At 42.8% G+C, this 57,671-nt stretch carries 54 protein-coding genes, 4 tRNA genes and 1 pseudogene (1 of these 59 running past the window's edge); 17 read left to right on the forward strand and 42 right to left on the reverse strand.

All coding sequences use genetic code 11. The features are described 5' to 3' along the window. Nucleotides 1-236 precede the first annotated feature (236 nt). The 10 genes from JQM81_RS07625 to murB form a co-directional block, all read right to left on the reverse strand. Nucleotides 237-698 carry a DUF1700 domain-containing protein gene (locus JQM81_RS07625; protein WP_235232924.1) on the reverse strand — a complete coding sequence of 154 codons (462 nt, stop codon included), beginning with the start codon at nt 696-698 and terminating at the stop codon, nt 237-239. A gap of 143 nt (nt 699-841) precedes the next feature. Next, nucleotides 842-2,953 carry a glutamine synthetase III gene (locus JQM81_RS07630; protein ID WP_235232925.1) on the reverse strand — a complete coding sequence of 704 codons (2,112 nt, stop codon included), beginning with the start codon at nt 2,951-2,953 and terminating at the stop codon, nt 842-844. 188 nt (nt 2,954-3,141) lie between these two features. Beyond that, nucleotides 3,142-4,008, reverse strand: coding sequence for a class II fructose-1,6-bisphosphate aldolase (fba, locus tag JQM81_RS07635; protein WP_235232926.1), 867 nt, complete (start codon nt 4,006-4,008; stop codon nt 3,142-3,144). Nucleotides 4,009-4,137: 129 nt separating this feature from the next. Continuing rightward, nucleotides 4,138-5,079 carry an aldo/keto reductase gene (locus JQM81_RS07640; protein WP_235232927.1) on the reverse strand — a complete coding sequence of 314 codons (942 nt, stop codon included), beginning with the start codon at nt 5,077-5,079 and terminating at the stop codon, nt 4,138-4,140. Between the two features lie 105 nt (nt 5,080-5,184). Continuing rightward, nucleotides 5,185-5,256, reverse strand: a tRNA-Glu gene (locus tag JQM81_RS07645). A gap of 82 nt (nt 5,257-5,338) precedes the next feature. Continuing rightward, entirely contained in the window at nt 5,339-6,268 is a 930-nt protein-coding gene (locus tag JQM81_RS07650) for a diacylglycerol/lipid kinase family protein (protein ID WP_235232928.1), read from the reverse strand. Nucleotides 6,269-6,350: 82 nt separating this feature from the next. Then, nucleotides 6,351-6,608 (reverse strand): HPr family phosphocarrier protein, encoded by a 258-nt coding sequence (locus tag JQM81_RS07655; protein WP_235232929.1) that lies wholly within the window; start codon nt 6,606-6,608, stop codon nt 6,351-6,353. 14 nt (nt 6,609-6,622) lie between these two features. After that, nucleotides 6,623-7,504, reverse strand: a complete 882-nt coding sequence (gene whiA / locus JQM81_RS07660) for a DNA-binding protein WhiA (RefSeq protein ID WP_235232930.1) — start codon at nt 7,502-7,504, stop codon at nt 6,623-6,625. A gap of 9 nt (nt 7,505-7,513) precedes the next feature. Then, the gene (gene rapZ / locus JQM81_RS07665; RefSeq protein ID WP_235232931.1) at nt 7,514-8,395 is read right to left on the reverse strand and encodes an RNase adapter RapZ; all 882 of its coding nucleotides are present in this window, start codon (nt 8,393-8,395) and stop codon (nt 7,514-7,516) included. Nucleotide 8,396: 1 nt separating this feature from the next. Next, nucleotides 8,397-9,308 carry a UDP-N-acetylmuramate dehydrogenase gene (murB, locus tag JQM81_RS07670; protein ID WP_235232932.1) on the reverse strand — a complete coding sequence of 304 codons (912 nt, stop codon included), beginning with the start codon at nt 9,306-9,308 and terminating at the stop codon, nt 8,397-8,399. A gap of 143 nt (nt 9,309-9,451) precedes the next feature. Between murB and JQM81_RS07675 the strand changes: the two genes are divergently transcribed. Further along, complete coding sequence (locus tag JQM81_RS07675) at nt 9,452-10,738, forward strand: HlyC/CorC family transporter (RefSeq protein ID WP_235232933.1); 1,287 nt, start codon at nt 9,452-9,454, stop codon at nt 10,736-10,738. Between the two features lie 84 nt (nt 10,739-10,822). Here the strand turns inward: JQM81_RS07675 and JQM81_RS07680 are convergent, their stop codons facing one another. Continuing rightward, complete coding sequence (locus tag JQM81_RS07680; RefSeq protein ID WP_235232934.1) at nt 10,823-12,022, reverse strand: substrate-binding domain-containing protein; 1,200 nt, start codon at nt 12,020-12,022, stop codon at nt 10,823-10,825. A 297-nt stretch (nt 12,023-12,319) separates the two neighbouring features. Between JQM81_RS07680 and JQM81_RS07685 the strand changes: the two genes are divergently transcribed. Both JQM81_RS07685 and JQM81_RS07690 read left to right on the forward strand, forming a co-directional pair. Beyond that, nucleotides 12,320-12,490, forward strand: a complete 171-nt coding sequence (locus JQM81_RS07685; RefSeq protein ID WP_235232935.1) for a DUF362 domain-containing protein — start codon at nt 12,320-12,322, stop codon at nt 12,488-12,490. Between the two features lie 161 nt (nt 12,491-12,651). Further along, on the forward strand, nt 12,652-13,011 hold the full coding sequence (locus tag JQM81_RS07690) for a hypothetical protein (RefSeq protein ID WP_235232936.1): 360 nt from the start codon (nt 12,652-12,654) through the stop codon (nt 13,009-13,011). On the opposite strand, the gene dnaB is transcribed toward JQM81_RS07690, so the two are convergent. The 9 genes from dnaB to JQM81_RS07735 all read right to left on the reverse strand — a co-directional run bounded on the left by dnaB (nt 12,994) and on the right by JQM81_RS07735 (nt 23,352). After that, a complete protein-coding gene (dnaB, locus tag JQM81_RS07695; protein WP_235232937.1) occupies nt 12,994-14,334 on the reverse strand; it encodes a replicative DNA helicase in 1,341 nt (446 codons plus the stop codon). The two genes, JQM81_RS07690 and dnaB, sit on opposite strands and share 18 nt — an antisense overlap. A 12-nt stretch (nt 14,335-14,346) precedes the next feature. Continuing rightward, entirely contained in the window at nt 14,347-14,796 is a 450-nt protein-coding gene (rplI, locus tag JQM81_RS07700) for a 50S ribosomal protein L9 (protein WP_235232938.1), read from the reverse strand. 1 nt (nt 14,797) lies between these two features. Then, nucleotides 14,798-16,861, reverse strand: coding sequence for a DHH family phosphoesterase (locus tag JQM81_RS07705; protein WP_235232939.1), 2,064 nt, complete (start codon nt 16,859-16,861; stop codon nt 14,798-14,800). Nucleotides 16,862-17,007: 146 nt separating this feature from the next. Further along, on the reverse strand, nt 17,008-18,027 hold the full coding sequence (gene galE, locus JQM81_RS07710) for a UDP-glucose 4-epimerase GalE (RefSeq protein ID WP_235232940.1): 1,020 nt from the start codon (nt 18,025-18,027) through the stop codon (nt 17,008-17,010). A gap of 12 nt (nt 18,028-18,039) precedes the next feature. Then, a complete protein-coding gene (locus JQM81_RS07715; protein WP_235232941.1) occupies nt 18,040-19,158 on the reverse strand; it encodes a phosphotransferase enzyme family protein in 1,119 nt (372 codons plus the stop codon). After that, on the reverse strand, nt 19,158-20,084 hold the full coding sequence (locus tag JQM81_RS07720) for a nucleotidyltransferase family protein (protein ID WP_235232942.1): 927 nt from the start codon (nt 20,082-20,084) through the stop codon (nt 19,158-19,160). The genes JQM81_RS07715 and JQM81_RS07720 overlap by 1 nt, the downstream gene beginning before the upstream one ends. A gap of 50 nt (nt 20,085-20,134) precedes the next feature. Continuing rightward, the gene (locus JQM81_RS07725; protein ID WP_235232943.1) at nt 20,135-21,019 is read right to left on the reverse strand and encodes a carbohydrate ABC transporter permease; all 885 of its coding nucleotides are present in this window, start codon (nt 21,017-21,019) and stop codon (nt 20,135-20,137) included. Nucleotides 21,020-21,034: 15 nt separating this feature from the next. Then, a complete protein-coding gene (locus JQM81_RS07730) occupies nt 21,035-21,940 on the reverse strand; it encodes a carbohydrate ABC transporter permease (protein ID WP_235232944.1) in 906 nt (301 codons plus the stop codon). A 104-nt stretch (nt 21,941-22,044) separates the two neighbouring features. Then, entirely contained in the window at nt 22,045-23,352 is a 1,308-nt protein-coding gene (locus JQM81_RS07735) for an ABC transporter substrate-binding protein (protein ID WP_235232945.1), read from the reverse strand. A 208-nt stretch (nt 23,353-23,560) separates the two neighbouring features. Between JQM81_RS07735 and JQM81_RS07740 the strand changes: the two genes are divergently transcribed. Beyond that, complete coding sequence (locus JQM81_RS07740; protein ID WP_235232946.1) at nt 23,561-24,481, forward strand: AraC family transcriptional regulator; 921 nt, start codon at nt 23,561-23,563, stop codon at nt 24,479-24,481. A gap of 81 nt (nt 24,482-24,562) precedes the next feature. On the opposite strand, the gene nagB is transcribed toward JQM81_RS07740, so the two are convergent. Continuing rightward, nucleotides 24,563-25,294 (reverse strand): glucosamine-6-phosphate deaminase, encoded by a 732-nt coding sequence (gene nagB / locus JQM81_RS07745; RefSeq protein ID WP_235232947.1) that lies wholly within the window; start codon nt 25,292-25,294, stop codon nt 24,563-24,565. Nucleotides 25,295-25,343: 49 nt separating this feature from the next. Further along, entirely contained in the window at nt 25,344-25,967 is a 624-nt protein-coding gene (locus JQM81_RS07750) for a carbohydrate-binding family 9-like protein (RefSeq protein ID WP_235232948.1), read from the reverse strand. A 271-nt stretch (nt 25,968-26,238) separates the two neighbouring features. On the opposite strand from JQM81_RS07750, the gene gnpA reads away from it, so the two are divergent. The 4 genes from gnpA (at nt 26,239) to JQM81_RS07770 (ending at nt 32,003) form a co-directional block, all read left to right on the forward strand. Continuing rightward, nucleotides 26,239-28,395: a 1,3-beta-galactosyl-N-acetylhexosamine phosphorylase gene (gnpA, locus tag JQM81_RS07755; RefSeq protein WP_235232949.1), complete on the forward strand. Its 2,157-nt coding sequence runs from the start codon at nt 26,239-26,241 to the stop codon at nt 28,393-28,395. 33 nt (nt 28,396-28,428) lie between these two features. Next, entirely contained in the window at nt 28,429-29,271 is an 843-nt protein-coding gene (locus JQM81_RS07760; protein WP_235232950.1) for an AraC family transcriptional regulator, read from the forward strand. Between the two features lie 143 nt (nt 29,272-29,414). Continuing rightward, the gene (locus JQM81_RS07765; protein ID WP_235232951.1) at nt 29,415-30,779 is read left to right on the forward strand and encodes a glycoside-pentoside-hexuronide (GPH):cation symporter; all 1,365 of its coding nucleotides are present in this window, start codon (nt 29,415-29,417) and stop codon (nt 30,777-30,779) included. A 36-nt stretch (nt 30,780-30,815) separates the two neighbouring features. Next, nucleotides 30,816-32,003, forward strand: a complete 1,188-nt coding sequence (locus JQM81_RS07770) for a Gfo/Idh/MocA family protein (protein ID WP_235232952.1) — start codon at nt 30,816-30,818, stop codon at nt 32,001-32,003. 84 nt (nt 32,004-32,087) lie between these two features. Here the strand turns inward: JQM81_RS07770 and rpsR are convergent, their stop codons facing one another. The 6 genes from rpsR to JQM81_RS07800 all read right to left on the reverse strand — a co-directional run bounded on the left by rpsR (nt 32,088) and on the right by JQM81_RS07800 (nt 35,625). Further along, a complete protein-coding gene (gene rpsR, locus JQM81_RS07775; protein WP_101695879.1) occupies nt 32,088-32,354 on the reverse strand; it encodes a 30S ribosomal protein S18 in 267 nt (88 codons plus the stop codon). Nucleotides 32,355-32,474: 120 nt separating this feature from the next. Continuing rightward, nucleotides 32,475-32,921, reverse strand: a complete 447-nt coding sequence (locus tag JQM81_RS07780; RefSeq protein ID WP_235232953.1) for a single-stranded DNA-binding protein — start codon at nt 32,919-32,921, stop codon at nt 32,475-32,477. Between the two features lie 21 nt (nt 32,922-32,942). Next, on the reverse strand, nt 32,943-33,230 hold the full coding sequence (gene rpsF, locus JQM81_RS07785; protein ID WP_235232985.1) for a 30S ribosomal protein S6: 288 nt from the start codon (nt 33,228-33,230) through the stop codon (nt 32,943-32,945). 129 nt (nt 33,231-33,359) lie between these two features. Beyond that, on the reverse strand, nt 33,360-33,554 hold the full coding sequence (locus JQM81_RS07790) for a DUF951 domain-containing protein (protein ID WP_235232986.1): 195 nt from the start codon (nt 33,552-33,554) through the stop codon (nt 33,360-33,362). Then, nucleotides 33,554-34,348 carry a class B sortase gene (srtB, locus tag JQM81_RS07795; protein ID WP_235232954.1) on the reverse strand — a complete coding sequence of 265 codons (795 nt, stop codon included), beginning with the start codon at nt 34,346-34,348 and terminating at the stop codon, nt 33,554-33,556. Before srtB ends, JQM81_RS07790 begins: the two co-directional genes overlap by 1 nt. Next, nucleotides 34,348-35,625, reverse strand: coding sequence for a serine dehydratase subunit alpha family protein (locus JQM81_RS07800; RefSeq protein WP_235232955.1), 1,278 nt, complete (start codon nt 35,623-35,625; stop codon nt 34,348-34,350). The genes srtB and JQM81_RS07800 overlap by 1 nt, the downstream gene beginning before the upstream one ends. Nucleotides 35,626-35,787: 162 nt before the next feature. Between JQM81_RS07800 and JQM81_RS07805 the strand changes: the two genes are divergently transcribed. Genes JQM81_RS07805 through bilS form a run of 4 tightly spaced genes read left to right on the forward strand, consistent with a single transcriptional unit; the run spans nt 35,788 to nt 38,366 of the window. After that, nucleotides 35,788-36,183: a zinc-ribbon domain-containing protein gene (locus JQM81_RS07805; RefSeq protein WP_235232956.1), complete on the forward strand. Its 396-nt coding sequence runs from the start codon at nt 35,788-35,790 to the stop codon at nt 36,181-36,183. Nucleotides 36,184-36,195: 12 nt separating this feature from the next. Then, a complete protein-coding gene (locus JQM81_RS07810) occupies nt 36,196-37,071 on the forward strand; it encodes a DUF5685 family protein (RefSeq protein WP_235232957.1) in 876 nt (291 codons plus the stop codon). Nucleotides 37,072-37,076: 5 nt separating this feature from the next. Beyond that, nucleotides 37,077-37,823, forward strand: coding sequence for a J domain-containing protein (locus JQM81_RS07815; RefSeq protein ID WP_235232958.1), 747 nt, complete (start codon nt 37,077-37,079; stop codon nt 37,821-37,823). 15 nt (nt 37,824-37,838) lie between these two features. Continuing rightward, nucleotides 37,839-38,366 (forward strand): flavodoxin family protein BilS, encoded by a 528-nt coding sequence (gene bilS, locus JQM81_RS07820; RefSeq protein WP_235232959.1) that lies wholly within the window; start codon nt 37,839-37,841, stop codon nt 38,364-38,366. Between the two features lie 37 nt (nt 38,367-38,403). Here bilS and JQM81_RS07825 read toward each other — a convergent pair. Continuing rightward, nucleotides 38,404-38,811: pseudogene (locus JQM81_RS07825) on the reverse strand (sugar transporter); the annotation flags it as partial. Nucleotides 38,812-39,076: 265 nt separating this feature from the next. Between JQM81_RS07825 and JQM81_RS07830 the strand changes: the two are divergent. Continuing rightward, entirely contained in the window at nt 39,077-40,456 is a 1,380-nt protein-coding gene (locus JQM81_RS07830; protein ID WP_235232960.1) for an NAD(P)/FAD-dependent oxidoreductase, read from the forward strand. 49 nt (nt 40,457-40,505) lie between these two features. Here JQM81_RS07830 and JQM81_RS07835 read toward each other — a convergent pair. The 10 genes from JQM81_RS07835 to JQM81_RS07880 form a co-directional block, all read right to left on the reverse strand. Further along, nucleotides 40,506-40,576, reverse strand: a tRNA-Cys gene (locus tag JQM81_RS07835). A gap of 68 nt (nt 40,577-40,644) precedes the next feature. Further along, entirely contained in the window at nt 40,645-41,283 is a 639-nt protein-coding gene (locus JQM81_RS07840; RefSeq protein WP_235232961.1) for a lactate utilization protein, read from the reverse strand. Between the two features lie 139 nt (nt 41,284-41,422). Further along, a complete protein-coding gene (locus JQM81_RS07845) occupies nt 41,423-43,219 on the reverse strand; it encodes an ABC transporter ATP-binding protein (protein ID WP_235232962.1) in 1,797 nt (598 codons plus the stop codon). An 11-nt stretch (nt 43,220-43,230) separates the two neighbouring features. Then, nucleotides 43,231-44,064 (reverse strand): ABC transporter permease, encoded by an 834-nt coding sequence (locus JQM81_RS07850; RefSeq protein ID WP_235232963.1) that lies wholly within the window; start codon nt 44,062-44,064, stop codon nt 43,231-43,233. Continuing rightward, on the reverse strand, nt 44,061-44,990 hold the full coding sequence (locus JQM81_RS07855; RefSeq protein WP_235232964.1) for an ABC transporter permease: 930 nt from the start codon (nt 44,988-44,990) through the stop codon (nt 44,061-44,063). Before JQM81_RS07855 ends, JQM81_RS07850 begins: the two co-directional genes overlap by 4 nt. Then, nucleotides 44,983-45,873, reverse strand: coding sequence for a hydroxymethylbilane synthase (hemC, locus tag JQM81_RS07860; RefSeq protein WP_235232965.1), 891 nt, complete (start codon nt 45,871-45,873; stop codon nt 44,983-44,985). Before hemC ends, JQM81_RS07855 begins: the two co-directional genes overlap by 8 nt. Next, on the reverse strand, nt 45,870-46,643 hold the full coding sequence (locus tag JQM81_RS07865) for a sirohydrochlorin cobaltochelatase (RefSeq protein WP_235232966.1): 774 nt from the start codon (nt 46,641-46,643) through the stop codon (nt 45,870-45,872). The genes hemC and JQM81_RS07865 overlap by 4 nt, the downstream gene beginning before the upstream one ends. Nucleotides 46,644-46,666: 23 nt before the next feature. Beyond that, the gene (locus JQM81_RS07870; protein ID WP_235232967.1) at nt 46,667-48,283 is read right to left on the reverse strand and encodes a peptide ABC transporter substrate-binding protein; all 1,617 of its coding nucleotides are present in this window, start codon (nt 48,281-48,283) and stop codon (nt 46,667-46,669) included. 3 nt (nt 48,284-48,286) lie between these two features. Further along, nucleotides 48,287-49,831, reverse strand: a complete 1,545-nt coding sequence (gene cobA, locus JQM81_RS07875) for a uroporphyrinogen-III C-methyltransferase (protein ID WP_235232968.1) — start codon at nt 49,829-49,831, stop codon at nt 48,287-48,289. Between the two features lie 27 nt (nt 49,832-49,858). Next, nucleotides 49,859-50,998: a PucR family transcriptional regulator gene (locus JQM81_RS07880; protein ID WP_235232969.1), complete on the reverse strand. Its 1,140-nt coding sequence runs from the start codon at nt 50,996-50,998 to the stop codon at nt 49,859-49,861. Nucleotides 50,999-51,326: 328 nt separating this feature from the next. Between JQM81_RS07880 and JQM81_RS07885 the strand changes: the two genes are divergently transcribed. Beyond that, nucleotides 51,327-51,800, forward strand: a complete 474-nt coding sequence (locus JQM81_RS07885) for a precorrin-2 dehydrogenase/sirohydrochlorin ferrochelatase family protein (RefSeq protein WP_235232970.1) — start codon at nt 51,327-51,329, stop codon at nt 51,798-51,800. 110 nt (nt 51,801-51,910) lie between these two features. On the opposite strand, the gene JQM81_RS07890 is transcribed toward JQM81_RS07885, so the two are convergent. Continuing rightward, a tRNA-Cys gene (locus JQM81_RS07890) sits at nt 51,911-51,981 on the reverse strand. Nucleotides 51,982-52,014: 33 nt separating this feature from the next. Continuing rightward, a tRNA-Glu gene (locus JQM81_RS07895) sits at nt 52,015-52,086 on the reverse strand. Between the two features lie 233 nt (nt 52,087-52,319). Between JQM81_RS07895 and JQM81_RS07900 the strand changes: the two genes are divergently transcribed. Continuing rightward, complete coding sequence (locus JQM81_RS07900; RefSeq protein WP_235232971.1) at nt 52,320-54,536, forward strand: DNA topoisomerase III; 2,217 nt, start codon at nt 52,320-52,322, stop codon at nt 54,534-54,536. 14 nt (nt 54,537-54,550) lie between these two features. Here the strand turns inward: JQM81_RS07900 and JQM81_RS07905 are convergent, their stop codons facing one another. After that, on the reverse strand, nt 54,551-55,669 hold the full coding sequence (locus JQM81_RS07905) for a DUF3810 domain-containing protein (RefSeq protein ID WP_235232972.1): 1,119 nt from the start codon (nt 55,667-55,669) through the stop codon (nt 54,551-54,553). 334 nt (nt 55,670-56,003) lie between these two features. On the opposite strand from JQM81_RS07905, the gene JQM81_RS07910 reads away from it, so the two are divergent. Beyond that, nucleotides 56,004-57,425, forward strand: a complete 1,422-nt coding sequence (locus tag JQM81_RS07910; protein WP_235232973.1) for an MATE family efflux transporter — start codon at nt 56,004-56,006, stop codon at nt 57,423-57,425. Further along, nucleotides 57,422-57,671, forward strand: partial view of an AAA family ATPase gene (locus JQM81_RS07915; protein WP_235232974.1) — the start only. 335 nt of this gene lie beyond the right edge of the window; 250 of the gene's 585 nt are visible here — the first part of the coding sequence; it begins with the start codon at nt 57,422-57,424; its stop codon lies beyond the right edge, outside the window. Before JQM81_RS07910 ends, JQM81_RS07915 begins: the two co-directional genes overlap by 4 nt.

The raw sequence follows: 57,671 nt of genomic DNA on the forward strand, positions 1-57,671 counted from the left end.
AATCTTTTTGGTTACGAGGTTATTATGTCCACGCTCTCAGATTTTATGTATCTTTTTCACAAAAATGCTCTTGCAAATATATTAAGTTTTTTTTAATTTTTAACTTGCTTTTTGAACCACCCTATATTATACTTAACAATGTAGAAAGAATACTTTCTACAACCCCTTATTAATTATTTATACTCCCCTCAAAAGACCGATGGCTCCCCCATCGGTCTTTTATTTATCCTATATATCTATTGTCGCCTATTCCCCAGCACTCTTATCACGAACATAATGATCAACAACGGAATCAAAATCGGAGCAAGAAGGCTTATAAGACCGCCGATCACGGCAACGACTACCATAATGATTCCTACAATTCCCAATATCAGAAGCAATTTTTTCCACCAGGTATCAAAGCCAAATACATGTACATGGCCGCCAGCCTTCTGTTGTTCCTGTTCATATCTTTGATTATATGGTTCATATCCATATTCATCCTGTGTATTACCCTGTATCTCAACAGATTCAATAATTGTCTTGGCAATCGCCCACGGGTCTCCCAACTCCGCGATCACGTCTTCTTCCCTTCGTCCTTTTCTTACTTCATCACTGATATAACTATCGTAATATCTGACATTATCCTGCACAATCGGACCGCTCAGATCATTTGCCAACGCATGTCTTAATTTTTCCAAAAATTCACTTTTTGTCATGAAAGCCTCCTGCATCTATTCTTACATATATCTGTGCCTTACGGTATATTTTCAATAATAAAACCTTGCACTTAGAATATCACATACCTGTTTCTATTCCAAGTCCAAGGTTCTAAAATTTTTCTTATGACTTTATTAAAATCCTATACTTCAAACATAAGATCGCCGTAAGATGGCATTGGCCATGCTTCTTTATCTACGATCATCTCCAGTTTATCAACTGGTGCACGAAGCGCTTCCATAGCAGGAACAACATCGAAATGATAGTATCTTGCCTGCTCTTCGCCTTCTTCCATTGCAGCTGCTTTATCAGTGATTACAATAAGCTCTTCTAATGCTTTCTTTGTCTCTGTAAGTAATGCAGAGATTTCTCCCAGCAATTCAGCCTGAACAGATGCATCTGCGCCAGCTTCCTTCACTACAACAACTGTATCTGCCAGAGATTTTGTATACTTAATAACTGCAGGAACAATCTGCTTACTTGCCATATCGATCATCGTACGCGCTTCAATATTGATTGCCTTTGAGTAGTTCTCAAACTTGATTTCTGCACGAGATTCCAATTCAGCTTTCGTAAATACCTTGAACTTCTCGAACATGGATACAGATTTTTCTGCTGTCAGAGCAGGAATAGCTTCTACCATAGACTTAATATTCGGAAGTCCGCGTCTCTCGGCTTCTGCAACCCACTCATCAGAGTAACCATTGCCATTGAAGACAATACGCTGATGCTCAGTTGCATATTGTTTGATCAGATCATGAACTGCTGTCTGGAAGTCATCTGCATTCTCCAGCACATCACATGCCTCTGCAAATGCTTCTGCAACAATTGTATTCAGTACAACGTTTGGTCCTGCGATAGAATCACGGGAACCTACCATACGGAATTCGAATTTATTTCCAGTAAACGCAAATGGTGACGTTCTGTTACGGTCTGTAGCGTCTTTGGCAAGATCTGGCAGTGTGCTTACTCCTGTCTCCAGTTTGCCGCCTTTCAGACTGTGTGTAGCTGCGCCTGTACTGATCAGCTGTTCCAATACATCCTCTAACTGCTCTCCAAGGAAGATTGAAATAATTGCCGGAGGTGCCTCATTTGCTCCAAGTCTGTGATCATTTCCCGGATCGGCTGCTGACTCACGGAGCAGATCTGCATGTTCATCAACTGCTTTCAGGATACAGGTAAGTACAAGTAAGAACTGGATATTTTCGTGAGGAGTTTTTCCTGGATCCAACAGGTTCTTACCGTCATCCGTTGTAAGAGACCAGTTATTATGCTTACCAGAACCATTGACACCTGCGAATGGTTTCTCATGAAGCAGACACTTCATACCGTGCTGGCATGCAACTCTCTTAAGAGTCTGCATTACCAAATGGTTATGGTCAACCGCTACATTAGCTTCTGCATAGATTGGAGCTAACTCATGCTGTGCAGGAGCAACTTCATTATGCTGTGTTTTAGCAGATACACCGACTTTCCACAGTTCTTCATTGACATCTTTCATGAAACCTGCAATTCTCTGACGAATGGTTCCAAAATAGTGATCATCCAATTCCTGACCTTTTGGTGGCATTGCACCGAATAATGTACGTCCTGTGTAGATCAAATCCTTTCTTTGAAGGAATTTCTCAGCATCTACAAGGAAATATTCCTGCTCAGGTCCAACGGAAGGTGTCACCTTCTTGGAGGTTGTATTTCCAAAGAGACGAAGCAGTCTGATAGACTGTTCACTGATTGCCTGCATAGAACGAAGCAGTGGTGTCTTCTGATCCAGCGCTTCTCCTTTATATGAACAGAATGCAGTAGGAATGCAAAGCGTAGCTCCGGCTGCGTCATGTCTTACAAATGCTGGTGATGTACAATCCCATGCTGTATATCCTCTTGCTTCGAATGTTGCACGAAGACCTCCTGATGGGAATGAAGATGCATCTGGTTCTCCTTTGATCAATTCTTTTCCAGAGAAACTCATCAATACCTTTCCACTCGGAAGAGGTGCAGAGATAAATGAATCATGCTTCTCAGCAGTTACTCCTGTAAGAGGCTGGAACCAGTGGGTATAATGAGTAGCACCCTTTTCAATTGCCCATTCCTTCATCTCATGCGCAATGACATCTGCTGTTGCAAGGTCTAACTCTTTACCTTCCTCAATTGTTTTCTTCAGATCTTTGTAAACTTTTTTTGGCAAACGTTCCTGCATGACAGTGTCATTGAATACGTCTTCGCCAAAAATATCAGCTACATTAATTGCTTCACTCATATCTTTGCGTTTCCTTTCTTAATCTTTAATTTTAAGCTAATGCTGCGGGGTTTTATGTACCAGAGAAACTCTCTTGCATAAAAGTCAGAAAAAAAGGCACTCCAGATAACTCTGGAACGCCTTTGTTCTTTCTATGCCTGTTAGTATAACTCAATCGGTCGAAAAAGGCAAGTGAAAATTTTATCAAATTATTCAGCCTTACCAACGGAGCCAAATAATTCCATCTTCTCTTTTACGGTCTGCATGATTGCGTCTACACCTGGTTTTAATAACTTACGAGGGTCATATCCCTTTCCTTCCAGATCTTTTCCTGCTTCGATATATTTACGTGTAGCATCTGCGAAAGATAACTGGCATTCTGTATTAACATTGATCTTAGCAACTCCAAGGTCGATAGCTTTCTTAATCATATCTTCTGGAATTCCTGTACCACCGTGAAGTACTAATGGCATATCTCCTGTAAGCTTCTGGATTGCATCCAGAGTTTCAAAGCTTAATCCAGCCCAGTTCTCTGGATATTTTCCATGGATGTTACCGATTCCTGCTGCGAGCATGTCTACACCAAGATCAGCGATCATCTTACATTCATTAGGATCAGCACATTCGCCCTGACCGATCACTCCATCTTCTTCTCCACCAATCGCACCTACTTCAGCTTCCAGAGACAGACCCTTTTCTTTACATACTGCGATTAACTCTTTTGTCTTTGCAACGTTCTCTTCGATTGGGTATTTAGAACCATCAAACATGATAGAAGAGAATCCTGCTTCGATACATTTATAACATCCGTCATAAGTACCATGGTCAAGGTGTAATGCAACTGGAACTGTGATTCCAAGTTCTTCGATCATTGCAGATACCATAGCTGATACAGTCTTGAAGCCTGTCATATATTTTCCTGCACCTTCAGATACACCTAAGATAACTGGTGACTTGCATTCTTCTGCTGTAAGAAGGATTGCTTTTGTCCACTCAAGATTGTTAATGTTGAATTGTCCCACTGCATAGTGGCCTGCTACTGCTTTGTCAAGCATCTCTTTTGCTGATACTAACATATATTATTCCTCCAATTCCTTGGCCATGTAACATTACATCTGCATGGCAATTATATTCGCTTGTTTCATTATATCTCATAAAAGGAAAAAAAACAAGGAGAAAGGTAATGCACTCTCAGATTATGGCAATTACAGAATTCTCTTTCCTGCTTTTGCATACAGCGTATACCATTCTTCTCTTGTAAGTATAATATCTGCTCCCTGACATGCATCTGCTATCCTTTTCTCGTTCGTTGTTCCCAGAATCACCTGCATATGTGCCGGATGTCTCAGAATCCACGCCACAGCAATCGCTGTATTCTTCACATTATATTTTTCAGCAAGCTGATCTATATAAGCATTTAATTCTCCATAAGTCTCCCGGTCTGTGAGGAATGGTCCTTCAAACAGACCTTTCTGGAACGGCGACCACGCCTGAATCGTCATTGCTTTCAGCCGGGAATATTCCAGGATGCCGCCTTCATAATCGACAGCCTGTGGAATCCGGTTATTCACACTTAGTCCGGTATCTATCATCGGGCAGTGAGCAATACTCAGCTGGAGCTGATTAAACACCAGTGGAGCATCCACCGCACGTTCAAGGAGTTCCACCTGTCCCGGATTCATATTCGAGACTCCAAAGTATCGAACCTTGCCTGCCTTATGTAGAGTTTCAAAAGCATCCGCAACTTCTTCTGGTTCCATCAAAGTATCCGGGCGATGGAGAAGCAGAACATCCAGATATCCCGTCTGTAATCTTGCCAATATTCCATCCACAGCCTCCAGAATGTGTTCCTTTGAAAAGTCGTAATAATCCTGTTCGCTCTTACAGATGCCACATTTACTCTGAATATATACTTTATCACGTAGTCCCGGATTCTCCTTAAGCACTTGTCCAAACAATTGCTCACATTCACCGCGCATTCCAGCAGTGCCATACACATCGGCATGATCAAAACTGTTGATTCCGTTCTCCAGACAAAGATTCACTATTCGCTCAACTTCCATACTGCTCATTCCTTTAAAGCGCATGCAGCCTTGTATGACTGCTGATTGTCGCATATTCGTGTGAGGAATCTCATAATATTTCATCGTCATCTCTCCTTCCAATTACCATTCTGGTTATGTTTTCTATATGATGATACAAAAAAATCCGCTGAGTGCCTGTATTTCAAGGCATTCAGCGAATTGGTTAAGTGACTCCGAGGGGAATCGAACCCCTGATTCCAGCGTGAGAGGCTAGCGTCTTGACCGCTTGACCACGGAGCCATATTTCGAACATCTTTCTGTTTCGTACTTGCCTATTATAGCAAACAATTGCCAAATAGGCAAGCACTTTTTTCAAAATATGTTATTTTTCTTCCGGATCTTCCATCAATTCTTCGACATGGGTCTCCGGCACCATTATCATAAGCTGTTTATTCAGATTGTCTATCACAACTTCATCATGCTCACCGCCGAATTCTCCGTCTAGTGTCCATGGGATTTCCTCAATAGACTCAAACGTAATATGACCCGTTTTAAATGTATACATATGTTTGGTATCTATCTGTTCAATCAGAAGCGCAGCTATAATCTCCTGCAATTCAATCGGATTCTTCGGGCGTTTGATCAGGGTCACTTCAAACAGGCCGTCATCAAACGCTACCTGTCTGCCAATCATATTACGGAACCCTCCTACCGAACGGGAATTTGTCACCATACCCAGGATAAACTCATCTTCAATAACCTCATCATCATGTATCACTTTGATCCGATAGGAAGGCACATTGAACAACTGTTTCGTTCCTTCCAGAACATAAGCCAGATGCCCCAGGATATTTTTCATCTCCTGCTTGGTCTCGTAGGAAACACTGGTAAAAATTCCAAATGCCGCAACATATACAAACGTATCATCATTAAACCGACCCACATCACAAGGAAATACAACACCGTTTACCGCATTGTCTGCCGCCTTCAAAAGTCCCTTCGGGATATGCAGACTATTTGCGAAGTCATTGGTTGTCCCTGTCGGAATATATCCAATTGGAGTTCTCTCTTTCCTTTTCATCATTCCGGTCACAACTTCGTCAATCGTTCCGTCACCGCCGCTACACACAACCAGATCATAATCTTTCGCATTGTACTTCAGTACTTTTTTATAAGCATCCCGGTATGACTGGGTTGGATATGCAGTTACTTCATAACCCGCTTTTACAAATATGTCAATGATATCCGACAACTGTGGTTTTAAAAGTTCCTTTCCTGCATGAGGATTATAAATAAATAATAACCGTTTCATACATATCTCCTCCTTTTATCATAAGATAAACAAAAGGACATGTTGATTCCATGCCCTCTGCCTTTTGCTGATTATGTATTATTTAGTTGTTCGCAACCAAAAAGTTTTCTACACCTGCCGCGGCTTCTGCTTCGTCTTTTCCCTCTGCTACCACCGTAATATTCTCACCCTTCTGCAGTCTTAAGCTCATCATTCCCATGATACTCTTGGCATTGATCTTTTTATTATCAATTTCAATGTATACCTGACTTGCATATTGACTTGCTTCCTGAACCAAGTGTGCAATCGGACGATCTTCCATATCCATATTGTTTTGAATAGTAACAGGTTTCTTGATCATAAAAAAGCTCCTCCCTATTGTTCCCTTAACTTTTCTGCTATTTCACTTAATTTCCTGAGCCGGTGATTTACCCCGGATTTCCCTAACGGTGTTTCCAGGAGTTCCCCCAGTTCCTTCAAAGTTGCATCCCGATATGCAAGACGTGTAAGGGCAACGTCTTTCAACCCTTCGGGCAACTTTTCAAAACCAACGGTATCTTGTATATATTTGATATCCTCTATCTGCCTGACAGCGGCAGATACGGTTTTGTTAATATTAGCTGTCTCGCAGTTCACTTTACGATTTACAGAGTTACGCATCTCCTTCATGATCCTGACATTCTCAAGTTCCATCAACGCAACATGCGCTTCCATAACATTCAGAATATCAACAATCTGCGAGCCTTCTTTTAAATACACAACGTAGGTCTTCTTTCTGCTGACGATCTTCGCCTCCATATCGAAATTATTTATCATATTCTTCAGATGTTCTGCCTGATCCTGTGTATTGCAGACAATTTCGAAATGATAGGATTTACTCGGATCGCTCATCGAACCTGAAGCGATAAACGCACCACGGATATATGCCCTCTTGCAGCATACCGCCTGCACGATCGTATTCTTCACAGCCAACAATTCTTCACCTTTGGCGTAAATATAATAATTGCAGCTTCCTTTGCTCATATTCCTACGAATTGCGATATCAGTTCTTATATTAAATGTTTTTTCCAATAATGTAAAGCATTTTCTTGCAACTCCAAGATTTTCCGTATGAAGTTTCATGACACATACGCCTTTCTTGTCTTGTGAAAATGCTCCTGTCATATGCACAATTGCCGATAATTCCGCGAGATTACAGTGTCTGGCCTTCGCATAATGCTGCATCAGCTCTTCTCTTATCTTTCCTGAAAATGACATCTCTTACTCCTATCTTGCCTTGGTAATTGCATCCTTTCCTATGTCCCGATGTTCAATACGAACTCCATAATTCTCATTCTTACTCAACACCCGAAACAGTTCATTGGCAAGTGTAACCGAGCGATGCTTTCCTCCGGTACATCCAATTCCGATTACCAACTGCGTTTTCCCTTCCAAAATATAATTCGGGATCAGGAATTCCACCATATCTGACAACTTCTCCAGAAATACATTTGCCTTCTCATTCTGCATTACATAATCTCTTACTTCTTTGTCATTTCCGCTCTTAGGACGTAATTCTTCTATATAATATGGGTTCGGCAAGAAACGCACATCAAACACCAGATCTGCATCTGCCGGAATTCCATATTTGAAGCCAAAAGAAAGCACCGAGATATAAAGATTCTTATATTCTTTATTTTGCACAAATATCTTATTTAATTCTGCCTTTAACTCTCTCGTCAGCATATGGCTTGTATCTATCAGATAATCCGCTCTCTTACGTAAGAATTGAATGCGCTGTCTCTCCATACGGATCCCCTGATCAACGCGCCCTTCATTTCCCGCCAACGGATGGAACCGCCTGGTCTCTTTGTATCGTTTGATCAGGACATCGTCACTGGATTCCAAGAACAGAATCTCATACTGCATTCCAGTACTATCCAATTCTTCCAGTACTTTTTCCAGTTCTTCAAAGCTCTGTCCACTTCGGATATCCACACCCAGAGCCGCCTTATTGATCTCTGTTCCAGGCACCCGTAACAGATCTGCCATCTTCGGGATCAAAGGTACCGGCAGATTATCTACGCAAAAATATCCTACATCTTCCAACATTTTAAGAGCTGTACTTTTTCCCGCTCCTGACATTCCTGTTACAATTACACATCTCATCTTAGAATTCTCCTAGTCTCTTCACTTCCGGCTCTAATTTTACTCCAAATTCTTCTTCCACTCTGGCAGATACCTGTCGCATTAATTCTGCTACATCAGCTGCTGTTGCATTCTCTCTGTTAATCACAAATCCACAATGCTTCTCCGACACTTGTGCACCGCCCACAGAGAAACCTCTAAGGCCTGCATCCTGTATCAGCTTTCCTGCAAAATATCCTTCCGGACGCTTAAATGTACTTCCGGCACTTGGATATTCTAACGGCTGCTTGCTGACTCTCTTGTCCTTCAGCTCTTCCATCAAGGACTTAATTGCTTCTTTTTCGCCTTCCCGAAGCTGTATTCTTGCCTCCAGCACAATATAGCCCTTTCTGGCAATAATACTGGTACGATACCCCAATTCCAGATTCTCCTTTGGAATAATAAGCACTTCTCCTTCTTCCGTCAAAACAGTGACTTCCTCCAGGACATCCTTCATCTCGCCACCATATGCTCCCGCATTCATTACACAGGCGCCTCCCAAAGTTCCGGGAATTCCTGCTGCAAATTCGAATCCTGTAAGTCCATTTTCCAAGGCCTTATTCGCAATTGCAGACAACAAAGCTCCCGCCTGAGCCACAACAACATTTTCCTCAATCTCAATGTAGCTCATCTCCTTATAAATCTGAAGAACAACACCTCGATATCCCTGGTCAGATACCAGGAGATTACTGCCATTCCCAATAATATAATAAGGAAATGATTCTCTCCGACACAAATCGATTACTTTTTTCACTTCTTCGGCTGTCCTTGGCATCACAAAAAATTCAGCCGGTCCTCCTACACGGAATGTCGTATGATTCTTCATAGGTTCTTCTGTTTTAACCTGTTCTTCACTCATTATTTTCAACAATTCATTATATAAAATCTGATTCATATTCTTCTCCATACACACTACTTGATTTCTCCGTACATCATACACTAAATAACCCATAAATTCAACGTACACTTGCAAAATCCTTATAAATGCGTTATATTATTGCCATATTAATTTTAATCAAAAAGGAGTGAACTTTTCAATTGGACTCGAGTGACGTCACACAACTCATTATTCTAATTATTTTATTGATATTATCTGCTTTCTTTTCATCGGCAGAAACAGCCTTGACAACGGTGAATAAGATCCGGATCCGCAGTCTGGCTGATGAAGGAAATAAACGTGCAAAATCGGTCTTAAAAGTTACCGATGATTCCGGCAAGATGCTCAGTGCCATATTAATCGGCAACAACATCGTCAATCTGTCGGCTGCATCCTTGACCACCAGTCTTGCTTACAGCTTTGGCGGTTCCATGGTAGCAATTGCCAGCGGAATATTAACCGTATTGATTCTTTTATTCGGCGAGATAACCCCGAAGACCATGGCAACCATTCATTCTGAGAAAATGTCATTGCTCTATGCACCGGTCATCCATTTCTTTATGAAGATCATGACGCCTTTGATTTTCGTGATCAACGGATTGTCTACCGGCGTTTTATTACTGCTCCGTGTAGATCCGAAGGCAAAGAACACTGCCATGACAGAAAATGAACTGCGGACCATCGTAGATGTAAGCCATGAAGACGGAGTAATTGAATCCGATGAAAGGGAGATGATCAATAACGTATTCGACCTGGGTGATGCCAGGGCAAAAGACGTTATGGTTCCCCGTGTCCATGTGACATTTGCTGATATCAACAGTACTTATACGGAACTGATTGAAATCTTCCGTGAAGATAAATTTACACGTCTTCCTATTTTTGAAGACACCACAGATAATGTTGTTGGTACTATTAATATGAAGGACTTGTTGTTATATGACAACACAAAGGAATTCAACATCCGTGATATACTTAGAGAAGCATATTTTACTTACGAATATAAAAGCATCTCAGAACTTCTTGTAGAGATGCGCCAGGCTTCATTCAACATTGCAATTGTATTGGATGAATATGGCGAAACAGCCGGACTTATTACCCTGGAAGACATATTAGAAGAGATTGTCGGTGAGATTCATGATGAATACGATGAAAACGAAGAGGATTTTATTCAGGAAATCAGCGACCGCGAATATATCGTAGAAGGTTCTATCAATCTGGATGACCTGAATGATCGTCTGGATCTTAACTTAAGTTCTGAAGAATATGATTCTCTTGGAGGATTCATCATTGAATATCTGGACCGCCTTCCCGAGAAGGGAGACAGCATTACAACAGAAGAAGGAATTCGTATGGTTGTAGAGACACTGGATAAAAATCGAATCGAGAGCGTCCACTTGTATCTGCCGGAACCGGCATCCAATGACGATAGCCACAAAGGAAACGATTAAATAATAATTCACAGAATCGAAAGATCTGCAAAAAGAAGACAGGCAATGGTTTTCCACTGCCTGTCATTTTATTTCTTATATATCTTAATATAACATCTTCTGGATATTTTCATCTTCTAAGTTATCTGCGGTTACCCATGTATATCCAGTATTAACAAAGGCTTCATTTCCCATATCCAGTGCTGCTCTTGCCGCAGCTACTACAGTAGCATATCCCATTCCAAATGGATTCTGGACAATCAATCCTTCAATCCTTCCATCAGACAAGGCTTTCTTCTCTTCTTCGTCTGCATCAAACCCAACGACCATGACATCATCTGCTTCTGCTCGTTCAAGTCCGGCAATTGCCTTTTTCACTGTCGGCGCATTCGATGCAAAACAGCCCTTGATGTCTGGATGCTTTGCCAGAACATAATCTATCACATCTTCTTCTGTGATATCCGCAGGCGCAATCTGTACATCTGACTCCGCTTCCGCACTCTCTTCGTCTATCTGATATGTTCCCGCATTGATTTCATCTGCAACTATTTTCTGCATGTCTTCTAACTGATCCAGATGATACGATTCTACAATTGTAATATTAGGATGATTATTCTGAATCTCTTCTCTAAATGCATTTTCACGATCCAACGAAGTCTTGGATTTGGAATCATTTACAAACAGGATAATTTCTCCTGAATCACCAATCAATTTCGCAAGTTTCGTTGCTGCTTCACGAGCTGCCGCCGCATTATCCGTAGATACGGTTGCCATCAGTCCCTGATAAGCACTTCCAGAATCATATGCCACAACCGGAATATCATTCTCAGCAGCCAGATCAAACTGCACCTCACATGCATTTGCATCTGTAATGGAGATTCCCACCGCGATCGGATATCTTGCAAGCTCTTCATCAAGGATATTCACCTGTTCATCCACATTATCTTCCGTCTCCGGAGCGCTGTAAGTAACCTTCACTTTATCCTTGCCTTCATAACCCAGATAGTCATTGATATCAGCCGCTGCCTGGTCAACACCTCTTTTTACTTCGTTCCAGTACTGCCCTTCCTCAGCTTTCCCGATAATTGAAATATAGGAACCTGCTTCCAGATGAAGTCCCTCCACATTATCATATGCAGATGGCTCTATCTGATCCAGCTTCCCCTGGTATTCCTTCTCTTCCACCTGCTGCTTATTATCAGAAGATTCTGGTTCCTTATTCTCACTACTCTCGGGAGCAGCACATGCACATGCCAGCATCGCCACACATAGCATAACCGCTAAGACACTACTACTTTTTTTCATGACCTATTCCCTCCTGTTAATCATTATTCAAAACTCACTCAAAAAGCATCTGTTCAGTCTAACAAAAACCACTATACACCAAAAACGTGAAAAATTGTTGAAAATTTTCTTAATTTTTTACAAAAAATTGACAAGGGACAGGGTAATTTGAATTGGGGACAGGGAAAATCGAATCTGGGACGGAGGAAAACGAAAAAACCCCCGTCCCCTCTTGTATATTTTCCCCTTTTGTATTATGATATGGGTAGACTAAATTTGGATTTATGTCTATTTATATCAAAAAAGGAGGTACATATTATGGCACACGTAATTAGTGATGAATGTGTAAGCTGTGGATCTTGCGAAGCTCAGTGTCCAGTTGGAGCTATCGCTCAGGGAGCAGATCATTATGAAATCGATGCTGACGCTTGTGTTGATTGTGGCGCATGTGCAGCTCAATGTCCAGTTGGAGCTATTTCTGAAGGCTAATCACCGGATTCATATGAGAACAAGAATTCAAAAAGGCATTGCATGTTTTGATATATGCAATGTCTTTTTTTCATAGATGACAGCTTTTTACTTGTTTCGCAGATAATCCATGCTATGATATAGTCGCCCAGAAGGAGAATATGATAAGGGGGTATAAGCTTATGGGTAGTAACGCGTTAGAACAATTAAAAAGGGAGACGAAAGATGATGCCAAACTCTACGGCTGTATAAAAGAACTATATGAGCAGGGTGTTCCATTTTCTGAACTGAAAGCACTGATTCCAGACATCCGCCGCACAAGAGAGCAATTACAGATCAAGAGGATGCTTGAGAATAACAATGAAGTTCTTCTGTCTATGATCAGTAAGGAAATGTCTTTTCTTCTGGATGCCAAGGAACGCCAGGAAGAAGAAGAATTCAAAAAACTGGACCAGCTGATCCGCCAGCAACAATCCTTTCGGAAATCTGCGGCGGAAGCTGGTCCCGTAAAAAAACTCAGGAAATTATTCCTTCCTGCTTAAGTTCGCGAACTTCGTGTATTCGCCGAGCCAAGCCAGATTAACGGTCCCTATCGGGCCGTTTCTTTGTTTTGCGATAATAATCTCAGCCTGTTTCTTAAATTCGGAGTCTTTATTATAGTACTCATCACGATAAATGAACATTACCACGTCGGCATCCTGTTCGATCGCACCAGACTCACGTAAATCCGAAAGCATCGGTCGCTTATCCGGACGGCTCTCTACTGCACGGCTAAGCTGCGACAATGCAATTACCGGAACATTCAGCTCTCTCGCCAGTCCTTTTAATGAACGTGAGATCTCCGAGATCTCCTGTTGTCTGGATTCAGAACTCTTTCCTACACTTCCGGTCATCAACTGCAAATAGTCGATAATGACTACATCCAGCCCTTGTTCTAATTTGTATTTTCTACACTTAGAACGCAATTCAGATATAGAGATTCCAGGGGTATCATCAATGATCAGATGGGACTGTCCGATAATCCCGGCTCCTTCAATTAATTTCTCCCAATCAGAATCTTTCATATTACCGCTTCGGATTGCCTGCGCATCCACTTGCGATTCCAGCGAGAACAGTCGGTTCACCAACTGTTCTTTTGACATCTCCAAACTGAAGATTGCCACACTCTTATCTTTCTTAAATGCAATATACTGTGCAATATTCAAGACAAATGCAGTCTTACCCATAGATGGACGAGCCGCAACCAGAATCAGATCGGAAGGCTGCAATCCTGACAGCTTATAATCCAGGTCGATAAACCCTGTCGGAATTCCAGTTACTGTTCCTTTTGTCTTCGAAGCTTTCTCAATTCGTTCCAGCGCATTCAGTACAACTTGCTTAATTGGCACAAAATCACTGGTATTTCGCTTTTGTAATAATTCAAACACGGATTTCTCCGTTTTTTCCAGCACTTCCTCCAGAGATTCCTTCCCCGCATAACAGATATTCGCAATCTCTTCATTTAGCTTGATCAGCTTTCTCATCACAGACTTATCAGCCACAATCTGTGCATAGTATTTTACATTCGCAGAAGTAGGGACCGCTGTCACCAGATCTCTTACGAACTCCAGACTTGCAATCTCGGCCGGGACATCCTTTTCCTTCAACCTTTCCTGGAGCGTAATCAGATCTACGGGCTTTCCTTCATTAAACAATTCCACCATCGCATCAAAGATCACTCCGTATGCACTTTGGTAGAAATCATTTCCACTGATAATCTCTGACGCAGTCGTAATGGCATCCCGATCCATCAGCATCGCACCTACGACCGATTGTTCCGCTTCAACACTGTGGGGCATCACTCTTTTAATGAGAGCCTCTTCCATGCCTGCTTCCTCCTAAGCCTCTTCCGTTACGATTACCTTCAGATCCACAGTAACCTTCGGATGCAGTTTCACCGGCACTGTATGGGTACCCAGAGTCTTAATTGCATCTTTTAACTGCACTTTCTTCTTATCAACATCCAGTCCCATCTGAGCCTTCACCTCTGTTGCAATCTCTTTCGACGCAATAGAACCAAATGCCTTGCCGCCTTCGCCAGTCTTGATAGACACTTCAATCTGACCAGATTCAATCTTCTTACCCAATTCTACAGCAGCTTCATACTGTTCCTGAGCAATCTTATCTTCATTTGCTTTCTTTAACTTCAGATCATTCAGATTCTTGCTGTTCGCCTCTACACCTTTCTTTTTCTTCAAGATAAAGTTTCTTGCGTATCCATCGCTCACCTCAACGATCTCACCTTTTTTTCCAAGAGATTTTACGTCTTCTGTCAATATTACTTTCATTCTAGATATCTCCTCCTTCTATCATCTCATCAATCACCTGTTTCAGACAAGCAACCGCTTCATCCATATCTGTGTGATTGAACTGTGCGCCTGACGCATTCATATGACCGCCTCCGCCGAGACGTTCCATGATTATCTGCACATTGACCTCATCAATGGAACGTGCACTGATATAAATTCTTCCATTGTATTCTGTCAGCACAAACGAAGCCTTAATCTCATTAATATCCAACAGTTCATTGGCCGCCTGTGCCCCAATGATCGTCGGACTCTCAATATGAAGATTCTCCCCTCTTGCGATTGCGAATTTTTCACGGTAAACCTTCGCACTGCTGATAATCTCAGCTTTCGCACGATAAGATTCCATATCATCCCGGAACATCTTACGAACCAATGTGATATCCGCACCACATCTTCTCAAGAATGCTGCCGCTTCAAACGTCCGGACACCTGTACGATTCACAAAATTATTGGTATCAATCATAATTCCAGCATAAAGGCTGCTAGCCTCAAGTTTTGGAATCTTAATATCATCCACAATATACTGCAATACTTCTGATACCATCTCACAGGCAGAAGAAGCATAAGGCTCAATATATGACAACAATGCATTATCAATATTATCGCTGCTCTGTCTGTGATGGTCAAGTACCACAATGGTCTTTGTCTTTTTCAGCAGTTCCTCACACTCTGTCATCTGAGGACGGTTCGTATCCACAACTACGACCATGGAATTCTCATCTGCCATATCAATCGCCTGTGAAGACTTCAAGAATAAATCATCCGGATAATTCGGATCTTTCTCATAGCTTTCATACAATGGACGTAATGATGCAGACACTTCGTTAATGACGATATACGCCTTCTTCTCCAAGGCTGCTGCCGCACGACAGATTCCCATAGCTGCCCCAAATGCATCCACATCCGTCAGCTTATGTCCCATTACAAAGATCTTATCCTTAACCGTCATAAATTCACGAAGCGCCTCTGCCTTCACTCTGGCTTTCACCCGTGTATTCTTGGATGTCTGCTCCCGCTTTCCTCCATAATAAGTAATACCATGGCAATCCTTGATGACCGCCTGATCACCGCCACGTGCAAGTGCCAGATCAATCGCTACACGCGCATAGTTGTAACTCTGTGAATAGGAATCCTTGCTAAGCCCCAGACCAATACTCAGCGTAGCCGGTATTCCATTTCCGATATTGACAGATTTGACATCTTCCAACAGCGAAAACTTATCTGCCTCAAGCTGCTTAAAATATTGCTTCTGAATCACGATAAAATACTTATCATTCTCCATCTTGCGAACGATTCCATTAACCTTCGCAATATACTGATTAATCTTCCTGTCTACCAATGCAATCAACAGAGACTGTCTGACTTCCTCCACGCTGTTAATGACCTCATCATAATTATCAATGTAGATCAGCCCGGCAATCAAACGCTGCTCTTCATTCGCCTTGATTGATGCATTAAGTTCCGTAACATCCTGCAGATATACTGCAATAAAATATTCTTTCTCCTCTGGCATCTGCAGCAATTGTTCGGTATCGCTGAATCCCTCCACAGACACCTTACGAAGTTCTGCTTTATACTCACGATCTCCGTAATAGACATCCATCTCCACTTTGTCGTTGACCTTTTTCGGGAAAATACTCTTATTCAGCTCCGGCATATAGCGGCTGATATACGCTTCACCTTTCAGCTTCTCTCCCAGCACTTTCTCAAACTGATCATTCATCCAGATTGCCTTTCCATCATCCAAAAGAATGGCATACGGCACAGCAAGCTCCTTCAAAAGTGTGTTCTGCACGATTCCATATTGAGCAGCAAATTCAACCAGATCCTTCATGATAATCGATTTGCTGTAAATATACAGGATTCCTACCATGATAATATAGATCAGGACAAAGGCGCACATCAATAACCCGACACGTCGATCGATCACTGCGACCCAGATATTCATGATCACCAAAAGAATCGCCATGATTGCAGGCCATTGAATATATAATTTCAACTGCCCCTTTAACTGAATTTTTTCTTTTTCTTTCTTTTCCAACATAACCATTCCCTCAATAATTACCAAGAACTCAACGTATGGAGACATTATACCACTTTCTTTTATAAAAAGGAAGACATTAGTTAGGGACAGGCTCTTTCCAGAACCTGTCCCCTATACACTTTTATCTTCTGTTTTCCTCAGTCTCCCTAACTGTTGTAACCATTTGGATTCTGTGACTGCCATCTCCAGGTGTCCTCGCACATCTCTTCCAGTCCGCGTTCTGCCTTCCATCCCAGAACTTTTGCCGCTTTATCTGGTGCCGCATAACACATGGCAATATCGCCTTCTCTTCTTGGTTTGATCTCATACGGTATCTCTTTTCCACAGGCCTTACCAAATGCCTTCACCATATCCAATACAGAGTATCCCGTTCCGGTTCCCAGGTTGATAATATCAAGCCCTGGATTCGTAAAGATATACTTGATTGCTTTGACATGGCCGATTGCAAGATCTACCACATGAATATAATCACGCACTCCGGTTCCGTCCGGTGTATCGTAATCATCTCCAAATACTCCTAATTTTTCCAGTTTTCCAACTGCGACCTGTGAGATATATGGCATCAGGTTATTCGGTATTCCCTTCGGATCTTCTCCGATTCGTCCACTCTTGTGTGCACCTACCGGGTTAAAATAGCGTAACAGGATGACATTCCACTCAGGATGTGCTTTCTGAAGATCCGTCATGATCTGTTCCATCATAGACTTTGTCCATCCATAAGGATTGGTACACTGTCCCTTTGGACATTCTTCTGTAATCGGAATCTGCTCTGGACTTCCATAGACCGTCGCAGATGAACTAAACACAATATTTTTAACACCGACTTTATCCATTACCTCCATCAAGGTCAAAGTTCCCGTAATATTATTATTGTAGTATTCCAACGGCTTTCTGACGGATTCCCCAACCGCTTTCAATGCCGCACAATGGATGACCGCATCCACCTTTTCTGTTTCGAACATCTCTTCCAGAGCTTTTGCATCCAGCACATCACCTTCATAAAAGCGGATTTCTTTTCCAGTCAGTTCTTCCACTCTTCTCAAAGATTCTCTGGAAGAATTGCAGAGATTATCGTAAACCACGACCTCATAGCCTTCGTTCAGAAGTTCCAGTGCCGTATGACTTCCAATATATCCCGCTCCGCCTGTAATCAATATCTTTGCCATCGCTTTTGCCTCCTAGCAGTTACTATATTTTTTTACAATTTCCTGCATGGTATCCCATTTCTGTTCCATATCTTCGACCAGCTTGAACTGTGTCCTGCATCGGTCAAGATTCTGTCCCTCGCGGTGAATCTTAAAATAATTATCCCCCTGAAGATAATCCGTAAGAAAACGCATTCCACACTCAAAGGTCATAGACTTTGCGCCCATCGGCATCAGTTCAATCTCTCTGGCAGTCAGTTTTCCCGCACAGCCTTCGATAAATCCCTTCGCATACAGATCAAACAACTCCATGCTGCAGGATACTTTATCCAGATCCCGCTCATCTTCTGCTGCGGTACTTGCTCCAAAACGGATAGAGTCCCCAAAATCATTCATTGCCAGCCCCGGCATAACTGTATCCAGGTCAATGACACAGATTCCTCTTCCCGTCTTATTGTCAATCATAATGTTATTCAATTTTGTATCGTTATGCGTAACTCGAAGCGGAAGCTCTCCTTTTTCCAGAAGATCTGTGAAATAATCCGCAATATTCTCCCGATCCAATACGAACTGAATCTCTTTTTGAACCTGCGATGCTCTTCCCATTACATCCTCTTCTACCGCTTTTTTGAACACTGCAAACCTGGCCTTGGTATTATGAAAACCTTTGATCGTCTCATGAAGTGTCTCAGCCGGATAGTCTGCCAAAAGTCTTTGAAAATTACCAAATGCTACAGCACTCTGATAAAAATGCTCTGGTTTTTCTACCTGGTCATAACTGGTAGCATCTGTAATAAATTTATAAGAGCGCCAGTAATCCCCTTGCGAATCCAGATAATATGGTTTTCCATCTACCGCCGGAATCACATTCAGTGTCTCACGCTCAGGATCCCCTCCATTTTCAATAATCTTCTTACGAAGATACGATGTGACTCCCATGATGTTTTCCATCAGTTCTACTGGATTCGAAAATACATCTTTATTCATTCTCTGAAGAATGACATTGATGCATCCCATCTCCGCTATCTCAAATTTCAGCAGAAATGTATCATTGATATGTCCACTTCCATAGGGGCCTTCTTCTATCAAAATTCCCTCAAATTGGAAATTCGCGATTGCTTCATCTTTTTGCTTTTGTGTCAACAAAGCCATTATGCTTCCTCCCACAGATGCTCTGGATAGAGACCATCTTCTTTCATCTTCTTAATTGCAGCAACAACGACCGGTTTATCCTCTTTATACGTAACGCCATACCATTTGTCTGCTGACTTCAGCACTGCTACCGTTGCCTGATCTGCTTCCAGCAGATTACTTACGACTGTCGGCAGAAAATATTCACATTTCATCGGATTAGTCTTCAGGCCTTCCTCCAGAAATGCCGGGAATCCATCTTTGATTTCTTTCAATATACTCTTAGTAAATCCCCACATATTCATAGATACTGTCGTATCCGCCGGCACTTCGGTCCATGTCTTCCCATCGTCTTCTGTATATGCAATGCCGCCTTCGCGCTTTTCGATTCTTGTTCTTTCGTGAATAGCGACCAGTTCTCCGTTCTCATTCATATCACAGACGCCGCGTGCAACATGCCCATTGTCAGTCACAGTATTGCCAAGCTGATATCCTACCATCGTATAACGATATTTGTCATCATCCTGATGAGTAGCCAGATAATCATAAATCAATCGGAATGCTTCCTGCCCATAATAATCGTCTGCATTGATTACTGCAAATGGTCCGTCAATCTGATCAATACAGCTAAGTACAGCGTGTGCAGTTCCCCACGGCTTCACACGTCCTTCTGGCACTTCATACCCTTCCGGGATATTCTGAAGTTCCTGGAATGCATAAGAAACTTCCATGTATTTTGACATACGATCCCCCACCGCTTCTCTAAAGTCTGCTTCATTTTCCCTCTTAATAATGAAGATTACTTTCTCAAATCCTGCCTGTTTTGCATCGTACATGGAAAAGTCCATGATAATATGTCCTTCTTCATCTACTGGGTCAATTTGCTTTAATCCGCCATAGCGGCTTCCCATTCCTGCCGCCATAATGACTAATACTGGTTTGTTCATCGTTATCCCTCCAAGTTCTATCATTTATTTGTGCTTCAACAATCAAACGCCTAACCTTTAATACCTCCGGTAACACCACCGATGATCTTTTCTGACAAGAAGATATATAAGATAAATGTCGGAAGGAATACTATGATAACTGCCGCAAACATACCTGCCCAGTTTCCTGTGTACTGCATAGATTGCAGCATTCCGTACAGACCTACGGCTACTGGACGCAGCGCATCGTTATTTGCGAAGATCAATGACAAGAAGTATTCATTCCAGATATTAATAAAGTTGAAAATTGTCACGGTCACGATTCCAGACTGAGCCATCGGGAACATAATCTTCCAGAAGGTCTTTGCCGGAGGACATCCATCTATTGCCGCTGCCTCTTCATATGTACGTGACAGATTGGCAAAGAATGTCAACAGGAAAATCGTAGTATATGGGATATTAATTCCGATATACAGGAAGATCAGTGTTACCTTGCTAGCTGCAACATTATTCAAAATTCCCAGGTTGGCTACTACACTAAACAGTGGCAATACGATCATGGTAATCGGGATTCCCATTGCAGATACAAAACTCGTCTGAATGATTTTATTTCCCAAGAACGTAAATCTTGCCAGTACATATGCTGCCGGCGCACAGATTAAAATCAAGAGCGCACAGGATACCAGGGAATATAACAACGAGTTCATAAAGAATGTTGCAACACCACCAGAGCCCCACGCCTGCACATAGTTTTCAAAATGCAGTCCTGTTGGGAACTTCAAAGCATTACCTGCAAATATATCAGATGTTGTAGACAAGCTTGCTGCCAGAATCCACCCCAAAAGCATAAACGTAAAGATGATCCACAAGATGATGATAATATATCCAGGAGCCAGCTTCAATTCTTTTTTCCAATTTATTTTATCTCTTACTTTTCTTTCTTTTGCTTTCGCCATAATTGCTCCTCCTTTCTAGAATTCCAGATCATCATCTTTGATCAGTTTATTACAGATTGTAAATATGATAACAACACATAAGCAAAGGATGATACCAATTGCTGCGCCATAGCCTGCGTTACGCTCAGTTACCGCATTTCCGGCTCCGAATGTATGCATGTACATGTACTGAACAGGAACAATAGTAGCTTTATCTGCAGTAACCGTTGAGAACAACTGTGACCATACGAAGAATGCTGCTGAACTTACGGACCACATGGTAATATTTGTTTTAAATACTCCCTTTAATAACGGAACCGTCATATAACGGAACTGATGAATCTTATTTGCTCCGTCAATCGTTGCCGCTTCATACAGATCTGGACTGATTCTTTCAATTCCACTCATCCAGATCAACATATGATATCCAATCATACCAAAGCAATATGCGAACAGTAATGCCCAGAATTTATGATTGGTATCCAGCCACGGTGTGTCAGCCAGTTTATGCAGGCCGATCGCATCCAGGAATGTTTTCAAAAGACCGAATTTAGAACTGTATACATATTGAATCCACATGGTTGCAAGTGCTACTGCACTGACAATGTTCGGAAGATAGATCACAGCTCGGAAGAACTTCTTTCCGTGGATTCCACTCGTAAGGATTACTGCGAAAAGCAGAGATACCGCCAACACAAGTGCTCCTCCGATTGCCCAGATCTTAAAGATGTTAAACATTGCTGTTTTAAATATTGCTGTCATGAACAGTTTTTGGTAATTCTGTAATCCTACAAACGTCCAATACTCTGTAGCATCCGTAACAGATTCAATCTTGTACAGACTCATCATAATCGTACGCATGATCGGATACAGAAATACAACGAGGAAGATGATGACTGCAGGTGCAAGAAAACCAACGATCATTTTCTTATTCTTCTTCATTGATTATGCCTCCTTTTTCTTTACAAAATATGGCGGCAGCGTTGTATACCGCCCTGCCGCCATATTCAAATCCCCGCCTGATCTGGCAAGGTAGTTACCAGATATTATTGACCAGCTGCCTCTTTCATAGCTTTTACAAATCCAGCTGCATCAATCTCTCCACCAGCAAGTTTCAGAGTATTCTCCTGAAGTACAGGTGTAAGGTCGTTGTTATTCTCAACACCAGCTGCCCAGTCATAGTATGTTGTTGTAGCATCAAAGCCACCTTTTACTTCTGCAAGCTCTGTCGGCCATGCATCACTGTTAGCCTTATCTGTTGGGATACACAGAGCTTCTTCTGTCATCTTCTTGTCGAAATCACCTGTTGTGATGTATGTAATCAGTTCAAATGCCTGATCAGCCATCTTAGAATCTTTGTTAATAGCGAATACCTGATTTGCAATGTTGTTAGCTGTATTGTCATCTGTTCCGCCTTCTACTGATGGATAGTTGAAGTATCCCCACTCAAGATCTTCTGCTACAGAAGCTTTTGCTTCGTTTGGAAGCCAGGATCCGCAGATAACGATTGCAGCTTCACCAGGAGCGAATTCCTGATTCTGTCCTGCTGGGTATTTGTTTGTTGCGATATTCTCTGAGAAGTATCCTTTGTCTGCAAAATCAGCAAAGCTTTCTGCTGCTGCAAGAACTCTATCATCATCCCATGTTACAGCTTCGCCGTTCACTTCTTCGCCCATAACCAGAGATTTTACTCCGTCCTGTCCGATGTATCTTGCAAGATGATATCCGATGAAAGATGTCATATATGCATCATCAGCAGTGATTGGTGTGATACCAGCATCTTTTAATTTTGCACAAGCGGCATCCAGTTCTTCCCATGTTGTTGGTGTAGCTTCGATTCCAGCTTCGTTGAACAATGTCTTGTTGTAGAAGAAACCGAAGATTGATGGCTGATATGGGATAGAGTGTAAGGTATCATCTCCATCATGTGTCTGTCCATATGCGTTACGTGCGATTGCGAACAGTGTCTCATTGCCATGCTCTGCTTCGTAATCTGCTGCCAGATCTTCCAAATCTAATAAGTATTTTCCCCAAGAACCATTTACACGGTTAACATCCTCATCAAATACATCGATCTGCTGTTTTGCATCCAGTGCCGGCTGAAGTCCTTCACGCTGTCCGGTACGTCCCTTGAACTGAACATCAACTTCAACACCAGTGTCTTCTGTATACTTGGCAATTGCATCTTTGATAACTTTTGCCTGTGGTTCATCTTCGCTCCACATAGACCAGTATACAAGTTTGTCTCCACCTTTGCTGTCGCCGCTGTCGCTATCTGATTTGCTTCCGCAGCCTACAGCCATTGTTGCTACCATTGCCACGCACAACAGTATGCTTACAATTTTCTTTTTCATACACTTTACCTCCTATAAAGTTTGTTTTTTGGCTTGTATGTATTGTATTACAACATTGCACAAATATCTTTATCCTATATTGTTCTTAATTTGCACTATCTGCATTTTTGTTTTGATTTTTCACAAAAAATAGGGTATTATATTGTTAAGAATACACAAAATCGTTGTTTTAGAATTAGCAAAATTGACAAAAAGGGGGAAATGTCACTTGGGCTACAAAGGAACGGTTCTGAAGAACTCTATCACAATCAATAAGATATACAGTATTCACTATTTTGAGTACATGAGCGATTTTTCTTTTGAAGGAGAATCCCATAACTTCTGGGAATTTATCTGCGTTGACAAAGGTGAAGTCGGCGTAACTGCAGGCAAGACATTTACCATATTAAAGAAGGGAGATGTTGCTTTTCACCAGCCCAACGAATTCCACAATGTACAGGCGACCGGAACAATTGCGCCTAATCTTGTAGTCATCTCTTTCCAGTGCGATGATGAAGCCATGCGTTTCTTTAAAAAGCGGATTCTTCGAATCGATGAGATGGAACGCAACCTTCTTGCAGACATTATTATCGAAGCAAGACACTGTTTTGACTGCCGTCTGGATGACCCTTATCTTCAGAATATGCCACAAAAGGAACCGGAAATGTTCGGGGCAGAACAACTCATCTGTCTGTATCTGGAGCATTTCCTGATTCACCTGATCCGAAGGTATTCTAACCCGATTGTCCTTAGGAAGCGGCCGGCACGAATCGAGACTCCTAAGAGCACCAAGCAGAAGAGCGACACCGAGATCTTCAATCGTGTAGTTGATTATCTGGAGAATCACATCAGCGCACCGGTCACCATTGAACAGATCTGCAAGGACAATCTTATCGGACGTTCCCAGCTTCAGAAGATCTTCAAAGAGCGCTGTAACCTCGGCATCATAGAATATTTTTCTCTCATGAAGGTCAATGCTGCCAAGGAAATGATCCGGACCAACCGGATGAACTTTACACAGATCTCCGAGCAGCTTGGATATTCTTCGATACACTATTTTTCCAGACAATTCAAAAAAGTAACGGGAATGACACCTTCCGAATATGCTTCTTCAATCAAAGCAATGGCCGACGGAAGTTTCGAACCATAGAGAAATTTACTTTTAGAACAAAAATGAGGACACCATCGTCCTCATTTTTATTCTATATTATTTTAGAATTTCAGCTGTACACTACCGCGGAATCTTAGAAAGCGCTGCCTCATCGCCCACCAAAGTCACATCATTATGCATCTGAAGGATGGATGCCGGAACAGCCGGTGTCACCGGTCCAAAGAATGCCTTTGCCACGATATCTGCCTTATCCTCGCCGCTTACAATTACCAGGATCTTCTTTGCCTGCATGATCGTTTTGATTCCCATAGTATAAGCCTGCTTCGGAACATCATCTGCAGAAGCAAAGAAGCGCTTGTTTGCCTCGATGGTTCTCTCCTGAAGATCAACACAATGAGTCTCCTTCTCAAATGCCTCTCCCGGCTCATTGAATCCGATATGCCCATTATGTCCCAGTCCAAGAAGCTGAAGATCCACCCCACCAAGAGAATGAATCAGGCTCTCATATCTGGCACACTCTTTTTCACTGTTTGGCTCCATTCCATTTGGAAGATGTGTATTCTCAGGATTGATATTGACCTGATCAAACAGATTCTGGTGCATAAAGTAATAATAGCTCTGGTCATTCGTTCTTGGAAGGCCCTTATATTCGTCCAGGTTCACAGTTGTCACATCAGAGAAATCCAGATCTCCCTTTTTGTACCACTCAATTAACTGCTGGTAGGTCCCAATCGGTGTGGAACCTGTTGCCAGTCCCAATACACAGTTTGGTTTCATGATTACCTGTGCAGAGATAATGTTTGCCGCCTTTCTGCTCATATCCTTGTAATCGGTTGCTTTGTAGATTTGCATAATCTTTTCCTCCTCAACATATTTCTACCCTTAAATTATTACCCAATTCCTATCTTTTTTGTGAATCCACAATCTTTGCCGTCCCAAAAAATTCCGGCATATGAAAACTGGGAATCTCCGACAGAATCGGAAAACACGAAGCATAGTGTTCCATTTCCTTCGCTTCTGATATCTTATAAAAGTTGCAAGTAAATTCGCTGCCTACTTTCAATTCCAATGGTCCATAGATCTTCTCCAATATTCCAATCGGAATACGAAGACTCATACTCCACTTATCCGCATCGATCTGCGCCTTGCAATCGAAAGAATCCATCTCTTCTTTCGCAAAGTATGTCCGGTATGTACGCCTGGTTCCGTATGCTGCCAGCAAAGCGCCATTCGCATTCACTTCAAAATTCAAGTAAATCGGTGGCACCATTCTTTCCTTAGCCGCTTCAAATTCAAAGAACGCTTCCAGCGCACTGTCCCGATACACAGGATCCAATGCATTCGTATAAGTACGAAGCGGATCCGCCTCTTCACACACCATCTTCAGATAAAAGCCTTCCCCTGGCACAAATCCAAGATATCCGTACGTATCAGGAATCTTCTTCGTTCCCCACAGAAGATATTCCACACGAAAAGGTTCCACCCGCTCCAGTTCCTTGGCATTTCTGATTACACTAACCTCCATAGACAATATCCTTGCCACTCCTTTTATAAAATATTGTTGCTCACCACACGCTGTACTCCTAAAATTAATCTATCAAAAAAAGAATATGAAAACAAGATTGTGCAAATGCAAAGACCCGAATGTGCAAAAAAAGTCAACAATCGTGCTATTGAAAACTAAAGGGTTATTTCATATACTCATCTTATATCAGCAGGGATGGGGAGGGGACGGGGGAAAACTCATTTTCCCCCGTCCCAAATTAAAATCACCCTGTCCCCGATAGGAGGGTATTATGTCTAAAACAAAGGGAAGGGTCACTTTACCAAGTGAATCTAATTTTTTGAACGAAACGAAGGAGATGCTGGAACGCTGGGGAGCCGATGCACTCCGTGACAGTGACGGCACAAAGCTTGACGATGAGATCAAGTCTTTGGATGCTAAGATCTATACGACTTATTTTGTCGCAAGAGGACACAATGAATTTGCAGAAAAACATATGGATGAATGCCAGCAGATGCTTCTGATGTCGAAACACAATCTGGCAACAGATTCTTCTGTTACGATTGATTTTCTGGACGGTTATTATCGCGAACAAGTAATCGCAGATTATATTCACGATCCTAAGAAATGGTGGGAGGTCATTGACCGTACTACGGGAGAAGTTGTACCTGTAGACTGCTGGACCATTGATGAGAAAAACGATCTGGTCACCATCAACAATGCCATTCCATTCCATGAATATACGGTATCCTTTTTCGTATATGCCATCTGGGATCCGACGCAGATGTACAACCACATCACCAACAACTGGGGGGATAAGCCGCATGAGATTCCATTTGATGTACGCCAGGTCAATTCTGGAGCTTTTGCCAAGGATTATCTGAAGCAGTGGTTAATCGACAACCCGGACACCGATGTCGTGCGATTTACTACGTTCTTCTATCACTTTACATTGGTATTTAACGCACAGGCTAAGGAAAAGTTTGTAGACTGGTTCGGCTATGGTGCGACTGTATCCATCAAGGCTCTGGAAGAATTCGAACAGGAATATGGCTATGCTTTAAGACCGGAAGATATCGTGGACAATGGTTACTACAACTCTACATTCCGCGTTCCAACGAAAGCTTACCGCGATTATATGGATTTCATCCAGCGTTTTGTTGCCAGAAAAGCAAAGGAACTGGTAGACATCACTCATGAAGCCGGCCGGGAGGCTATGATGTTCCTTGGTGACAACTGGATTGGAACAGAACCTTATGGTCCTTATTTTGAGGACATTGGTTTGGATGCAGTGGTAGGAAGTGTCGGCGGTGGTGCAACATTGCGTCTGATTTCTGATATTCCAGGTGTCAAATATACAGAAGGACGTTTCCTTCCTTATTTCTTCCCGGATACCTTCTATGAAGGAAATGACCCTTGTATCGAAGCCATCGACAACTGGCTCAGTGCAAGACGTGCATTGATGCGTAATCCGGTAGACCGCATCGGCTACGGCGGTTACTTAAGCCTGGCATATAAATTCCCGAAATTTGTAGATTATATCGAGAAGGTTACCGATGAATTCCGTCTGATTTATGACAACGTCAAGGGCAAGACGCCTTATTGCGGTCTGAAAGTTGCTATCCTGAATTCCTGGGGCAAGCTTCGTTCCTGGCAGACTTATATGGTAGCCCACGCTCTCTGGTACAAACAGACCTATTCTTACTTTGGCGTATTAGAATCCCTGAGCGGAGCTGCAGTAGATGTGGTTTTCTTAAGCTTTGATGATATTCGTGAAAATGGAGTTCCTTCCGACGTAGACGTCATCATCAACGCTGGTGATGCTATGACCGCGTTCTCCGGCGGCGAAGAATGGCTGGATGAGAAGCTTGTCACCGCCATTCGTAAATGGGTCTATGAAGGCGGCGGTTTTATCGGAATCGGCGATCCAACTGCTGTACATCACGGCGGACGTTACTTCCAGCTTGCAGACATTCTCGGTGTAGACAAGGAACTGGGATACACCCTGTCTACGGATAAATATTTTACGCAGGCACAAGATCATCACTTCATCATTGAAGACCGAACTGCAGATTATGATTTTGGCGAAAGCAAGCATGATATCTACGCATTGTCTGACCGCACAGAGATTATCGAATACTCCAATCATGAGGTACACCTTGCGGCCAACACCTACGGCAAGGGGCGCGGAGTATATATTGCAGGACTTCCTTACAGTTACGAAAACACACGTCTTCTCATGCGCGCTATGTATTATGCCGCTCATAAAGAAGATACTTTCCACGTATGGTATGCAGATAATCTGAATTGTGAGGTAAATGCCTACCCAGAAAGTGGAAAATATGCTATACTTAATAATTCAAACGAGACACAGACTACAAAGTTTTATGATGGAGAGGGCAATTGCGAGACCATCACTCTCGAACCTTGTGAGATTCTGTGGCGTTAAACAAGAATTCACACGAAGGGAGTTTATCCCATTATGGTTCAAAACATTAAGATGGAGGAGATTGTTCACCAGGACAATCTCCCCGCCAAAATTATACTACAGACCCTGGCCGGCGACACATCCCGCGTACCTCCTCATTGGCACAAAGACATCGAATTGAATCTCGTTCAGGCCGGGACATCTATTTCTATCGTAGATGGAAGACAGAGTATTCTATCACCCAACGACATCAATATCATTAACAGCAAAAAAATTCATTACGGTGATATTCTGGAGGATTCTGGTTTTATAAAATTAATCACGATCCAATGGGATTACGACTTCTTTCTTCGATACTGCCCGGACTTTCCTCAATATCAATTCTCCCTGGATAACCGCGAATGGATCAAGCCTAAGCTTCGAGAGCTAATCCTGAAAATCGCCGACTTGCACCAGTCCAGAATTCCTTATTCTGAGATGAAGATACACGCATTACTTCTGGAGGTCGGGAGCCTTTTATTGGAGCACTGTCTGGAAACCAATTCCTATTATCAGGATTACGACCTTGCCAGGAAGATCGAACAGATACAAGAATCCATCATATATATTGAAGGAAATTATTCCCGGCAGATCTCACTTGCAGAGATTGCTCACCACGTAAATATGTCACCTGCGTATTTTTCGAGGAAATTCAAACAATTCACCGGAATTAATTTCTACGAATGCCTGACTCTTCATCGAGTCCAAAAGGCAAGAGATGAATTATTAAATACCGATCAAACCATCACGGAAATCGCCTTTAACAATGGTTTTCCGAACGTAAAATCATTCATCGAATCCTTCAAAAAGATATACCATATAACACCTAAGCAATACCAAAAAGCCCATAAATGTTAATTTTGTGAGGCTTTTTTTATTTTTAAAAGCAAAATTTGACAACTTTTAAGCAACATAGGGAAATACACTCCATCACCTGTCTGATACAATAGAATCAGTCAGACATGTACATTATGACAGTTCAATAACAGGAGGTATATAGAATGGGAAAATGGAGATTAAGAATTGGTTATGGAGTGGCCGACCTTGCCTGCACTCTAATCTTCTCAATGGTGGCGTCTTATCTGATGATATTCTACACAGATGTATTTGGCATCAGTGCCGCTGTGGCCGGAACCATGATGTTCGCTACAAGAATTGCGGAAGGGTTTATGGATATTCTGGCAGGTCTGATCGTGGACCGCACCAACACACGATGGGGACGGAACCGCCCGTTTTTCTTGTTTGGCGCCATTCCGCTTGGGCTTATCACGATTGCCGTCTTCTATGCGCCCCCGCTTCAGGGAAACTGGAAGATTGTATATGCATTCGTATCCTATGTCATCCTAAGCTTTATCTATGCAATCGTAAATATCCCTCTCTCTTCGATTCTGCCGACTCTGACATCAGATTCGAAAGAGCGCACCGTTCTGGTTACCACACGAATGATATTTTCCATGATTGCCGCTACGATCATCACAACATTTACCACCCCGTTAGTCCGACATTTTGGAAATGATGATCCGGGGCGAGGATATCTGTCTACCATTACCATCTATGCAACAATTGCAGTCATTCTGTTTTTCGTTACTTTTAAAAACACAGAAGAAAAGATCCAGCCTGCCGCCAAAGGAAAGAAATCCTCTGTGAAGAAGGATTTCCAGTCCTTGAACTCACAGTGTCTGGTCATGTTTTTATTCGGACTTTTGTACTTCTCCATGTTCAATATCCGAAGCACCTCAGTCATCTATTACTTTACCTATAATCTGGAGAAGATTGAGTTGATTCCGACAATTGGAATTCTAGGTACTTTCTCCGGCCTGCCCGTATTACTGCTTCTTCCATATATCACAGGAAAGATCGGGAAACGCAACGCTGTCATCACAGGTGCCGTCATCTATATCCTTGGCACTCTGACCATCTGGTTTGCTCAAAGTACTACCCCCATTCTGATGTGCGGTCTTGTGGCAACAGGATGCGGCATGTATCTGATTCAGGCTACATTTTTCACTATATGCCCAGATGTCATTGATTACTGTGAATACACCAGCGGACAGAGCATCGCAGGTATGATCACTGCCTGCTCCGGTTTCCTGTCCAATATTGCCATGGGCGCCAGCAGTTCCCTTCTTGGGCATCTGCTCAAAGCCGGCGGATACGTTGCCAATCAAAAACAGACAGCATCTGCTCTTAGGAGCATTCAGATAAGTTTTATCTGGGTTCCCATCACATTATGTCTTGCCATTATTGTGCTAATGCAATTCTATAAGTTAGACAGGCGGATGCCTGAAGTCCAGAAAGAACTTGCCAGACGCCGCGGCCTTTCAAAAAAAGCACCGGCTCAGATGCCAGATATTATAAAACAATAACAGAAGTATTTAAAAAAATCTAAAAGGAGTATCGTCATGAAAAAGAAATTAAAAATCGGTGTCGTGGGCGTAAGCTTCGGCATGGAATTTGTCGCAATCTATAAGAAACATCCCGATGTAGAATCTGTCGTCATTGCGGATACAGACGAAAGGTTATTAAAAATTGCACAGGAAAAATTCGGCTTTTGCGAAGAAGAATGCTTTACCGATATCCAGCCTATGCTGGATGATCCAGAAGTGGATGCCATCCACATCGTTACACCGCCCGCTACACATGCCGAATTATCCATTCGTGTTCTGAATGCAGGAAAGCACTGCGGATGTACCATTCCAATGGGGATGTCTCTGGATGAATTATATGCAGTTATTGAAGCCAGAAAAAAATCCGGAAAAAAGTATATGTTCTTGGAGACTACCGTCTTTGGAAGAGAATTCTTCTATGTGCAGGATATGTACCAAAAGGGAGAGTTGGGGAAAATCCAGTATATGAGCTGTGCACATTATCAGGACATGGAAGGCTGGCCATCCTACTGGGAAGGATATCCGCCGCTTATGCACCCGACCCATGCCATCGGCCCGTGCCTGATGCTTTTGAGAAAATATCCAAGTCATGTATATGCCAAAGGTTCCGGCAGAGTCAGAAACATCCTGAAAGAACGATACGGATGTCCGTTTGCATTTGAATCCGCAATGGTATCTCTGGAAGACAGCGATGTGACGATTGAACTGGAACGCTTTTTATATGGTGTTGCCAGAAGCTATTCTGAATGCTTTCGTGTATATGGCGAGAACAAGAGCTTCGAATGGCAGCAAACGGCCAATGAAGATCCGGTACTCTTTAGCCGGACCGGTGAATTACAGCAAGATATGATTGATCTGGATTCCGATCCTGAAAGATTCAACCGCGGCAGCGAGATCATCGAGCAGCGGATTAAGGTACCAGATTATGGATATCGACTTCCGAAAGAGATTGCTGGTTTCACGGCTGAAACTATATATAATGATGAGAATATGCACCTCTCTTTCAAACAGGGCGGAGGGCATGGCGGTTCCCACCCACATATGGTTCACGAATTCGTCAGATCCATTATCGAAGACCACAAGCCAATCGTAGATGATATCCTGGGCGCATATTGGACCGGCCTTGGAATCTGCGCCCACCAATCCGCAATGGAGGGCGGCAAAGTCATCGAGATTCCTGCATTCAAAAATTATAACAAATAAAAATTCTCCAACAAAAAAGCCTTCAAATACTATATTTCAGTACTTGAAGGCTTATTATCATATTATACAATTACACTAACAAAATTAGTCCTGTACGTATGGCATCAAAGCGATGTGACGTGCTCTCTTGATTGCTACAGTAAGAGCTCTCTGGTGCTTTGCGCAGTTTCCTGTAATTCTTCTTGGAAGAATTTTTCCTCTTTCAGAGATGTACTTTCTTAATTTTGCTACATCCTTGTAATCGATCTCGTTATTCTCTTTTCCACAGAATACACAAACTTTTTTTCTTCTACGTCCGCCGCCTCTTCTCTTGAAGCCGCCTTCTGGACGATTTCCTTTATCGTAAGCCATGTTAAACTCTCCTTTCATTCGGTTAATGAAGTTCTTCTTCCCAGGTTCGGCAGAACCTCGCCAAAGAAAAAGAACGGCTTTCTCACTAAGTTCAGCTTCGCTTCACTAAGTGTTCAATGCCTAGTTAAACGGTAATTCTTCGTCTATTCCATCTGGAATATTCATGAAGCCGTCGCCTGCATCAGATGCTGGTGCTGGTGCCGGTGTGGGAGCCGAACGAAAACTTCCGATATTCGCATCGCTTGCAGCCTTGCTCTCTGCAAATTCCTGCTCTTCTACTACAACCTCTGTTGTGTAGACTTTCACGCCATCTTTATTGGTATAACTTCCGGTCTGAATACGTCCACAGATCGTAACACGTAATCCCTGACGGTAATATCTCTCAGCATGTTCTGCCTGTCTTCCAAATGCAACACAATTGATGAAATCAGCGGTCGCCTCTCCATCACGTCTGAATCTACGATCAACAGCCAGTGTATATCTTGCGATTGCTAAAGGATTCTCTCCCTGTGAATATCTCACTTCAGGATCTCTTGTCAAGCGTCCCATCAAAATTACTTTATTCATATAATTACCTCTACTTCCTGCTTATGCTTCCTGTCTAACGCATAAATATCTGATAACGTTATCCATGATGCGAATTCTCTGTTCGATTTCGCCTGGAGTTGTAGCATCAGATTCGAAGTGGATGAAATAGTAGTATGCTTCTTTCATCTTCTGAATTTCGTAAGCTAATCTCTTCTTACCCCATTCATCGACGTCTGAGATCTGACCACCGAAACGTTCAACTAATGCTTTTACTTTTTCGATAACCTGTGCTCTCTCGTCATCTTCGATTTTTGCACTGACAACAACAGCTAATTCATATTTGTTCATGTCGTCTTGCACCTCCTTCTGGTCTTTTGGCCCCCGCTCAACTTATGTGGGAGCAAGGATTTCTGCCGCTTTCAGTCGGCAGTTTTATTGTATCACGGTTTACAATGATACCATATTCCAGTGCTTGTTTCAAGCCTTTTTCTTCAAATCTTTTGTATTTTTTTCTACTAATTTTCGCGCAATCATAATCTGATGCCCACATCCCATACATTTCAGTCGAAAATCTGCTCCTACCCGGAGGATCTCCCACTCTTTACTGCCACATGGATGCTGCTTTTTCATCGTAACAATATCTCCAACTTCATATATATATCTGTCATTCATCATTCTACTGATTTCTCCTCTTCTTTTACTCCACGAACCACGAATCGATGATTGTCACTGGCACTGGTGCAGGTTGACAATGTCACGATCGTATCTTCTGTCGTCACTTCAACTCCCGTATCATATGCTGCCACTTCCTTTGTCATAGTAAGGAATGTCTGATACTCCTCATCCGTATGAAATACTGTCAGATAAGTATCCGATGTATCTTCTACCACACCAACAGAATAGATGTGATATGTGATCTCTCTTCCATCCGGTGTATAGATGTAAAAATAGGGATTCGCCTCCCAGAATGACTTTTCTTCATAGTCCTGCAGATGTCGGAACATTGAGCCATCCTTCATACGATGTCCATAGATGATCGAGTTTCTGTCCGAAAAATCCGCCTGATTATCTACATTCAGAAAGATAGCGCCCAGGGTATTCTCATTTGCAGAAAATGTTTTCTTCAAATACGTGCTGTTATCATCTCCCTGTACGATGGGATAACTGATCTGGGAAGGCTCCGGTGAAAAACGTATCCATCCTATGGTATCTGGATTGATTGCAAGCAGTTCATCAAAATTCACTTTGAATCCCTCTTGTTCATCCTCTCCTTTTCCCGTCTCAACTGCCAAGTCTCTGATCTTATCATACTCACTTCTGCCATCATAATATCCCTTGCCAATCTTGAACAGCTGGAATGCGGACACACAGAACACAGCAATAGCGATTACCAGCACAATATTGGAAAGAATGCTTCCTTTTTTCTTTCTCTTTTTTCTTCCTCTGTGATACTTCTTCCTACTCATTACTTTTGCTCCATAATCTCTACAATAGTCTTCTCCGTCTGCACCATTCCTGGGGATGCGATCATTCCCATATGGCGCATCGTATCTTCAGGTGTCTTCCCATTGATGCCATGAATATTTTCAATACATACTCCCCGCAGTGCCATAGAGACAGCCCGAAATGCGGCATCTACTGCAACGACTCCCTTCATGGCACATCCATGATTACCACCATCACAGATCATACCGGTAAGTCCACTCGCCATATTCTGGATCACTCGTGTAATTACCGCTTCATCTCCTCCCTGCATATACGCAAGTCCACAGGCCATACCCGTTCCCGCCGCAATTCCACAGCCACAGAACGCAGACAATTTTCCAGAATACTCTTTGATATACATGGTAATCAGATAACTAAGTGCCGTCGCCCTAAGCAGGACATCTTCGGTCAGACCGCAGACCTCCTTATAAGCATAGAGCGGCATCGTTGCAATAATTCCATGGGCACCGCTTCCGGTAATACTCATGGCCGGCCGGCTAAGTCCGAGCACGCGGGCTTCAATAGCCCCGTTACACAGAAGCTGCGCCGTCTTAAGTACATCCGTTGATATCTTTTGATTGCCATTTTCCCGCAGAAGCTGTCGTGTAATCGTAGTTCGTTCTGACTGCATCCCTTCTTCCAGGAGTTCCAGATTCATTGCAAATGCCTCTTGGATAAAAGCTATCTCTTCCTGTGGCACCTGACGAATATATTCCAGAATCTCTTCTAATGAATACTGATGAATCATTGGTACATTTTCTTTCACTATATCATTCTCGTCTTGTGTATCTTCTGCCAGGCAGATAACCTCACCATTCTTCTCGATCCGCACAATATGCGTGTGGCTGTCCTTGATGTAAACTGTACAGCAATCCTTCGCCGTCTCTACCGTAGCATCAATGGTAATCTCTGAACCAATGTGATCCAACACTACCGTGACCTTGCCATCAGCTACCATCTGTGCAGCTGCCTCGTCATCCTTCGGTGTGATATCCGCCAGCGATTCCAGTCCTTTCTTCGCATCGGCTGCCACAGCTCCTAACGCTGCTGCATATAGATTGCCATATCTATTAGAATTAGGAATTCCACAAGTATATGCGTTCTTATACATTCCAGAATTCAATGCCACATGAACACGCTTCACTTCTCCCTGTACATAAGACTTCGCCGATGCAACTGCAAAAGCAATCGCCCCCGGTTCCGTAACACCAAGTGCAGGTTTCATATCTTCTTTAATCAACTGGGTTAATTCATTCATAGATACACCCCCCTATTTTCCATTCATTTCCCCAACAGTATAACACAACCTCACTCAAATAGGGCTTACAAGTCTAAAAACTTTATATATTTTTAATCGGCAGTTTATTGACTTTACTATCGTACCGCGTATGATAAATATATATTTAGGAGGTTGATTGATTTGAAAGAAAAACTGATACGCTTTATGTATGGACGCAATGGCGTAGATTCACTTGGAAAATTTGTACTGGCCATAAGTATTATTGTGATGCTTCTGGCAGGATGGACCGATAGTCTCATCCTGTCTTATTTATCGTGGATAGGTATCATATATCTGTATTTCCGTATGTTTTCCAGAAATATCTATAAACGTTCTTCCGAAAACCAATGGTATCTGAACAAGTCTTATAAGATTCGTACCTTTTTCTACCGTCAGAAAAATCTGTTATTACAACGCAAGACGCACCATATCTATAAATGCCCTACCTGCCGACAGAAAATTCGCGTTCCAAGAGGCAAAGGCCGAATCGAGATTCGCTGTCCAAAATGCAACACTAGATTTATCAAAAAGAGTTAACGAGGATTTCTTATGTTCGGATATATTGCAATTAATAAAGCAGAGATGAAATTTAAAGACTATGATATCTACCACTCTTACTATTGCGGGCTATGCAAATGTCTAAAAGAATGCTATGGTATAAAAGGTCAGGTGACTTTATCTTACGACATGACATTTCTTATTATTCTGCTTACCGGGCTCTATGAGCCCAAGACCAAAGAAGAAGTCGTCAACTGCATTGCTCACCCATTGGAAAAGCATCTCGCGAGGACCAATGAATTTACCGAGTATGCTGCTGCCGTCAATCTGATTCTTTCCTACTACAAATGTAAGGATGACTGGGAAGACGAACGCAAGAAAAAAGGATTTATCGGTGCCCATCTGTTGGCATCTGACATGCAAAAGATTCAGAAAAAATATCCGGAAAAAGCAGTAAGAATCGCTTCTAATCTAAGACGGTTATCACTTCTGGAAGAGGAGAACGAACAGAACATTGATCATATGTCAGGACTTTTTGGAGATATTATGGCGGAACTCTTTGCTGTCCGGCAGGATGAATGGGAAGGTTCTCTTCGCAAGATTGGTTTCTTCCTTGGCAAGTTCATCTATCTGATGGATGCTTATGAAGATGTAGAAAAGGATATCAAGTCCGGCTGCTATAATCCGTTCATCTCTTCCTATCAGTCTGATTGTAACTTTGCCGAAGATTGTAAGAAGCTATTAACTCTTATGATGGCAGAATGCTCCAGAGAATTTGAAAAATTACCTATTCTTCTGTATGTTGACATCCTACGCAATATTCTCTATTCCGGTGTTTGGTGCCGTTATACAGAAGTAACAGAAAAGCGTAAAAATACACAAGATAACCGACATCCTGACACTAAGAATTCGAACACAGGAGATTAAGAAACATGACCGATCCTTATGCAGTCTTAGGCGTATCAAGGGACGCCTCTGACGAAGAAATAAAAAAGGCTTATCGAAGCCTGAGCAGAAAATATCATCCCGACGCCAATATCAACAACCCGAATAAAGACCAGGCAGAAGCCAAATTCAAAGAGGTTCAGCAAGCCTATCAGCAGATCATGCATGAACGGGAGTATGGAACTTCTGATACATCCTACACGGGCAGGTCGGGATCTGCCGGAGGATATAACGGCGGATATAGCGGTGGCTTTGGTGACTTCGGTGACTACGGTCCTTTCCGTGGATTCAGTGGACAATATCGTCAGACAGGCCCTCAGTCTTCTAACAGCGAAGAAGATCTTCATATGAAAGCTGCCGCGAATTTCATCAACAGTGGACATTATCAAGAGGCTCTGAATCTTCTGAATGGTATCTCATCACGTAACGCTCAATGGTATTATTACAGCGCGCTGGCCAATTCAGGAGTCGGTAACAATGTAATTGCTCTGCAACACGCCAAAGAAGCCCTGCGAATGGAACCCGATAATTTCCAATACCAGATGCTGGTCAACCGTTTCAAAAGCGGCGGAAGCTGGTATCAACAGCAACAAGATCCTTACCAGACCACATTTAACACCGGAAGCAGCTTCTGCATGAAACTGTGCATTGCCAATCTGGTATGTAACCTTTGCTGCGGCGGTAGCGGGCTGTATTGTGGCGGTGGCGGCGGAATGCCACACGGCTATATGTAAGAAAGGAATGATATTTTGTTAGAGTATTTGGTATTATACGAAAGCGAGTCTGGAAACACGAAGAAGATTGCTGCCTCCATATTTTCCCGTCTTCCAGGCAACTCCAAAGACCTGATCGACATTAACACGAATAAGACGATTCCTGAGGCCAACATCTATTTTGTAGGTTTCTGTGTACACCGGGGAACCTGCAGCATGGCAATCAGCGACTTTCTCAACGACTTAAGTGGCAAGCAGATTGCTCTCTTTGCCACCTGCGGTATGGGAGATTCTCCCGAATACTACAAAGCCATTGAGCACAGTGTCAATGCCTGGATTGAATCAGACAATGATTATCTGGGCGCATTTATCTGTCAGGGCAAGATGCCTCAGAAGGTACGCCAGAAATATGAAGCTATGCAGACTGCTGATAATTCTAAACAAATCGACCTGTATATCCGTAACTTTGACGAAGTGCTGACACACCCAGACAGTCTTGACCTGGAACACGCAAAAGTATTTGTTGACAAAACGCTGAAAAAAATAAAGGCAGAGGAATATTAAAACTCCTCTGCCTTATCTCTACCTGCAAGCTTTCCTATATTGGAAGTTCAAGATGGATGTCTTTCCCTTCTTTGATAGAAATAATTACTTTTCCGCTCTTAATCGTAGTCACAGCTCCCTGTACATTCATTTCGACAGCTGGAACTTCCTCTGCTTCCTCTGCTGCTTCTTCCTCCGGCTCTTCTTCTGTTACTTCTTTAATCCCATCTACATTATCTGCAGTCAATGGACATAAAGAATCACTCGTCTTAGTCAGTTTTGCCCCCAATACCTGTTCAATTGTCAGGCATCCATCAAGGTTCAGTAAGCCTGAATCAACTAATTCATCAAAGATTGCCGGATCTTCCAGGTTCGCCGGCTCAATTGTAATACCTGCCTCTGCTCTACAGCATAATACTGCAGGATCCTTAGCATGCGCTTTCGCGGTTTCCGCTGTAATAGACATTCTTATTACCTCCTTTTATACACTACTTTTAGTATAGCCAGTCCCTCTTTTTTATTCCAATTGCTTTTTATCATATTCAAAAAGCATTTATTGATATTCTCTATGATATATACCCATTGACATTCCTTTTCATTTAACGATATAATAAAAAAGAGAAGTGACTGCATAAGAACTCGTATTCTTTCACCAGAGAATAGCGAGTTCTTTTTTCGTCATACATTACCACACAAAAAATGTTTATAATAAGCAACAAGGAGTGATAACTATGAATTATGACGTAATCATTATCGGCGCAGGCCCTGGAGGAATTTTTTCTGCCTATGAGCTTACCCAAAGAGCCGGAGATCTTAAGATTGCCGTCTTCGAGGCCGGCTTTCCTCTTCAGGAACGACATTGCCCAATTGACGGTGACAAGGTAAAATCCTGCATCAAATGCAAGACTTGTGCCATTATGAATGGTTTCGGCGGAGCCGGCGCATTTTCCGATGGAAAATACAATATTACGAACGATTTCGGCGGAACGCTCTATCAGTATCTTGGCAAGGAGAAGGCTCTTGACTTGATGGAGTATGTAGACAAGATTAATCTTTCCCATGGTGGAGAAGGTACGAAGATGTATTCTACTGCCGGAACTAATTTTAAGAAGATCTGTATTCAGAACAAACTAAAACTTCTGGATGCTTCCGTACGTCACCTTGGGACAGATATCAACTATATTGTTCTTGAGAATCTATACAATGAATTAAAAGACAAGGTGGATTTTTATTTCCACACACCGGTCGAACATGTAGAATGCCTTGACAATGGTTACCGCATTTCCTACAAAGATGGAACAGCCACCTGCAAGAACTGCATTATCTCGGTAGGAAGAAGTGGAAGCAAATGGATGGAAAATATCTGCAATGAGCTGGACATTCCTACCCACTCTAACCGTGTGGATATTGGAGTCCGCGTAGAACTTCCGGCCGTCATCTTCTCACATCTGACGGATGAACTCTATGAGAGCAAGATCGTCTACCGTACGGAAAAATTCGAAGACAATGTCCGTACCTTCTGTATGAATCCTTATGGTATCGTTGTAAATGAAAATACCAACGGTATCGTAACCGTCAACGGTCACAGTTACGAAGATCCGGAACACCAGACCGACAACACCAACTTTGCACTTCTGGTTGCAAAGCATTTTTCCGAGCCATTCAAGGACAGCAATGGATATGGAGAAAGTATCGCCCGACTCTCAAACATGCTGGGCGGCGGTGTGATCGTCCAACGCTTTGGGGATCTGGTCAGAGGCCGCAGAAGTACCGTCACACGAATTCGTGAAGGACTGGTAACTCCTACTCTTGCTGCCACTCCGGGAGACTTAAGTCTCGTGCTGCCCAAACGTATTCTGGATGGTATCATCGAGATGATCTATGCGCTGGATAAGATTGCGCCCGGTACTGCCAACGATGACACTCTGCTCTACGGCGTAGAAGTGAAGTTCTATAATATGGAAGTAGAGATCGATGAAAACCTGGAAAGCAAGTACAAAGGCTTATATATCATAGGTGATGGAAGCGGTGTAACACATTCCCTCTCCCACGCGTCTGCCAGCGGCGTCTATGTGGCGCGGCACATTGCAGAAAACTTAATCGCGGAATAGAAAAACCGCAATTCTTTATCACTAAAGAATTGCGGTTCTATTTTTTAAGAGGCGCCAACCAGATTTGAACTGGTGATAGAGGTGTTGCAGACCTTTGCCTTACCACTTGGCTATGGCGCCTTGTTTTCGGTACTTATATAGTATATCAAATGCCAAGAAGTAAGTCAATTATTTATTTCAAAACATTTTTAAAATCCAAGTTCATCATTAACCAGGATAACCTTAATCCTCTTTGGAACCTTAGAATATCTGGTAATCAAGATCTGACAGCATATCGTATCTGGAGATTTACAGTCAAAACATGCCCCTGTCTTAGCGCACGGTGTATCCAGCTGAAATCTCTGTGCATTAATAGGTGCAGCTTCATTTCTTGCTCTGGAAAGCGCATTGTCTACATCCTTTACCACCTTATTCATTCCCACGATCATAATAACATTTCTTGGACCGTTGGCGATTGCAGATACCCTGTTGGCCATACCGTCTACATTTACCAACACACCATCTTCTGTAATCGCATTACTGCTTGCAAGAAAGAAATCACAATCGTATGTAATCAGCTCAATCTTTCTCTTCTCCTCCGGTGACTTCGCCGCATCTCTGTTATACGCCTGGTAATTACCTTCACAGATTGCCTGCTTCAGCCCAATCTCCCCAATGGACATAGAGCCGCCCCATGCAACACTGCTGCCCTCCGGGATCCATTCCAAAGCTTTCGCCAATGCCTCTTCTGCATTTTCGGCATAATACCCTTCCATATTCCTAGACTCTAAACCCTTGATAATCTTTTCTCCCAACATCTTATTCCGCTTTATACGATTGATATCCATAGCCTCAGCCTCCTATATATTACATAAACTTATTGTCTATTATAACACGCCAATCTTTGTTAGGGACAGGGTAAATTGAAAAAGGGACACGGTCATTTTAATCTGGGACGGAGGAAAATGAAAAAACCCCCGTCCCCAATTAGATCTGTGTCCTCATGGTGTACCCGGCATCACGGACTTGGTTCATCTCTTCTGCATAGAGGAAGCATCTTACCTTATGTCCTTGATATTCGTATATTTCTGGTTTCTCGGCGAAGCATCTTTTCTTTGCATATTTGCACGTTCCCACGTACGGACATCCAGCCTTTCCGCCTTGCTCTGTTACTTCTTCTATTACAAATGGTCTTTTCTTTTCACTTCCATTAAGCCTCACTCTGTCTGCGGCCATAAACAGAGCCTTTGTATATGGATGCCATGGTTCTTCCATCAATTCGCCGGATGGTCCTTCTTCTACCAGCCATCCATCATAGATAACGCCCAGCATATCGCTGATGTGACCGACGATTGACAGATCATGGCCAATAAACAGCATCGAGAGTCGTTCTTTTTCTTTCATCTTACATAGTAGATGGACCAATTGTTCCTGTGTCTGTATATCGAGACCGGAAAATGGTTCGTCACAGATTAAAAATTCCGGATTCATCAAAAGTGCTCTTGCAATCATGACTCTCTGAAGCTGCCCTCCCGACAATTGTTGTGGATAATCCTGTTTTCTTTGTTCTTCCAATCCCACTTCATCCAGTATACGCCTGAGTTGTTCTGCGATTTCTTTTTCATCAGAAATTCCTGCCGCCATCAATGCTTCTTGCAGATTCTCATAGACGGTCATTGTCGGATTCAGGGCCTGGTACGGATTCTGGAAGATCATCTGAATCTTTTTCCGATAATCTATACGCTGCTTTCTTGACTTCCAGTTCATTTCCCTACCTTTCCAATACACCTCTCCTTGTTCAGGTCTGTACAATCCCGCCAGGACACGCGCAAATGTACTTTTCCCGCAACCACTCTCTCCTACCAGGCCATAGCTCTGATTTTTTTGTATTGCTATCGTTATCGAATGCAGTACTTTCTTTTGTCGAAATTCTTTACATACATTCTTTGCATGTAACAGAATATCCTTCTTATCTGCTTCGGATGCGGCCTGTGGAATCTGTTCAAGATTCTTTCTTGTCTGAATCAGCATTTTTGTATATGTTTCACTGCTGTGATAGAGTATATCACTTACCCTTCCTTGTTCGACGATGCTTCCTTCGCGCATGACCAACAAGCGATTACACAGAGCACCGACCACTCCCAGATCATGGCTGATCATAATCACGGCAATCCCCAGATCTTTTGACAGTCTTCTCAGCAAATTCAATATCTGTGCCTGCACCGTCACATCTAACGCAGTCGTCGGCTCATCAGCAATCAATACTTTCGGATTCCCAGCCAGAGCGATTGCAATACAGATACGCTGTTGCATCCCTCCCGAACATTCAAACGGATACCGATTCATACATGCACTTACATCTCGGATTCCCACCATATCCAACAATTCTTCTGCTTTTTCTTTCGCCTCCTGCCGGGTACAATCCGTATGTAGTCTTAGACTTTCCATAATCTGCCTGCCAATCTTCATCAATGGATCCAGGCATGACATCGCATTTTGCATGATGACCGCGATCTCACCACCGCGTAGTTTTCTTCTTTTCACATCAGTCAGAGGCGGTGTGATATCTTCTCCACAATACCGAATCTGTCCGCTTGAAATAACGGCTCCTTTCTTGAGAAACCCGAGGATAGCCATTGCCATCGTTGATTTTCCCGATCCAGATTCTCCCACGATTCCCAGGATTTCCTGGCTTTCAAGCTCAAAAGAACAATCTTTTACCACTTCTTGCTGTCTTCGCGTATATGTTATGGTCAGATGATCGACCACAAGCAATTTTCCCATGCGGTATCCTCCTATATCTCTTCCTGTATCCTTTGAGCACCATTCACTCCCTGTTGCTCCAGTGCATAACCAATGCTTTGCAAACATACAATCAATGCCGCAAGTACCAGAACCGGGAATAATATCTGAGTCGGATATTGAGTGATCAACGACCTTGCATCCTGAATCAGTGTTCCGAGACTTGCTCTGGGCGCTGCAATTCCAATCCCAAGAAAGCTTAAAAATGCCTCTGTAAATATCGCTTTGGGAATCAGCAATATCGTCTGCACAATCAAAAGCCCTCTCTCATTTGGCAAAATATATTTAAAAATGATTCTCCACATCGGAACTCCCATCATCTCCGCTGCCAGACAGTAATCCATCTGCCGAAGCCGTCTTGTCTCTACTCTTACCATTTTCGCAAGATCAACCCACCCTGCCACACAGATTCCCAGTATCACACTTCCAATACTTGCATCCAATACCAGAAGTATCAGAATCACATAGAGCATAGACGGAATTGCACTGATGATATTCATCAGTTCCAGCAAAATGCTGTCAACAACCAAGTTGGCAAGTCCAGACACTGCACCAACCACAACACCTATGACAAAGCAGACACATGCACTGACGAATCCAACCGTAAGACTAATCCGCAACCCATAGCATACACGGGTAAAAAGGTCTCTTCCGAACTTATCCGTCCCGAATAAATGTGCCGCCGACACACCAAGATTTTGACTCACCACGTCCTGTGCATCATACGAATACGGGGAAAGGCTAGGAACAACTATCGCTGCTGCCACGAATACACCTAAGATTCCCAGATATATGATAAATTTTCTATTTGCCATTACTTGTTTCATCTGTTCTGCTCCGTTCCAAACCGAATTCTAGGGTCGAGATACATCTGTACTACATCCAGCACAAGTTGCGCAAGAATCACAATCGCCCCTGCAAAAACCGTAAGTCCCATAATCACCGTATAATCACGGTTATTGATAGACATAACGAATTCTCTTCCAAGACCGGGAATAGTGAAGATACTCTCTACCACAAAACAGCCCGTCACAAGATACACCAGCAATTGTCCAAGATAAGTCAACAACTGTGTAAGAGCCGGCCGCCACATATGCCTCATCAGGATTGCTGATTCTTTCAGTCCTTTTGCCTTCAAAAACATAACATATTCCTGTGTATATTCTTTTTGCACTGCGCTGTAGAACATCCGCGAAATCACACATGTTGGATACACGGCAAGTGCGGCCACCGGCAATACATAATTCATTGGCGTCGTGATCCCGGCAATTGGAAACCATTTCAAATATACACCAAAGATGAGCATGAATAATAAGGCATATACAAAGTTTGGCACACCAATCCCTACACTCTCGATAAACAAAATCATTTTTTTTACAAGCTTTCTTTTGGTCATCAGGTGCCAGATTCCTAAGAGAGTTCCAAGAATCAGACTCGACAGAAAAGCCAGTATTCCTACCTTCGCCGTCACAGGAAGACTTCTTGCAATCACAGAATTTACCGTTACTCCTGGTTTCTTGATGGACATGCCAAGGTCTCCTCGCAACAGGTTCTTCATATAGAAAGCAAACTGCACCTGCAGAGGCTCTCCAAGCCCATATTCCTCTTCTATCGTCTGAAGAACTTGCTCCGATACATTTCCCGTATCAAAAGGATTTCCCGGCATCTTATGCGCCATCACAAAAGTAAGAAATGTAAGAAACAATAATGCCGCCGCTCCTGTCACCAGCCGTTTTGCCACATACTTAGCCACGTTCTCTAAACCTCGCTTTCAGTTCTGCCGCCAAAGTTCTTGCGATATTCTCAGCTTCCTCCACTGGCCCTCGCTTCTTCCCTGTGATATAATCTTTCGCTTCTTCGTCATAGTACAGACCGTTCAGAATAACTTCTTCTCCTTCTATCTGTGCATAAGCCGCTGTTGGAGCGCTGCAGCCTCCACCCAGCATACGCACAAATGCTCTTTCTGAAAGAGCAGCCACTTTCGCTTTTTCATCCATCACGCAATCCAGATAACTATAATCTTCACCAACTCTTCCCTGTACCGCCAGAATTCCCTGCCCTGCTGCCGGTATTAACTCATCCGTTGCAAGTATTCTTCCCGCCACAGATTCCATTCCAAGGCGTTTTAGCCCAGCCATTGCAAGTATGGTTGCATCACACTGTCCTTCTTCCAACTTACGCACGCGGGTCTGTACATTTCCCCGCATTCCGGTAAATGCACATTTTGGGTACAGGCGTTCCAGCTGAATCCGTCTTCGGTGGCTGGAAGTTCCGATTACCGTAATGTCTTCTGGCTTCACACCTTTGCGAAAAAGAATCGCATCCCGCGGATCCTCTCGCCTGGAAAAAGCAAGAATCGGGAGTTGTTCCGGGATTTCAACAGGCATGTCTTTTAAACTGTGCACGGATAGATCTGTCCGTTTTTCCAGAAGCGCAAGATCCAGTTCTTTTACAAACAAGCCTTTCCCGCCAATCTGATTCAGACTGCGATCCAGAATCTTATCTCCTGTCGTCTTCATTGTAATAATCTGTACTTGAATCTCAGGATGTGCATGTTCTATCAATTGCGCAACATATTCTGCCTGCCACACTGCAAGTCTGCTTTCCCTGCTTCCAATCCTTACGATTCTCTTCATGATTCCATCGCCTCTCTTACATGTTCTGCAAATATTCTCTGTATCCCTTTCATCTCTCCCAGTCCTTTCTCTACTACTCGAGACGGGAATCCCATACTCTGGAATCTGGCCATCCAGGAACGCTCATCACCAGACAGATCATGATGAACATGTTCGCCACTGACAATCATAAATGGTATGATCCGAAGCGGCCTTGGCTCCAACATTCCAAGCTTCTGCATCACGTCAGATACACTCGGATACCCTTCAACGGTTCCGACCAGCACATTGGAATAACCCATAGAATGAAAAGCGTATTCCAGCATAGTATAAGCAGCCTGTGCATGTCCTTGTGTCCCATGACCGGCAAGCACGATTACTTCTTCTTTATTCATCTGCCAATCTTCTATCACAGAATGAACACACGCCTTATAATCCTCTACCTGATTTAAGAGTGGTTCTCCTAATTTTAAGGTCTGAAAAAAATCCCGGTAACCTTCCAATGCACTTTTTAGTCTCTCATATTCCAAGCCATGGACCACATACGTCGGCTGTACAACAATATGTTCCATTCCATCTTCTCGCATCTGCGTAATTGCCTCTTCCAGCGTCGGAATTGCAATTTGGTTCTCTTCCCATAGTTTTCGGATAATCCTCTGGCTGGTAAATGCTCTGTACAATCTATAATTTTTAAACTCTCCTCTTAGATAATTCTCTATTCCTCCAATTGTCCGCTCCAGATTCTCTTTATAACTCGTTCCAAAGCTGACGACCAAGATTGCTTTCTTCATACCGCATTCTTTCCTCCCATCCTTTATTGAACCGATGCACCTCTAAGATCCAGTGTCCCCGTTGCCGGGATCTGTGTGATTCCCGTAATATTCGGCCGGATCAGATTCACATGATGCATAGAATAGAGCGGAATAATATAGAACTGTTCCCCAATCGCATACTGTTCTGCTTCATGCATAAGTTCGCTTCTCTTTGCCGGATCTGTCTCTGTGTCAGATGCTTCTACCAACGCGTCATATACCTCATCCCTGATTCCACTACAATTATAAGTGCTGTTTGAAAGCAACATAGATAAATACGTATTCGGATCAGCGAAATCAGCCGTCCAATTCATACGGCATAATTCGAAGTTTCCTGCTCTTCGTTCCGAATAATTTACCTGAAGCTCCTGTCCATTCAATTCTATTGTAATTCCCAGATTTTCTTTCAGCTGCTGCTGCAGTACCTGTGCGGTATCCATATCCATTTCCAAAGTCGGATAATTATAAGTAAGAACAGGAAACCCTTCTCCATTCGGATAACCCGCTTCTGCAAGCAGCTCCTTTGCCCTCTTTAGATTTTCTTCAAAAGGAGCCTGCGCACCATCTACAAAATATTCTCCCGTTGATTTATCTACCATATATTTTGCGACAAAATTTACCGTGGGCTCTGTATCCTTTCCCACCGCCTGGCAAAGTTCTTGTCGGTTAATTCCAAGGTTCAATGCCTCTCGCACACGAACATCCTGGAGCACTTCTACTTTCTCTATATTCATATATATATATCGTGTGGCAATTGCATCCGTCACCACAAGATCATCTTGTCCCTCATATTCATCCATCACTGTCCCCAGTAATGACAAAGCCACATCCACCTCTCCAGTCGCGTAAGCTGCTGCCATCGACTGCTTATTATCGAAGAACTTATAGGTAATCTTATCCAATGCTATATTGTCTGCATCCCAGTAATATGGATTCTTCTCCAACACAAAATACTGTTGTGACACATATTCTGTCAGATAAAACGGTCCATTGGATACACTCGTCGCCGGGTCGGTATCCCACCCGCTTCCAACTGCATCCGCATAAGCCACACACGACGGAGTATATACCGGAAGGCGCAGTAAATCCAGGAAATACACGCACGGTGTAGACAGATGGAAGATCAACGTCGTATCATCCGGTGTCTCTACTCCGAGTGTACTCATATCTGCTTCCCTATTATAGATTGCTTCGGCATTCTCAATCGGGAACAGATAGTTTGAATATCCATTTCCACTGGCAGGATCCAGAGAACGTTCAATGGTGTTGCGAAAGTCCGCCGAAGTGACCGGTGTTCCATCTGACCATTTTGCATCTTCTCTCAAGTGAAAAATCCACTCTGTCTTATCGTCATTCACCTCATAGGATTCTGCAGCACGATATTCAATCTCTCCATTCTCATCATACGTCAAAAGTTCGTCCAACGCAGATACGGAATATGCCAGATAAGTATCTGCAATCATCCCCGCCGGATCCAGGCCACCGCTTTCACTGTTTGTACCGACGACGATCTCCTGTCCGCTCTTGCCAGAGACATTCTCCGCTCTTTGATCTTTGCATCCTGCTGCCATCACCAGAATCATGGTGGCAGACAGCAGAACTCCCAATATTCTCTTCATCAACTATACCTCCTGCTTCGCGCGAAGTTCTTTCAACTTTTCTACCATACTTGCAATGGTTGCCCTGTCCGATATCTCAATCTTCATATGGTATTTTCGTGCTTCTGTCGCAGTCTGTTCTCCAATACACAGAGCAGGAACTTTGCAAAAATCCATTCCACCCATCGTCTGAACGAACCCCCGGACGGTTGATGCACTCGTAAATGTAACCCAGTCGATCAGTCCCTGGTTAATCTTATCCTTTACCATATCGGCCCAAGGGCTGTCCTGTCTGCATATCGTTTCATAAATCGCAATATCTTCATATGCAAGATCTGCTCTTTTCAATTCTTCTTTTAATTCCTCAGAACCTTGCCTTGCGTGAAGCAGATAGACTTTCGCATCCTTTCTTGCAGTTCTTACAAGTGCTTTGCCAAGTTCCCTTCCATTATATACTTCTGGCACCACATCCGTCATCCATCCGTATTTTTCCAATTCTTTTGCTGTTGCTTCCCCAACCGCAGCAAATCTTACATCCGCTCCTTTTCGCAGCACGCCTCGAATATCTTTCCCAAGACTTGGTAACGTAACACTGAAAAAAGTTTCTACTCCTACTGGACTTGTAAATGTAAGCCACAATTCTCTTCCAGCCGGTTCGTCAAACAACTCATCCAACCGAATCTGTTCCAGTGCAATAGCGGTCGTATCGATCATGGGCAGTTCCAACACCTCTGCACCCGATTCTCTTAATTGTGCAGTCAGCTTACTTGCTTTTTTCCTGGATCTGGTCACAATAATCTGCATCTGTGCAAGTTCACGCTTCTCGTACCATGCGAACAGCTCCGATAATGTACATACTCTCCCTACGACAATGACTGCCGGAGCTTGAATTTTGGCATCTTTGGAGTCTCTCTCCAGGCAGTCAACCGTTGAGATTACCTTGCGCTGTCGGTATTGCGTCCCTCTTTCCAGGACTGCCGCCGGCATCTTTGGATCCATTCCTGCTTTTACCAGATTCTCCATAATCATTCCCATCGTGCCAACGCTCATAAGAAATACCAATGTCGCATCCATACGCACCAGCGCACCATAATCTATACGATCCTTTCCATCTCTTCTCGGATGCCCCGTAATCACATGAAAAGAAGAAGTATAATCGCGGTGCGTCACCGGAATTCCTGCATAGGCAGGCACTGCCACCGCCGAAGTCACTCCCGGAACCACTTCAAACGGTATTCCATATTGCACCAATAACTCTAACTCTTCTCCGCCCCGTCCGAACACAAACGGATCTCCGCCTTTTAAGCGGACCACCTTTTTTCCCTTTAACGCTTCCTCCAGAAGGATCTGATTCGTCTTTTCCTGTGATACCGAGTGCTTGCCTGAACGCTTCCCTACGGACACCTTTTCTGCATCCTCTGGAAGCATACACAGTATCTCCTCTCCAATCAGCGCATCATATGCAATAAAATCTGCCTGTTCTATGACCGTTATGGCTTTCTGAGTCAATAATCCAATCTCTCCAGGACCTGCTCCGACCAGCCATACTTTTCCCTTACTCATCTCCATGTGATTCCTCATTTCATCTGATAATTCTTACCGATATCCAATTCTGGATCTCATAATATAGAATGATACCATAATTTTCATTCTGTTTTCATTAGAAGTAATATCATATCCCAATACTTCTTTAATCTTGTTGATCTTATAAGCCATGGTATTCTTATGGCAATATAACGCCTTTGATGTCTCGACAATATTACACTCGTTCTTAAAATATGCTTCCAGAATCTCTACATAATCCGTGCCATTCTCTTCATCATAGTCCATTAATTTCCCTAATGTTTCTTTTACAAACTCAGGATAGATCTCTTCCTCTTTTATATCAGAAAGAATCTTATATATTCCAAGCTCTTTGTAACATAATATATTCTTGTCAATCGGAGCCTTTGTCAATTCATATGCTGTTCTCGCTCGTTCATAAGACTTATGGATCTCTTTGATGCTATTTACCATTGTTCCGATGCCAACATATACATTATCATCTTTCTCGCATATTTTTTGAAAAATATCCAATAATTTCCTTTCAGAATACCCCGTCGCAAGAATAATAAGACGATTATTCTCTTCATATATAATTCTTCTCTCCAAGGTATAATGTAATTCCTTCTTAATCTGATTCAAACGTTCATTGCCACGTTCTGTATTGTACACATTACAGCTTAACACAATAACATTATAGGTCAAATTGCGATAGAATCCATTTCCCTCAAAATAATTTACATACAGTTCTTCATTGTCCGGGAAAAATATTGCATTTCGCAATGCAGTGCTTAAATTCGTGTCTCTCTGCTCGTTCTTCAATAAAATTACGGAAAAAATACGCATGATATCAATATATGGAGTCTCCCATGTTGCCGAAAACAACGGGAATTCCAGTTCATTGCAATAATCAACAATCTTTTGTGATATCTTTTTCCCCTCACGAATCGCAATCATCAATCCGCCGGCGCACTCTTTATTCAGTGCTTCTATATACCTCTTCAGCCATTCCTCCGAAACATAATTCAGCCCTGAATTAAAGACCAATTCATCGCCGTGCAGCATAGGTACAAAATCCATATCTTCCACCATATGTATCCAGCCAATCATCTTATGAAAGCAACTCTTCGTAAGCAATGCAACGCCATATTCCGGATCGATCTCTGCATATAAGTTCTCTAATTCAACAGCCATTTTCCCCCTCCTCTACACTTCGCATGGATATTATACCATTGCATTTGTGCTTGAGCCACAATTTTTTGTCATAATTATGTATTTATAGACTATACAAAAAAATATTTTCTTGTGATATATTGTTTTTGGAACACAAATGAAAACCCCGATTTTTGTTGTTTCGACTTTATCTCTAGATTTTTAAAAGGAAAGCCCCTTGAAGCAGATATACTTCAAGGGGTTTTTGTCTGTATCGGTCATCGCCGAAAACTCCAGAAAATAATTCTGTCACACCCTCATTATCCATGATATGATGAAAGAAAATGTTTATACAGAAAGGATGCCTTCCATGGAGAAATCATCACCTTTATATTTTCCACTTTTTGTAGACCTGTCCGAGAAAAGAATCCTCGTGATAGGGGGCGGCAAGATTGCCCAGAGAAGAATCGAGACACTTCTTGATTTTGCTGCCGACATCTGCGTCGTAGCACCAGAAATCACAGACAAACTGCGAATATTGAGTGAGAGCCGGCGCATCCAATGGATCCAGGATGTATATCACACCAATCTGACAGAAGGCGCAGACATTGTACTCGCCGCAACAAACAGCAGCTCTTGTAACGATCAGATCGCGGCAGACTGTAAAGCACGAAAAATACCGGTAAATACCGCACATAAAAAAGAATCTTGTGACTTCTACTTCCCCGGGATCGTACGGCAAGGCAATATTGTTACCGGGATCAGCACCAGCGGATTAAATCATCACGAAGCCAAAGAAGCTCGCGAACGAATCAGCCAGGCATTAGGGACACGGCAAATTTAATTTGGGACAGGGATATTTTAATTTGGGACGGAGGAAAATGAAAAAACCCCCGTCCCAAATTAAAAATTAAGCACAAAAAAACAATCCTTTTTCAAGGATTGTTTTTTGAAAGGCGCCAACCAGATTTGAACTGGTGATAGAGGTGTTGCAGACCTTTGCCTTACCACTTGGCTATGGCGCCATACACTATAATATGAATGAGCTTTCGCTCGAATGACTCCGACGGGAATCGAACCCGTGTTACCGCCGTGAAAGGGCGATGTCTTAACCGCTTGACCACGGAGCCATATTACGCTTTCCTCAAGCGCGACCGATGTTTATATTAACATAGTTATTCATATTTTTCAAGTATTTTTTCTTTTTTTTCTAATTTTCTTTTTCCTATACATTTTTCTCCACGGAGAGCCTTTTTTTCATCATGTTTTGAGCCCTTCCATCCGTTGACAAACCCGTCTAAATCCGATATGTTGAATAGGTATCTAAGATTATTATTACTTTTTATATAAGGAGCAAACATTTATGAAATCATTAGTTCTGGCTGAGAAGCCGTCTGTCGCCCGTGACATTGCCCGCGTTTTGAACTGTAAGAAAAGTATTGCCGGCGCAATTGAAGGTGAGAAATACATCGTCACCTGGGCTTTAGGGCATCTTGTCACATTGGCAGATCCAGAAGAATACGATAAGAAATTCAAGGAATGGAATATTTCCTACCTTCCAATGCTTCCAGAAAAATGGGAACTGGTTGTGATCAAGCAGACATCCAAGCAATACCACAACGTCAAATCTCAACTTTTCCGAAAGGATGTGTCTGAGATTATCATCGCTACTGACGCCGGGCGCGAAGGGGAATTGGTTGCACGTTGGATTCTTGATAAAGCAGGATGTCACAAACCAATCAAACGGCTCTGGATTTCTTCTGTGACTGATAAGGCTATCCGCGAGGGATTTGCCCACTTAAAAGATGGCCGTCAATATAATGCACTGTATTATGCTGCCAAAAGCCGTGCTGAAGCAGACTGGCTGGTTGGAATTAACGCTACTCGCGCCCTTACGTGCAAATATAATGCACAGTTGTCTTGCGGACGCGTTCAGACTCCAACCCTCGCGATTATTGCCCGCCGCGAAGCTGAGATTCGTTCTTTCAAACCCGAAGACTACTATGGGATAAAATGTACTACCAACTCCAGCCAGTACAACTCCCCGGTCACATGGACCTGGCAGAACGCCAAGACCGGAAGTCTTCGTTCTTTCCAAAAGGATGTTATGACTGATATCACTGCCAGACTGACCAGACAGATGTTGACCATCACCGATGTTCAAAAATCCGCTAAAAAAACATTTTCCCCAGGTCTCTATGACCTGACAGAATTACAGCGTGATGCTAACAAACGCTTTGGTTTCTCTGCCAAAGAAACCTTGAATATTATGCAGCGTCTGTATGAACATCACAAAGTACTCACTTATCCTCGAACCGATTCCCGCTACATCGGAACCGATATTGTCCCGACCATTAAAGAGCGGCTGAAAGCGTGTAACACTGGACCTTATAAGAAATACATTCCTGAACTTCTGAGAGGTCCGATTAGAACCAGTAAATCTTTTGTAGACGACAAAAAGGTCAGTGATCATCACGCAATTATACCGACGGAAGAATATGTGCAGCTTGATCACATGAGCAATGAAGAACGCAAAATCTATGATCTAGTTGTGCGCCGCTTTATCAGTGTTCTATCCCCGGCCTTTGAGTATGAGCAGACCACAATGAAAGCTTCTGCTGCCGGACAAAATTTTATTGCAAAAGGAAAGATTGTTCTATCTCCAGGCTGGAAAGCCATCTATGAAGCGGATAATATTGATGACGCGGATGAGGAAAATGATGCCGCCACATATGTATCCGAACAACCGCTTCCTGCTCTGGAAAAAGGCATGAAGTTTCCAATTGTGACGGTTTCTCTTACAACCGGAAAGACAAAACCACCAGCAAGATTTACCGAAGCAACCCTGCTAAGCGCTATGGAAAATCCAGTAAAATACATGGATTCCCAAGATGCAAAAGCACGAAAAACATTGGGGGAGACCGGCGGTCTGGGAACCGTCGCCACAAGAGCTGATATTATCGAAAAACTATTTCACTCCTTCTATATCGAGAAAAAAGGAACGGAGATTCTGATTACCTCCAAAGGAAAACAACTTCTGGAACTTGTCCCAAAGGATCTAAAAAAGCCAGAGCTTACTGCCCAATGGGAAATGGAACTCTCACAGATCTCCAAAGGGAATCACAAAGCAGATATATTCCTTCGTGAAATTATCGATTATACACAAGAACTCATTCAAGAAATCAAAAACGCTGACGGAACCTTCCGACACGACAACCTTACCAATACCAAATGCCCACGCTGCGGCAAACGAATGCTGGCAGTCAACGGCAAAAACGCTCGCCTTCTGGTATGCCAGGATCGAGAATGCGGTTATCGCGAAACCATTGCACGTCTAAGCAATGCCCGCTGCCCAAACTGCCACAAAAAGATGGAGCTAATAAAAAAAGGCGAAGACGAAACCTTCGTATGCCAATGCGGATACAAAGAAAAACTCTCCGCATTCAAAGCCAGAAGAGAAAAAGAAGGTGCCGGTGTCTCCAAAAAAGATGTACAAAAATATCTAAAAAAACAAAAAGACGAACCCATCAACAACGCCTTCGCCGAGGCACTACGCAAAATTGGGGACGGAGAAAAATAAAAAAACCTCCGTCCCTAATTTACCCTGTCCCTTTTATATGCCACAATCAGATCTACCATTCGATTATAACTTTCCACTCCATCTTTTTGTCCGTTTGCCTTTAAATATGTATCGTTCACTTTATTAGATACTTCTGCGACTGTCCCGTCATACCTTGCCCAGAATTCGTGATTCGCCTGCAGATCTGTCTCTGCCTCCGTGCTTAACTCACCGCACACTTCTTCCCACGCATCGTAATCAACTTTATACAATACATTCATGCAATGAATCCACCCCAGCATATTTCCGCTATATTGGAATGTTGCTTCCTCAGACTCGCGGCAGGCAAGAAATGCGATAAAGTTGGCTTCTTGCTCTTGCATAAATCCTCGCAAGTGCGACAGTTCGTGGCAGATGGTAAATGGAATGTTATAATCGGTCATTGCCTGATTGTAATTGGCTTCTATGGTAAACGGAGAATATACCCCGCTCAGGTTCTGTATGGAAAGTATCCAAGAATTCAGCAATCCTTTTGGCTTTGGATAATATCCTTTTAACTCTGGATATGTCTCGCCTAATTTTTGCATAGCAGTCACTGCCTGTTCCTCTGTCGACACCTCCAGCTCCATGGTTCCTTCTTGATTCCGTTCCATCGCATTGCTATATTGATTTACCTCTTCTGTCAGCCATACACAGACTTCCTTCAACTCTTCAATCGAATATTCATCTGCCTGAATCCCAGAAGTTTCCGAAAACGAATCCCTGTGATAATTCACTCCGCAATTGACCACATATAAGAAAAACAAGACGCCTGCCGCTAAGAAAACATTGCACAGCCATCCATATCCTTCTTCTTTTTTCAATTTCTTCCGAATTCTTCGAATCAGAAGCTGTGCACCAGACACCAGGAAAATAAGAATCATAAGATAAAGTAGTACTTCCGATACAGAAAAGGGGAAATATCCCATCGCACGGCCAACTGTCTCCACCCATACTGGATAGATATGCGTGCTGTACCACTGGGCAAAGTCTTGACACATTCTCGCAGCCAGACTCAAAATAATGCTAATACCAATCAGTATACTGCTTATGATCACCTTGGTTTTCGTACGTTTTTTTATTCTTACATTCTTATCATCTGAAAACTTTGACATTGTAAATTTACCCTTATTTTATCATTTTTTCAATCTTTTATATCAATATAGTATCACGCTGGTTTTTCCGTCTCAACCCTAAAAATGTACCAATCTGCCAGTATAATCTACTTCATAAATTCCCCAAAAACCCCTTTGACATCATCCCAAAAAACTGTTATGATACATGGTACAGCGTGTAGCAAAACTGCGTAAATCCGGTTGAATGCTACATGCTTTTTATTTTTATGTGAAGCGTGTGGCCCTGGGCATAAATCCAGCTCTTTGGCCACACTTTTTATTTTGCCAGAGAAGTCTCTTACAAAATAATTAACATATGAAGGAGGAAAATATCATGGACCAAAAATCAAATCGTTTTTTGGAAACAGAACCAATCGGGGTATTGATGCGCAAGTATTCTGTACCCTGTATTATCTCGCTGCTGGTAGCAGCACTTTACAACATTGTTGACCAGATTTTTATCGCCAACGCAAGCTATCTGGGATCTTATGGTAATGCAGCAAATACAGTCGTATTCCCACTGACAGTCGTGTCTCTGGCTATCGCAGTCATGATCGGTGACGGCTGCTGTGCTTTCGTCAGCATCAGTCTGGGTGCCGGCAAAAAAGATGACGCCCACAAAAGTATCGGCAGCGCCGTTATCCTGTGCATCATCTGCAGTGTCATCCTGACTGCTGTATATCTTATCTTTCAGGAACAGATCCTGACTATGTTCGGTGGACGTGTCAATGAAGAAACTTTCCGTCAGGCTAAGGAATACTTCTTCTGGATTACGGTAGGTATTCCGTTCTATATGTTCGGTCAGGCCATGAATCCCATTATTCGTTCCGATGGAAGTCCCAAATTCGCTATGATTTCCACACTGGCAGGTGCATTTGCCAACATTATCCTGGATCCAATATTCATCTTTATCTTCAAATGGGGAATGATGGGCGCTGCAGTGGCAACCATCACAGGGCAGATTCTGACTGCTATCCTGGCCATATGGTATCTGTGCCACATGAAAGCAATTCAACTTAAGAAAAACAGTTTTCGTATTCACGGAAAACTTTGTAAAAAATATCTTCCACTGGGAATCTGCAGTTTCTTATCTCAGATCTCGCTGGTTGCTTCCATGGCTGCAGTAAATAACATGATTCAAAAATATGGGGCAATGGATGAAATCTTCGGTCAGGCGGAATATGCCCAGATCCCAATGGCAGTTGTAGGAATTGTTATGAAATTCTTCCAGATTGTTATCTCAATTGCAGTAGGAATGGCAGCCGGCTGTATTCCAATCGTCGGCTACAATATTGGTGCCAAACGGGATGACCGTGCCAAGAGTCTTTTCTCTCATCTGCTGATTGCCGAAGCCATCGTTGGTGCCGTCGCTACCGTTATTGTCATATGCTTCCCAAGACAATTAATCGGTATCTTCGGAGCATCCAACGAAAGCATCTACTATACCGATTTTGCAGTAAAAGCATTCCGAACCTACCTTTGTATGATGACCCTTGCCACTGTCAACAAAGCAACTTTCATCTACCTGCAGTCTATGGGAAAAGCTATGACTTCCACCATGCTGTCTCTGGTCCGTGAAGTTGTATTCGGTGTAGGTTTTGCATTAATACTTCCGCTTTCCTTCGGTCTGGACGGTGTCCTGTACTCCATGTCAGTATCCGATGTGCTTACATTTATCATTTCTTTGATCGTAATTATATACACATATAAAACACTTAACAAGAAAATCGCACAAGAAAAGGAGGCGGTAAAATGAAAAACAGAGTCATTACTATCAGCCGTCAATTCGGCAGCGGCGGAAGGACCATCGGAAGAAAAGTAGCCGAACAATTAGGAATCCCTTGTTATGATCATGAACTCATTGAAAAAATCGCCGAAGAAAGTGGATTTGCAAAAGAATATATCGCAGAACGCGGCGAATATTCTTCCCACGGCGGCTGGTTTGCCAATGCTTTCTCTGACCGAGATTTTTACGGACATTCCACACAAGATGACTTGTGGG

Origin of the sequence: Faecalicatena contorta, assembly GCF_021531895.1 — a bacterium.
Taxonomy (GTDB): Bacteria; Bacillota; Clostridia; order Lachnospirales; family Lachnospiraceae; genus JAFBIX01.

Excerpts from the sequence above, each read along its gene's own strand:
- JQM81_RS07625 (WP_235232924.1), bottom strand. The coding sequence starts at position 698 with ATGACAAAAAGTGAATTTTTGGAAAAATTAAGACATGCGTTGGCAAAT.
- JQM81_RS07630 (WP_235232925.1), bottom strand. The coding sequence starts at position 2,953 with ATGAGTGAAGCAATTAATGTAGCTGATATTTTTGGCGAAGACGTATTC.
- fba (WP_235232926.1), bottom strand. The coding sequence starts at position 4,008 with ATGTTAGTATCAGCAAAAGAGATGCTTGACAAAGCAGTAGCAGGCCAC.
- JQM81_RS07640 (WP_235232927.1), bottom strand. The coding sequence starts at position 5,079 with ATGAAATATTATGAGATTCCTCACACGAATATGCGACAATCAGCAGTC.
- JQM81_RS07650 (WP_235232928.1), bottom strand. The coding sequence starts at position 6,268 with ATGAAACGGTTATTATTTATTTATAATCCTCATGCAGGAAAGGAACTT.
- JQM81_RS07655 (WP_235232929.1), bottom strand. The coding sequence starts at position 6,608 with ATGATCAAGAAACCTGTTACTATTCAAAACAATATGGATATGGAAGAT.
- whiA (WP_235232930.1), bottom strand. The coding sequence starts at position 7,504 with ATGTCATTTTCAGGAAAGATAAGAGAAGAGCTGATGCAGCATTATGCG.
- rapZ (WP_235232931.1), bottom strand. The coding sequence starts at position 8,395 with ATGAGATGTGTAATTGTAACAGGAATGTCAGGAGCGGGAAAAAGTACA.
- murB (WP_235232932.1), bottom strand. The coding sequence starts at position 9,308 with ATGAATCAGATTTTATATAATGAATTGTTGAAAATAATGAGTGAAGAA.
- JQM81_RS07680 (WP_235232934.1), bottom strand. The coding sequence starts at position 12,022 with ATGAAAAAAAGTAGTAGTGTCTTAGCGGTTATGCTATGTGTGGCGATG.
- JQM81_RS07685 (WP_235232935.1), top strand. The coding sequence starts at position 12,320 with ATGGCACACGTAATTAGTGATGAATGTGTAAGCTGTGGATCTTGCGAA.
- JQM81_RS07690 (WP_235232936.1), top strand. The coding sequence starts at position 12,652 with ATGGGTAGTAACGCGTTAGAACAATTAAAAAGGGAGACGAAAGATGAT.
- dnaB (WP_235232937.1), bottom strand. The coding sequence starts at position 14,334 with ATGGAAGAGGCTCTCATTAAAAGAGTGATGCCCCACAGTGTTGAAGCG.
- rplI (WP_235232938.1), bottom strand. The coding sequence starts at position 14,796 with ATGAAAGTAATATTGACAGAAGACGTAAAATCTCTTGGAAAAAAAGGT.
- JQM81_RS07705 (WP_235232939.1), bottom strand. The coding sequence starts at position 16,861 with ATGTTGGAAAAGAAAGAAAAAGAAAAAATTCAGTTAAAGGGGCAGTTG.
- galE (WP_235232940.1), bottom strand. The coding sequence starts at position 18,027 with ATGGCAAAGATATTGATTACAGGCGGAGCGGGATATATTGGAAGTCAT.
- JQM81_RS07715 (WP_235232941.1), bottom strand. The coding sequence starts at position 19,158 with ATGGCTTTGTTGACACAAAAGCAAAAAGATGAAGCAATCGCGAATTTC.
- JQM81_RS07720 (WP_235232942.1), bottom strand. The coding sequence starts at position 20,084 with ATGAACAAACCAGTATTAGTCATTATGGCGGCAGGAATGGGAAGCCGC.
- JQM81_RS07725 (WP_235232943.1), bottom strand. The coding sequence starts at position 21,019 with ATGGCGAAAGCAAAAGAAAGAAAAGTAAGAGATAAAATAAATTGGAAA.
- JQM81_RS07730 (WP_235232944.1), bottom strand. The coding sequence starts at position 21,940 with ATGAAGAAGAATAAGAAAATGATCGTTGGTTTTCTTGCACCTGCAGTC.
- JQM81_RS07735 (WP_235232945.1), bottom strand. The coding sequence starts at position 23,352 with ATGAAAAAGAAAATTGTAAGCATACTGTTGTGCGTGGCAATGGTAGCA.
- nagB (WP_235232947.1), bottom strand. The coding sequence starts at position 25,294 with ATGCAAATCTACAAAGCAACCGATTACAAGGATATGAGCAGAAAGGCG.
- JQM81_RS07750 (WP_235232948.1), bottom strand. The coding sequence starts at position 25,967 with ATGGAGGTTAGTGTAATCAGAAATGCCAAGGAACTGGAGCGGGTGGAA.
- gnpA (WP_235232949.1), top strand. The coding sequence starts at position 26,239 with ATGTCTAAAACAAAGGGAAGGGTCACTTTACCAAGTGAATCTAATTTT.
- JQM81_RS07760 (WP_235232950.1), top strand. The coding sequence starts at position 28,429 with ATGGTTCAAAACATTAAGATGGAGGAGATTGTTCACCAGGACAATCTC.
- JQM81_RS07765 (WP_235232951.1), top strand. The coding sequence starts at position 29,415 with ATGGGAAAATGGAGATTAAGAATTGGTTATGGAGTGGCCGACCTTGCC.
- JQM81_RS07770 (WP_235232952.1), top strand. The coding sequence starts at position 30,816 with ATGAAAAAGAAATTAAAAATCGGTGTCGTGGGCGTAAGCTTCGGCATG.
- rpsR (WP_101695879.1), bottom strand. The coding sequence starts at position 32,354 with ATGGCTTACGATAAAGGAAATCGTCCAGAAGGCGGCTTCAAGAGAAGA.
- JQM81_RS07780 (WP_235232953.1), bottom strand. The coding sequence starts at position 32,921 with ATGAATAAAGTAATTTTGATGGGACGCTTGACAAGAGATCCTGAAGTG.
- rpsF (WP_235232985.1), bottom strand. The coding sequence starts at position 33,230 with ATGAACAAATATGAATTAGCTGTTGTTGTCAGTGCAAAAATCGAAGAT.
- JQM81_RS07790 (WP_235232986.1), bottom strand. The coding sequence starts at position 33,554 with ATGAATGACAGATATATATATGAAGTTGGAGATATTGTTACGATGAAA.
- srtB (WP_235232954.1), bottom strand. The coding sequence starts at position 34,348 with ATGAGTAGGAAGAAGTATCACAGAGGAAGAAAAAAGAGAAAGAAAAAA.
- JQM81_RS07800 (WP_235232955.1), bottom strand. The coding sequence starts at position 35,625 with ATGAATGAATTAACCCAGTTGATTAAAGAAGATATGAAACCTGCACTT.
- JQM81_RS07810 (WP_235232957.1), top strand. The coding sequence starts at position 36,196 with ATGTTCGGATATATTGCAATTAATAAAGCAGAGATGAAATTTAAAGAC.
- JQM81_RS07815 (WP_235232958.1), top strand. The coding sequence starts at position 37,077 with ATGACCGATCCTTATGCAGTCTTAGGCGTATCAAGGGACGCCTCTGAC.
- JQM81_RS07830 (WP_235232960.1), top strand. The coding sequence starts at position 39,077 with ATGAATTATGACGTAATCATTATCGGCGCAGGCCCTGGAGGAATTTTT.
- JQM81_RS07840 (WP_235232961.1), bottom strand. The coding sequence starts at position 41,283 with ATGGATATCAATCGTATAAAGCGGAATAAGATGTTGGGAGAAAAGATT.
- JQM81_RS07845 (WP_235232962.1), bottom strand. The coding sequence starts at position 43,219 with ATGGGAAAATTGCTTGTGGTCGATCATCTGACCATAACATATACGCGA.
- JQM81_RS07850 (WP_235232963.1), bottom strand. The coding sequence starts at position 44,064 with ATGAAACAAGTAATGGCAAATAGAAAATTTATCATATATCTGGGAATC.
- hemC (WP_235232965.1), bottom strand. The coding sequence starts at position 45,873 with ATGAAGAGAATCGTAAGGATTGGAAGCAGGGAAAGCAGACTTGCAGTG.
- JQM81_RS07865 (WP_235232966.1), bottom strand. The coding sequence starts at position 46,643 with ATGAAGAAAGCAATCTTGGTCGTCAGCTTTGGAACGAGTTATAAAGAG.
- JQM81_RS07870 (WP_235232967.1), bottom strand. The coding sequence starts at position 48,283 with ATGAAGAGAATATTGGGAGTTCTGCTGTCTGCCACCATGATTCTGGTG.
- cobA (WP_235232968.1), bottom strand. The coding sequence starts at position 49,831 with ATGGAGATGAGTAAGGGAAAAGTATGGCTGGTCGGAGCAGGTCCTGGA.
- JQM81_RS07880 (WP_235232969.1), bottom strand. The coding sequence starts at position 50,998 with ATGGCTGTTGAATTAGAGAACTTATATGCAGAGATCGATCCGGAATAT.
- JQM81_RS07885 (WP_235232970.1), top strand. The coding sequence starts at position 51,327 with ATGGAGAAATCATCACCTTTATATTTTCCACTTTTTGTAGACCTGTCC.
- JQM81_RS07900 (WP_235232971.1), top strand. The coding sequence starts at position 52,320 with ATGAAATCATTAGTTCTGGCTGAGAAGCCGTCTGTCGCCCGTGACATT.
- JQM81_RS07905 (WP_235232972.1), bottom strand. The coding sequence starts at position 55,669 with ATGTCAAAGTTTTCAGATGATAAGAATGTAAGAATAAAAAAACGTACG.
- JQM81_RS07910 (WP_235232973.1), top strand. The coding sequence starts at position 56,004 with ATGGACCAAAAATCAAATCGTTTTTTGGAAACAGAACCAATCGGGGTA.